The organism is Streptomyces sp. NPDC021356, from assembly GCF_040641015.1.
In the GTDB taxonomy this organism is placed as follows: Bacteria; Actinomycetota; Actinomycetes; order Streptomycetales; family Streptomycetaceae; genus Streptomyces.
This window is the reverse complement of the sequence record NZ_JBFACU010000048.1, coordinates 1-47,627: the sequence shown is the minus strand read 5'-3', so window position 1 is coordinate 47,627 and position 47,627 is coordinate 1. Positions and strand designations below refer to the sequence as shown.

45 protein-coding genes and 1 pseudogene are annotated in these 47,627 nt (G+C 72.5%); 20 read left to right on the top strand and 26 right to left on the bottom strand.

Annotated elements, in window-relative coordinates; translation table 11 throughout:
• Positions 1–154: 154 nt before the first annotated feature.
• Positions 155–1,123 carry a DeoR/GlpR family DNA-binding transcription regulator gene (locus AB0G56_RS37930; RefSeq protein WP_360979479.1) on the bottom strand — a complete coding sequence of 323 codons (969 nt, stop codon included), beginning with the start codon at positions 1,121–1,123 and terminating at the stop codon, positions 155–157.
• Between the two features lie 185 nt (positions 1,124–1,308).
• The gene (locus AB0G56_RS37925; RefSeq protein WP_360979476.1) at positions 1,309–2,757 is read right to left on the bottom strand and encodes an NAD(P)H-quinone dehydrogenase; all 1,449 of its coding nucleotides are present in this window, start codon (positions 2,755–2,757) and stop codon (positions 1,309–1,311) included.
• Positions 2,758–2,873: 116 nt separating this feature from the next.
• Between AB0G56_RS37925 and AB0G56_RS37920 the strand changes: the two genes are divergently transcribed.
• From AB0G56_RS37920 to AB0G56_RS37910, 3 genes are all read left to right on the top strand, one after another.
• The gene (locus tag AB0G56_RS37920; protein WP_360979473.1) at positions 2,874–3,311 is read left to right on the top strand and encodes a gamma-glutamylcyclotransferase; all 438 of its coding nucleotides are present in this window, start codon (positions 2,874–2,876) and stop codon (positions 3,309–3,311) included.
• Positions 3,312–3,415: 104 nt separating this feature from the next.
• Positions 3,416–4,240 carry a purine-nucleoside phosphorylase gene (locus AB0G56_RS37915; protein WP_360979470.1) on the top strand — a complete coding sequence of 275 codons (825 nt, stop codon included), beginning with the start codon at positions 3,416–3,418 and terminating at the stop codon, positions 4,238–4,240.
• A gap of 519 nt (positions 4,241–4,759) precedes the next feature.
• Positions 4,760–6,406 (top strand): phospho-sugar mutase, encoded by a 1,647-nt coding sequence (locus AB0G56_RS37910; protein WP_360979467.1) that lies wholly within the window; start codon positions 4,760–4,762, stop codon positions 6,404–6,406.
• A 105-nt stretch (positions 6,407–6,511) separates the two neighbouring features.
• Here AB0G56_RS37910 and AB0G56_RS37905 read toward each other — a convergent pair whose 3' ends face one another.
• The gene (locus tag AB0G56_RS37905; RefSeq protein ID WP_360979464.1) at positions 6,512–7,225 is read right to left on the bottom strand and encodes a PH domain-containing protein; all 714 of its coding nucleotides are present in this window, start codon (positions 7,223–7,225) and stop codon (positions 6,512–6,514) included.
• Between the two features lie 499 nt (positions 7,226–7,724).
• Between AB0G56_RS37905 and deoC the strand changes: the two genes are divergently transcribed.
• The 3 genes from deoC to AB0G56_RS37890 are packed head-to-tail and all read left to right on the top strand — an operon-like array spanning position 7,725 to position 11,063.
• On the top strand, positions 7,725–8,684 hold the full coding sequence (gene deoC / locus AB0G56_RS37900; protein WP_360979490.1) for a deoxyribose-phosphate aldolase: 960 nt from the start codon (positions 7,725–7,727) through the stop codon (positions 8,682–8,684).
• A gap of 5 nt (positions 8,685–8,689) precedes the next feature.
• Positions 8,690–10,126, top strand: coding sequence for an aldehyde dehydrogenase family protein (locus AB0G56_RS37895; protein WP_360979461.1), 1,437 nt, complete (start codon positions 8,690–8,692; stop codon positions 10,124–10,126).
• Positions 10,119–11,063 carry an aldehyde dehydrogenase family protein gene (locus tag AB0G56_RS37890; RefSeq protein WP_360979458.1) on the top strand — a complete coding sequence of 315 codons (945 nt, stop codon included), beginning with the start codon at positions 10,119–10,121 and terminating at the stop codon, positions 11,061–11,063. The genes AB0G56_RS37895 and AB0G56_RS37890 overlap by 8 nt, the downstream gene beginning before the upstream one ends.
• A gap of 111 nt (positions 11,064–11,174) precedes the next feature.
• Here the strand turns inward: AB0G56_RS37890 and AB0G56_RS37885 are convergent, their stop codons facing one another.
• Positions 11,175–11,588, bottom strand: coding sequence for a hypothetical protein (locus tag AB0G56_RS37885; RefSeq protein WP_360979455.1), 414 nt, complete (start codon positions 11,586–11,588; stop codon positions 11,175–11,177).
• Positions 11,589–11,714: 126 nt separating this feature from the next.
• Here AB0G56_RS37885 and AB0G56_RS37880 point away from each other — a divergent pair, with 126 nt between their 5' ends.
• Positions 11,715–12,350 (top strand): uridine kinase, encoded by a 636-nt coding sequence (locus tag AB0G56_RS37880; RefSeq protein ID WP_360979452.1) that lies wholly within the window; start codon positions 11,715–11,717, stop codon positions 12,348–12,350.
• Between the two features lie 164 nt (positions 12,351–12,514).
• Here the strand turns inward: AB0G56_RS37880 and AB0G56_RS37875 are convergent, their stop codons facing one another.
• Positions 12,515–13,252: a SigE family RNA polymerase sigma factor gene (locus tag AB0G56_RS37875; RefSeq protein WP_360979449.1), complete on the bottom strand. Its 738-nt coding sequence runs from the start codon at positions 13,250–13,252 to the stop codon at positions 12,515–12,517.
• A gap of 193 nt (positions 13,253–13,445) precedes the next feature.
• On the opposite strand from AB0G56_RS37875, the gene afsQ1 reads away from it, so the two are divergent.
• From afsQ1 to AB0G56_RS37850, 5 genes are all read left to right on the top strand, one after another.
• Positions 13,446–14,123: a two-component system response regulator AfsQ1 gene (gene afsQ1 / locus AB0G56_RS37870; RefSeq protein ID WP_360979446.1), complete on the top strand. Its 678-nt coding sequence runs from the start codon at positions 13,446–13,448 to the stop codon at positions 14,121–14,123.
• On the top strand, positions 14,120–15,787 hold the full coding sequence (locus tag AB0G56_RS37865; protein ID WP_360979443.1) for a HAMP domain-containing sensor histidine kinase: 1,668 nt from the start codon (positions 14,120–14,122) through the stop codon (positions 15,785–15,787). The genes afsQ1 and AB0G56_RS37865 overlap by 4 nt, the downstream gene beginning before the upstream one ends.
• Complete coding sequence (locus AB0G56_RS37860) at positions 15,784–16,419, top strand: hypothetical protein (RefSeq protein ID WP_360979440.1); 636 nt, start codon at positions 15,784–15,786, stop codon at positions 16,417–16,419. The genes AB0G56_RS37865 and AB0G56_RS37860 overlap by 4 nt, the downstream gene beginning before the upstream one ends.
• A gap of 161 nt (positions 16,420–16,580) precedes the next feature.
• Positions 16,581–17,162: a VanZ family protein gene (locus AB0G56_RS37855; RefSeq protein ID WP_360979437.1), complete on the top strand. Its 582-nt coding sequence runs from the start codon at positions 16,581–16,583 to the stop codon at positions 17,160–17,162.
• A gap of 64 nt (positions 17,163–17,226) precedes the next feature.
• Positions 17,227–17,430 carry a PspC domain-containing protein gene (locus tag AB0G56_RS37850; protein ID WP_360979434.1) on the top strand — a complete coding sequence of 68 codons (204 nt, stop codon included), beginning with the start codon at positions 17,227–17,229 and terminating at the stop codon, positions 17,428–17,430.
• 88 nt (positions 17,431–17,518) lie between these two features.
• Here the strand turns inward: AB0G56_RS37850 and AB0G56_RS37845 are convergent, their stop codons facing one another.
• A complete protein-coding gene (locus tag AB0G56_RS37845) occupies positions 17,519–17,872 on the bottom strand; it encodes an ATP-binding protein (RefSeq protein ID WP_360979431.1) in 354 nt (117 codons plus the stop codon).
• A 137-nt stretch (positions 17,873–18,009) separates the two neighbouring features.
• The gene (locus tag AB0G56_RS37840) at positions 18,010–19,194 is read right to left on the bottom strand and encodes an adenosine deaminase (RefSeq protein WP_360979428.1); all 1,185 of its coding nucleotides are present in this window, start codon (positions 19,192–19,194) and stop codon (positions 18,010–18,012) included.
• 185 nt (positions 19,195–19,379) lie between these two features.
• On the opposite strand from AB0G56_RS37840, the gene AB0G56_RS37835 reads away from it, so the two are divergent.
• Complete coding sequence (locus AB0G56_RS37835; RefSeq protein WP_360979425.1) at positions 19,380–20,138, top strand: alpha/beta hydrolase; 759 nt, start codon at positions 19,380–19,382, stop codon at positions 20,136–20,138.
• A gap of 55 nt (positions 20,139–20,193) precedes the next feature.
• Here AB0G56_RS37835 and AB0G56_RS37830 read toward each other — a convergent pair whose 3' ends face one another.
• The gene (locus tag AB0G56_RS37830) at positions 20,194–21,165 is read right to left on the bottom strand and encodes a LysR substrate-binding domain-containing protein (RefSeq protein ID WP_360979422.1); all 972 of its coding nucleotides are present in this window, start codon (positions 21,163–21,165) and stop codon (positions 20,194–20,196) included.
• A 62-nt stretch (positions 21,166–21,227) separates the two neighbouring features.
• Here AB0G56_RS37830 and AB0G56_RS37825 point away from each other — a divergent pair, with 62 nt between their 5' ends.
• Both AB0G56_RS37825 and AB0G56_RS37820 read left to right on the top strand, forming a co-directional pair.
• On the top strand, positions 21,228–22,559 hold the full coding sequence (locus tag AB0G56_RS37825; RefSeq protein WP_360979419.1) for an MFS transporter: 1,332 nt from the start codon (positions 21,228–21,230) through the stop codon (positions 22,557–22,559).
• Positions 22,560–22,782: 223 nt separating this feature from the next.
• On the top strand, positions 22,783–23,799 hold the full coding sequence (locus tag AB0G56_RS37820) for a sigma-70 family RNA polymerase sigma factor (RefSeq protein WP_360979416.1): 1,017 nt from the start codon (positions 22,783–22,785) through the stop codon (positions 23,797–23,799).
• On the opposite strand, the gene AB0G56_RS37815 is transcribed toward AB0G56_RS37820, so the two are convergent.
• A complete protein-coding gene (locus AB0G56_RS37815; RefSeq protein ID WP_360979413.1) occupies positions 23,683–24,036 on the bottom strand; it encodes an STAS domain-containing protein in 354 nt (117 codons plus the stop codon). The genes AB0G56_RS37820 and AB0G56_RS37815 overlap by 117 nt on opposite strands.
• A gap of 112 nt (positions 24,037–24,148) precedes the next feature.
• Here AB0G56_RS37815 and AB0G56_RS37810 point away from each other — a divergent pair, with 112 nt between their 5' ends.
• Positions 24,149–24,841 carry a hypothetical protein gene (locus AB0G56_RS37810; RefSeq protein ID WP_360979410.1) on the top strand — a complete coding sequence of 231 codons (693 nt, stop codon included), beginning with the start codon at positions 24,149–24,151 and terminating at the stop codon, positions 24,839–24,841.
• A gap of 134 nt (positions 24,842–24,975) precedes the next feature.
• Positions 24,976–25,896, top strand: coding sequence for an AEC family transporter (locus AB0G56_RS37805; protein WP_360979407.1), 921 nt, complete (start codon positions 24,976–24,978; stop codon positions 25,894–25,896).
• A gap of 7 nt (positions 25,897–25,903) precedes the next feature.
• Here the strand turns inward: AB0G56_RS37805 and AB0G56_RS37800 are convergent.
• The 10 genes and pseudogenes from AB0G56_RS37800 to AB0G56_RS37755 form a co-directional block, all read right to left on the bottom strand.
• Positions 25,904–26,487, bottom strand: a pseudogene (locus AB0G56_RS37800) (Uma2 family endonuclease).
• Positions 26,488–26,584: 97 nt separating this feature from the next.
• Entirely contained in the window at positions 26,585–27,868 is a 1,284-nt protein-coding gene (locus tag AB0G56_RS37795) for a thymidine phosphorylase (protein ID WP_360979404.1), read from the bottom strand.
• A gap of 88 nt (positions 27,869–27,956) precedes the next feature.
• On the bottom strand, positions 27,957–28,361 hold the full coding sequence (locus AB0G56_RS37790; RefSeq protein ID WP_360979401.1) for a cytidine deaminase: 405 nt from the start codon (positions 28,359–28,361) through the stop codon (positions 27,957–27,959).
• Positions 28,358–29,620: an ABC transporter permease gene (locus AB0G56_RS37785; protein WP_360979398.1), complete on the bottom strand. Its 1,263-nt coding sequence runs from the start codon at positions 29,618–29,620 to the stop codon at positions 28,358–28,360. The genes AB0G56_RS37790 and AB0G56_RS37785 overlap by 4 nt, the downstream gene beginning before the upstream one ends.
• A complete protein-coding gene (locus tag AB0G56_RS37780; protein WP_360979395.1) occupies positions 29,617–30,747 on the bottom strand; it encodes an ABC transporter permease in 1,131 nt (376 codons plus the stop codon). Before AB0G56_RS37780 ends, AB0G56_RS37785 begins: the two co-directional genes overlap by 4 nt.
• On the bottom strand, positions 30,744–32,339 hold the full coding sequence (locus AB0G56_RS37775; RefSeq protein ID WP_360979487.1) for an ABC transporter ATP-binding protein: 1,596 nt from the start codon (positions 32,337–32,339) through the stop codon (positions 30,744–30,746). Before AB0G56_RS37775 ends, AB0G56_RS37780 begins: the two co-directional genes overlap by 4 nt.
• Positions 32,340–32,582: 243 nt before the next feature.
• Positions 32,583–33,629, bottom strand: coding sequence for a BMP family ABC transporter substrate-binding protein (locus AB0G56_RS37770; RefSeq protein WP_360979392.1), 1,047 nt, complete (start codon positions 33,627–33,629; stop codon positions 32,583–32,585).
• A 253-nt stretch (positions 33,630–33,882) separates the two neighbouring features.
• The gene (locus tag AB0G56_RS37765) at positions 33,883–34,911 is read right to left on the bottom strand and encodes a BMP family ABC transporter substrate-binding protein (RefSeq protein ID WP_360979485.1); all 1,029 of its coding nucleotides are present in this window, start codon (positions 34,909–34,911) and stop codon (positions 33,883–33,885) included.
• A 211-nt stretch (positions 34,912–35,122) separates the two neighbouring features.
• Positions 35,123–36,385, bottom strand: a complete 1,263-nt coding sequence (locus tag AB0G56_RS37760) for an amidohydrolase (RefSeq protein ID WP_360979482.1) — start codon at positions 36,383–36,385, stop codon at positions 35,123–35,125.
• A gap of 273 nt (positions 36,386–36,658) precedes the next feature.
• Complete coding sequence (locus AB0G56_RS37755; protein ID WP_360979389.1) at positions 36,659–37,015, bottom strand: hypothetical protein; 357 nt, start codon at positions 37,013–37,015, stop codon at positions 36,659–36,661.
• Positions 37,016–37,072: 57 nt separating this feature from the next.
• Between AB0G56_RS37755 and AB0G56_RS37750 the strand changes: the two genes are divergently transcribed.
• Positions 37,073–37,486, top strand: a complete 414-nt coding sequence (locus tag AB0G56_RS37750; RefSeq protein ID WP_360979386.1) for an AfsR/SARP family transcriptional regulator — start codon at positions 37,073–37,075, stop codon at positions 37,484–37,486.
• Between the two features lie 25 nt (positions 37,487–37,511).
• On the opposite strand, the gene AB0G56_RS37745 is transcribed toward AB0G56_RS37750, so the two are convergent.
• From AB0G56_RS37745 to AB0G56_RS37730, 4 genes are read right to left on the bottom strand one after another with little or no spacing between them, the layout of a single operon-like run.
• Positions 37,512–38,858, bottom strand: a complete 1,347-nt coding sequence (locus AB0G56_RS37745; RefSeq protein WP_360979384.1) for a hypothetical protein — start codon at positions 38,856–38,858, stop codon at positions 37,512–37,514.
• 43 nt (positions 38,859–38,901) lie between these two features.
• Complete coding sequence (locus tag AB0G56_RS37740) at positions 38,902–39,840, bottom strand: N-acetylneuraminate synthase family protein (protein ID WP_360979382.1); 939 nt, start codon at positions 39,838–39,840, stop codon at positions 38,902–38,904.
• A gap of 10 nt (positions 39,841–39,850) precedes the next feature.
• On the bottom strand, positions 39,851–41,482 hold the full coding sequence (locus AB0G56_RS37735) for an N-acylneuraminate cytidylyltransferase (protein ID WP_360979380.1): 1,632 nt from the start codon (positions 41,480–41,482) through the stop codon (positions 39,851–39,853).
• Positions 41,483–41,514: 32 nt separating this feature from the next.
• Positions 41,515–42,843, bottom strand: a complete 1,329-nt coding sequence (locus AB0G56_RS37730) for a DUF6716 putative glycosyltransferase (protein WP_360979377.1) — start codon at positions 42,841–42,843, stop codon at positions 41,515–41,517.
• A gap of 199 nt (positions 42,844–43,042) precedes the next feature.
• On the opposite strand from AB0G56_RS37730, the gene AB0G56_RS37725 reads away from it, so the two are divergent.
• The gene (locus AB0G56_RS37725) at positions 43,043–44,020 is read left to right on the top strand and encodes a glycosyltransferase family 2 protein (RefSeq protein ID WP_360979374.1); all 978 of its coding nucleotides are present in this window, start codon (positions 43,043–43,045) and stop codon (positions 44,018–44,020) included.
• A complete protein-coding gene (locus AB0G56_RS37720) occupies positions 44,017–45,426 on the top strand; it encodes a polysialyltransferase family glycosyltransferase (protein ID WP_360979370.1) in 1,410 nt (469 codons plus the stop codon). Before AB0G56_RS37725 ends, AB0G56_RS37720 begins: the two co-directional genes overlap by 4 nt.
• A gap of 61 nt (positions 45,427–45,487) precedes the next feature.
• Here AB0G56_RS37720 and leuE read toward each other — a convergent pair whose 3' ends face one another.
• The 3 genes from leuE to AB0G56_RS37705 form a co-directional block, all read right to left on the bottom strand.
• Positions 45,488–46,141, bottom strand: a complete 654-nt coding sequence (gene leuE / locus AB0G56_RS37715; RefSeq protein WP_360979367.1) for a leucine efflux protein LeuE — start codon at positions 46,139–46,141, stop codon at positions 45,488–45,490.
• Positions 46,142–46,203: 62 nt separating this feature from the next.
• The gene (locus AB0G56_RS37710) at positions 46,204–46,785 is read right to left on the bottom strand and encodes a Uma2 family endonuclease (protein WP_360979364.1); all 582 of its coding nucleotides are present in this window, start codon (positions 46,783–46,785) and stop codon (positions 46,204–46,206) included.
• A 92-nt stretch (positions 46,786–46,877) separates the two neighbouring features.
• Positions 46,878–47,627, bottom strand: a 750-nt coding sequence (locus AB0G56_RS37705) for a methylmalonyl-CoA mutase family protein (protein WP_360979361.1), incomplete at its 5' end; no start/stop codon positions are given.

Sequence of the window (47,627 nt, the reverse complement as noted above, 5' to 3'; positions counted from 1 at the left end):
TATCTCGGCCCCCCCCACACCACCGCCCCCCCCATCTGCCAGATCCAGGACGCCCCCCCCCACCCCCGGGGCCACGAACGAGGCGCCCGGCGGACCGCGTGATGCGGTCCGCCGGGCGCCTCGTTCGTGGAGCGACCGGGCGGCCCGCCGGGCCTCACCGCCGCCGGAGGTCCGCCACCCGGCCCGCCCGTTCGGCTCCCGCCGTCTGCTCCTGGCCGCCCAGGCCCGTGGAGCGCAGGGCGGCGGCCGGAGTCCCGGCCTGCCCGCGGCGCGGCCCGGGGAGCGGCACGTCCCGGCGGCGCTCACCGCGGGCCGGGGGCTGGTCACCCACCGGGTTCCCCGTCGGACCGGCCACGGCGATCTGGACGCCCTGGTCGGCCAGGGCCTGCAGTTCCGTGCCCGCCCGATCGTCGTGGGCGGGCGGCTCGTCCGTCACCAGGCGGGTGATGAACTCGGTGGGGACGGTCTGGAACATGGTGTCCGCGCCGAGCTTGGTGTGGTCGGCCAGGACGACGACCTCCGCGGCGGCCTGTACGAGGGCGCGGTCGACGGAGGCCGAGAGCATGTTGGAGGTGGACAGCCCGCGCTCCGCCGTCAGGCCGCTTCCCGAGAGGAACGCCCGGGACACCCGCAACCCCTGCAGCGACTGCTCGGCTCCGGACCCGACGAGGGCGTAGTTGGAGCCGCGCAGCGTACCGCCGGTCATCACGACCTCGACGCGGTTGGCGTGCGCGAGTGCCTGGGCGACCAGCAGGGAGTTGGTGACGACGGTCAGCCCGGGGATCCGGGCGAGCCGGCGGGCCAGCTCCTGCGTGGTCGTACCGGCCCCGACGACGATGGCTTCGCCCTCTTCGACGAGGCCCGCGGCGAGGTCGGCGATGGCCGTCTTCTCCGCCGTCGCGAGGTGCGACTTCTGCGGGAAGCCGGACTCGCGGGTGAACCCGCCCGGCAGTACCGCACCGCCGTGCCGGCGGTCGAGGAGTCCTTCTGCCTCCAGTGCGCGCACGTCCCGCCGTACGGTCACTTCGGAGGTCTGGACGACGCGGGCGAGTTCACGGAGCGACACGGCACCGTTCGCTCGCACCATTTCGAGGATCAGTTGGCGACGTTCAGCAGCGAACACGAAACTGACAGTAACCCCAGCGACCGTCTGCTTTCAGCAGTTTGCGCCGAATAACAGAAGTTGTTCGCATGGTGCAACCTGAAGTGGTATAAGCCCTAGTCCGGTCGACTATGCCGGACGCATGAGCGGCAACTCCCCGTGAACGACGGGGAGTCGGATCCGGCCGGACCGGATCGCCGCCGCCCCTATGCCTCGCCGGTCGCCTTGCGCCCGTGCAGCTGCCGGGCCACCTCGGCGATCGACCCCGACAGGGAGGGGTACACCGTGAAGGCGTTCGCGATCTGCTCCACCGTCAGGTTGTTGTCGACGGCGATCGAGATGGGGTGGATCAGTTCCGAGGCGCGCGGCGCCACGACCACACCGCCGACCACGATGCCCGTGCCCGGGCGGCAGAAGATCTTGACGAAGCCGTCCCGGATGCCCTGCATCTTGGCGCGCGGGTTGCGCAGCAGCGGGAGCTTCACGCAGCGGGCGTCGATCTTGCCGGCGTCGACGTCGGCCTGGCTGTAGCCGACGGTGGCGATCTCGGGGTCGGTGAAGACGTTGGAGGAGACCGTCTTCAGGTTCAGCGGGGCCACGGCGTCGCCCAGGAAGTGGTACATGGCGATACGGCCCTGCATCGCCGCCACGGACGCCAGCGCGAAGACGCCGGTCACGTCACCGGCCGCGTAGACGCCCGGAGCCGTCGTACGCGACACCTTGTCGGTCCAGATGTGCCCGGAGTCGCGCAGCCTGACGCCGGCCTCCTCCAGGCCGAGCCCGGCGCTGTTGGGGATGGCGCCGACGGCCATCAGGCAGTGCGAACCGCTGATGACCCGGCCGTCGGCCAGCGTCACCTCCACCCGGTCCCCGACCCGCTTGGCAGCGGCGGCGCGCGAGCGCGCCATGACGTTCATGCCGCGGCGCCGGAAGACGTCCTCCAGGACGGCCGCCGCGTCCGGGTCCTCGCCGGGCAGCACGCGATCGCGCGAGGAGACGAGCGTGACCTTCGACCCGAGCGCCTGGTAGGCGCCCGCGAACTCGGCGCCGGTGACGCCCGAGCCCACCACGATGAGTTCCTCGGGCAGCTCGTCGAGGTCGTAGACCTGGGTCCAGTTGAGGATGCGCTCGCCGTCCGGCTGCGCGTCCGGCACCTCGCGCGGGTGGCCGCCGGTCGCGATCAGCACCGCGTCCGCGGTGAGCGTCTCCTCGCTCCCGTCGGCCGTGGTGACGACGACCTTGCGCGACCCGTCGAGCCCCTGCATGCCCTCCAGACGCCCGCGCCCGCGCATGACCCGGGCGCCGGCCCGCGTCACGGAGGCGGTGATGTCGTGCGACTGCGCGAGCGCGAGCCGCTTGACCCTCCGGTTGACCTTGCCGAGGTCGACCCCGACGACCCGGGCGGCCTGTTCCAACGGCGGGGTGTCGTCGGCGACGATGATCCCCAGCTCCTGGTACGAGGAGTCGAAGGTGGTCATCACCTCGGCCGTGGCGATAAGGGTCTTCGACGGCACGCAGTCGGTCAGCACCGACGCTCCGCCCAGACCGTCGCAGTCGACGACGGTCACCTCCGCGCCGAGCTGAGCGGCCACCAGCGCCGCTTCGTATCCGCCGGGTCCGCCACCGATGATCACGATCCGAGTCACGTATTCCATTGTCCCGCACTCCTCAAGTTGCTCCTCCCCGGGGGCACCGGCGTCCCCCCGCCGGGGACGGGAGGCGCCTTCCGTCGCGGATGAGCCGCCCGCGTCCCTGCCGTACGCTTCGACCCATGTCGCTCTACGCCGCGTACGCCGGCAATCTCGACGCGCGGCTGATGTCCCGCCGCGCCCCGCACTCGCCGCTGCGCGCCACGGGCTGGCTGAACGGCTGGCGGCTGACCTTCGGCGGCGAGCACCTGGGCTGGGAGGGCGCCCTGGCGACCCTGGTCGAGGACCCGATCTCCCAGGTCTTCGTCGCGCTCTACGACATCGCCCCCATGGACGAGGAGTCGCTGGACCGCTGGGAGGGCGTCGGCATGGAGATCTACCGGCGCATGCGGGTGCGCGTGCACACCCTCGACGGCGAGGAGGCGGCCTGGGTCTACGTCCTCGACGCCTACGAGGGCGGCCTGCCCTCGGCCCGCTACCTGGGCGAGCTGGCGGACGCGGCCGAGTCCGCCGGAGCCCCGCACGACTACGTCATGGAGCTGCGCAAACGCCCCTGCTGAGCGCACCGCGCCGGGGCCCTCGTCGGAAACGACGAGACAACGATCGCAATCCCGTGAGCTCCGTCATCTACGCGCGTAGGCGAATTCCGGCTACCCTCGTCCGCGTGAACGCATCTCTTCTTCCGGACGACATCCAGGGCGACCCCTACGCCGCCGCCGACGCCGCCGCCGCGCGCCTGCGGGAACTCACCGGCGCGGAGACCCACGACGTCGCCCTCGTGATGGGCTCCGGCTGGGCACCGGCCGTCGACGCCCTGGGCGCCCCCGACGCCGAGTTCCAGGTCACCGAGCTGCCCGGCTTCCCGCCCCCGGCGGTGGAGGGCCACGGTGGCAGGATCCGCTCGTACAGCACGGGCACCAAGCGCGCGCTCGTCTTCCTGGGCCGCACCCACTACTACGAGGGTCACGGCGTGGCCGCCGTCGCCCACGGCGTGCGCACCGCCGTCGCGGCCGGTGTCAAGACGATCATCCTCACCAACGGCTGCGGCGGCCTGCGCGAAGGGATGCGCCCCGGCCAGCCGGTCCTGATCGGCGACCACATCAACCTGACCGCCACCTCCCCGATCGTCGGCGCCAACTTCGTCGACCTGACCGACCTCTACTCCCCCCGCCTGCGCGCCCTGTGCAAGGAGGTCGACCCGACCCTGGAGGAGGGCGTCTACGCCCAGTTCCCCGGCCCGCACTACGAGACGCCCGCGGAGATCCGCATGGCCCGCGTCATCGGCGCGGACCTGGTCGGCATGTCCACGGTCCTGGAGGCGATCGCCGCCCGCGAGGCCGGCGCGGAGGTCCTCGGCATCTCCCTGGTGACCAACCTCGCCGCCGGCATGACGGGCGAACCCCTCAACCACGAGGAGGTCCTCCAGGCGGGCCGCGACAGCGCCACCCGCATGGGCTCCCTCCTGGCCCAGGTACTGGAACGCCTGTAAGCCCCCGGCGACGCCCCCGGGAAACGAACCCGCAGCAGCCACGGCGAAGCGGCGGAGTACCCGGGGCCGACGCCCCCGGGCGGACGCACCCCCGGTCGCGTACGGCGAACCGTGAAGGCAACCGCAAAGACGAACGCCCCGCCCACGGCGAACCGGAAGAGTCCTCCGGGGGACGGACGATCCCGCAGCCGCGTACGGCGGGAAGGGGACGTGTCGGAGGGTGGACGCATCGGAGGTGTCCGCCCGCAGCCGCGTACGGCGGGAAGGGGACGTGTCGGGGGGTGTCCGCCCGCAGCGGTCGGCGCGTCAACGCCGGGCACCCGCACAAGCACCCGGTTCCGCGCCGTTCCGAGGACGGACACCCCCCGGCGCGGCCCCGCCCCACCCCACCACCGCACGCGCTACGCGCACCCCCACCCCCCGGCACAGGCCGCCGCGGGCACCCCGCGGTACCCCACCGCACCCGAACCCGAATCCGAACCCGACCCGCCCCCACCGACAACGAGAGGCTGACCCCACGTGCACGACGACCTCATGGCACGGGCCAAGGCATGGCTCGCCGAGGACCCCGACGCGGAGACCCGTGCGGAACTCGCCGCGCTCATCGACGCGGGGAACACGGAGGAGCTGACGGCGCGCTTCGCCGGCACCCTCCAGTTCGGCACCGCCGGCCTCCGCGGCGAACTGGGCGCGGGCCCCCTCCGCATGAACCGCTCCGTCGTCATCCGCGCCGCCGCCGGCCTCGCCGCGTACCTGAAGAAGCAGGGCACGCCCCACGGGGACGACACGGCCGGCCTCGTCGTCATCGGCTACGACGCCCGCCACAAGTCGGCGGACTTCGCCCGCGACACCGCCGCCGTCATGACCGGCGCCGGCCTGCGCGCGGCCGTACTGCCCCGCCCCCTGCCCACTCCCGTCCTCGCCTTCGCCGTCCGGCACCTCGGCGCGGTCGCCGGCGTGGAGGTCACCGCCAGCCACAACCCGCCCCGCGACAACGGCTACAAGGTGTACCTCGGCGACGGCTCCCAGATCGTCCCGCCCGCCGACGCGGAGATCGCGGCGGAGATCGACGCGATCACGACCCTCGACGCGGTCCCCCGCCCGGACACCGGCTGGCAGACGCTCGGCGACGACGTCCTGGAGGCGTACCTCGCCCGCACGGACGCCGTCCTCGCCCAGGGCTCCCCGCGCACGGCCCGCACGGTCTACACGGCGATGCACGGCGTCGGCAAGGAGACCCTGCTCGCCGCCTTCGCCCGCGCGGGCTTCCCCGCCCCCGCCCTGGTCGCCGAGCAGGCCGACCCGGACCCGGACTTCCCGACCGTCGCCTTCCCCAACCCGGAAGAGCCCGGCGCGATGGACCTGGCCTTCGCCAAGGCCCGCGAGACCGGCCCGGACCTGATCATCGCCAACGACCCGGACGCGGACCGCTGCGCGGCGGCCGTGAAGGACGGCACGGACTGGCGCATGCTGCGCGGCGACGAGGTGGGCGCACTGCTCGCCGCCCACCTGGTCGCCCGCGGAGCGCACGGCACGTTCGCGGAGTCGATCGTCTCCTCCTCCCTCCTCGGCCGCATCGCCGAGAAGGCGGGCCTGCCCTACGAGGAGACCCTGACCGGCTTCAAGTGGATCGCCCGCGTCGAGGGCCTGCGCTACGGCTACGAGGAGGCCCTCGGCTACTGCGTGGACCCGGAGGGCGTACGGGACAAGGACGGCATCACCGCGGCCCTGCTGATCACGGAGCTGGCCTCCCAGCTCAAGGAGGAGGGCCGCACCCTCCTGGACCTGCTCGACGACCTGGCCGTGGAGCACGGCCTGCACGCCACGGACCAGCTCTCGGTCCGCGTCGAGGACCTCTCCCTGATCGCCGACGCGATGCGCCGCCTGCGCGAGCAGCCCCCGACCGAACTGGCGGGCCTGCCGATCACCCGCGCGGAGGACCTGACGCGGGGCACGGAGAAGCTGCCCCCGACGGACGGCCTGCGCTACACGCTGGACGGCGCCCGCGTGATCGTCCGCCCGTCGGGCACGGAGCCCAAGCTGAAGTGCTACCTGGAGGTCGTGGTCCCGGTCGGGGACCGAACCGGCCTCCCGGCGGCCCGCGCGAGGGCCGCCGGCCTCCTGGCGCAGATCAAGCGCGACCTGTCGACGGCGGCGGGCATCTGACACGCGTGGGCCCCGGGACACCCCGGGGCCCACGCACACCCACCGAGCCTCAGGCCAGGGCCCCAGCAGCCCCGAGCGCGGCCTCGCCCCCAGAACCCCAGAGCCTCAGCCCACGGCGAGCAGGATCGCCAGGACCACCGCGCCCGCCAGCGCCGGCCCCGCGATCTCGTAGGCCCAGCGGACGCTCACCTCGCCCTGCGCGCTCTCGGCGTGCGCCCGGGCCTCCTGGAGTTCGCGCAGGTCGTTCATGAACTGGTCGCCCTCGGCCCGGATGGGCCCGCCGGCGGCCGCCCCGGCCCCGGATGCGCCCCCCGCGAGGCCGCCGACCCCGCCGACGTTCCCCCGGCCGAAGAGGCCTCCGCGTCCGGTCGCCCCGGGCTCGCCCGCCGCAGCGGCCCGCGTCTCCTGCCGCGCCGCCCGCTTGCGCGCCCGCATCGACACGGGCACCGCCCACAGCTGGTACTTGGCACCGGAGACGGCGACCACCTCGTTGGAGTAGCCGGACCGCAGGCCGGCGACCTGGCTCCAGGGCAGCACGATCACGCGGAAGGGGTTGCGGACGCGCAGCCGGTCGTCGTTGACGTACACGGCGGGCCGGAACGTGAAGGCGGTCACGAGCGGCACGGTGAGGATCATCCCGGCCAGCGCCAGCCACGGGACCCGCCCGCTGCCGGTGAACATCGCGTCGAAGCCCAGCCACAGGATGATGGCGAGCAGCAGGACGCCGCCCGCGATCGCGCCGGACGACCGGCGGACCCGGTCCTGGAACTCGGGGGCCGGCGGCTGCGGCGCGGGGGACTCGTGCTCGGGCGTCGTCATGGCCCCGATTCTGCCCGAAACCCGCACCCGCCCCTCCCCCGGTACCACCCCCCAGGACCACCCCACCCGAGCCGCCCCACCGGCCCCCGCACTCCGACCACCGAAGTCACCCCACCGAGCCGCCGGCTCCCCACGACCCGAGCCACCCCGCCACACCACCACCGAGCCACTGCACCGGGCCGCCACCGCACCCCACCACCCCAGCCACTCCCCACACACCACAAGGCCACCCCACTCCCACCACTGGGCCGCACGAGCCACCCTCCCCACCGGGCCGCCACGCCGCCCCCGCCACCGGAGCCACTCACTACCGGAACCGTCCACCACCGGACCCCCCACGGACCGGCCGGACCACCCACCACCCGGACGCACCCACCACCAGGCCCCCACAGCCCCCTCCTCCGCCCCCGGTGACCCGCCCCACACCCCCGGAGGCACCCCTTCCGTACCGCCGGGGGTGTACAGCCGCTACGCGCGTAGATATGCTCCTCTGGTGACCATGCCCACTACTGCACCCTCCGCGCGGCCGCTCTCCGACGTCACGGCGTCCGACAGCTCGCTGCGCCGCTTCCTGCACGGGCTGCCCGGCGTCGACGCGGTCGGCCTGGAGGCGCGCGCCGCCTCGCTCGGCACCCGTTCCATCAAGACCACCGCGAAGGCGTACGCCATCGACCTCGCCATCTCGATGGTCGACCTGACGACGCTGGAAGGCGCGGACACCCCGGGCAAGGTCCGGGCGCTCGGCGCCAAGGCGGTCCACCCCGACCCGACGGACCGTACGGCCCCCACCACGGCCGCGGTCTGCGTCTACCCGGACATGGTGGCCGCGGCGAAGGAGGCCGTCGCCGGTTCGGGCGTCAAGGTCGCCTCGGTGGCCACCGCCTTCCCCGCGGGCCGCGCCGCCCTCGACGTGAAGCTGGCCGACGTGCGCGAGGCCGTCGCCGCCGGCGCCGACGAGATCGACATGGTCATCGACCGCGGGGCGTTCCTCGCGGGCAGGTACCTGAAGGTGTTCGACGAGATCACCGCCGTGAAGGAGGCGTGCGGGACCGCCGCCCGCCTGAAGGTCATCTTCGAGACCGGCGAGCTGTCGACGTACGACAACATCCGCCGCGCCAGCTGGCTCGGCATGCTCGCCGGGGCGGACTTCATCAAGACCTCCACCGGAAAGGTCGCGGTCAACGCGACCCCCGCCAACACGCTCCTGATGCTGGAGGCCGTACGCGACTTCCGGGCGCAGACCGGCGTGCAGGTGGGCGTGAAACCGGCCGGCGGCATCCGCACCAGCAAGGACGCGATCAAGTTCCTCGTGCTGGTCAACGAGACCGCGGGCGAGGACTGGCTGGACAACCACTGGTTCCGCTTCGGCGCCTCCTCGCTTCTGAACGACCTGCTGATGCAGCGCCAGAAGCTGGCCACCGGCCGCTACTCCGGCCCCGACTACGTGACGGTGGACTGATCCCCATGGCATCCGCATTCGAGTACGCACCCGCGCCCGAGTCCCGCTCGGTCGTCGACATCGCCCCCTCCTACGGCCTGTTCATCGACGGCGAGTTCACGGAGGCGGCCGACGGCAAGGTCTTCAAGACGGTCAGCCCGTCCACCGAGGAGGTCCTCTCCGAGGTCGCCCAGGCGGGCGAGGCGGACGTCGACCGCGCGGTGCGGGCCGCCCGCAAGGCGTTTCGGAAGTGGTCGGCGCTGCCGGGCTCCGAGCGCGCGAAGTACCTGTTCCGCATCGCCCGGATCATCCAGGAGCGCAGCCGCGAGCTGGCCGTCCTGGAGACGCTGGACAACGGCAAGCCGATCAAGGAGACCCGCGACGCGGACCTCCCCCTGGTGGCCGCCCACTTCTTCTACTACGCGGGCTGGGCCGACAAACTCGACCACGCCGGGTTCGGCGCCGGCCCGAAGCCCCTCGGCGTGGCCGGTCAGGTCATCCCCTGGAACTTCCCCCTGCTGATGCTGGCGTGGAAGATCGCCCCGGCCCTGGCGACCGGCAACACAGTGGTCCTCAAGCCCGCCGAGACGACCCCCCTCTCCGCCCTCTTCTTCGCGGACGTCTGCCGCCAGGCGGGCCTGCCCAAGGGCGTCGTCAACATCCTGCCGGGCTACGGCGACGCGGGCGCCACGCTCGTCGCGCACCCGGACGTCGACAAGGTCGCCTTCACCGGCTCCACGGCCGTCGGCAAGGAGATCGCGCGGACGGTGGCGGGCACGGGCAAGAAGCTCACCCTGGAACTGGGCGGCAAGGGCGCCAACATCGTCTTCGACGACGCCCCCGTCGACCAGGCCGTCGAGGGCATCGTCACCGGCATCTTCTTCAACCAGGGGCAGGTGTGCTGCGCGGGCTCCCGCCTCCTCGTGCAGGAGTCGGTCCACGACGAGGTGCTGGACGCCCTCAAGCGGCGCCTGAGCACCCTCCGCCTGGGCGACCCGCTGGACAAGAACACGGACATCGGCGCGATCAACTCCGCCGAGCAGCTGGCCCGGATCACCGCGCTGGCCGACCGCGGCGAGGCGGAGGGCGCCGAGCGCTGGTCCCCGTCCTGCGAACTGCCCGCCTCCGGCTACTGGTTCGCGCCGACGCTGTTCACCGGTGTCACGCAGGCGCACACCATCGCCCGTGACGAGATCTTCGGCCCGGTGCTGTCCGTCCTCACCTTCCGCACGCCGGACGAGGCGGTCGCCAAGGCGAACAACACCCAGTACGGCCTGAGCGCGGGCATCTGGACCGAGAAGGGGTCGAGGATCCTCGCCGTCGCGAGCAAGCTCCGCGCGGGCGTGATCTGGTCCAACACGTTCAACAAGTTCGACCCGACGTCGCCGTTCGGCGGCTACAAGGAGTCGGGCTTCGGCCGCGAGGGCGGCCGCCACGGCCTGGAGGCGTACCTCGATGTCTGAGAAGACGGCGAAGACCGAGAAGATCGAGAAGTCGGAGAAGGCCGGGAAGACCGAATCGCGCCTCTCCGTCTTCAAGACCTACAAGCTGTACGTCGGCGGGAAGTTCCCGCGTTCCGAGAGCGGCCGGGTGTACGAGGTGAGCGACGCAGAGGGCAACTGGCTGGCGAACGTCCCGCTCGCCTCCCGCAAGGACGCCCGCGACGCGGTCGTGGCCGCCCGCAAGGCGTTCGGCGGCTGGTCGGGTGCGACCGCGTACAACCGCGGCCAGATCCTCTACCGCGTGGCCGAGATGCTGGAGGGCCGCCGCGAGCAGTTCGTGCGCGAGGTCGCCGACGCGGAGGGCCTTTCCGGGCCCAAGGCGGCGGCGGTCGTGGACGCCACGATCGACCGCTGGGTCTGGTACGCGGGCTGGACCGACAAGATCGCCCAGGTGATGGGCGGCACCAACCCGGTCGCGGGGCCGTTCTTCAACCTCTCCTCGCCCGAGCCGACCGGCGTCGTGGCCGTCCTGGCCCCGCAGGAGTCGTCGTTCCTGGGCCTGGTCTCGGTGATCGCCCCGGTGATCGCGACCGGCAACACGGCGGTGGTGATCGCCAGCGAGAAGTCCCCGCTCCCCGCCCTCTCCCTGGGCGAGGTGCTGGCCACCTCCGACCTCCCCGGCGGCGTGGTCAACGTCCTCTCCGGCCGTACGGCGGAGATCGCGGCGCCGCTCGCCGCCCACGGGGACGTCAACGCGATCGACCTCGCGGGCGCCGACGAGGCGCTGGCGAAGGAGCTGGAGATCGCGGCGGCGGACAACCTCAAGCGCGTCCTGCGTCCACAGCCTGTGGACAACTGGTCGGCGACGCCGGGCACCGACCGCATGACGGCGTTCCTGGAGACGAAGACGGTCTGGCACCCGACCGGGTCGCTGGGCGCCTCGGGTTCGTCGTACTGACGGCACCGGCGCTGCCGCGGCGACGGCCCGCGGCCACACGGACGAGAGCCGCGGCTTCCCTCCGTCCGGGGAAGCCGCGGCTCTCTCGCGCGGGCGGGGACGCTCAGGCGGTCAGCGCACCGCGCCGAGCGCCTGTCCCAGCAGCGGAACGCTCCCCAGCGACGGCGCCTGCGCCACCGGGTGGGTGAGCGTCTGCGAGGTCAGCGGCTTGAAGTCCGCGAGCTGGGTGCCGACGCCGTTGTCCAGCGGGTCGACGCCGGTGCCCGCCAGCGGGTTGGGCTTGAGACCGGCCACCGGACCGGTGACGTAGCCGACGATCCCCGTCATCGCCCGCAGGCCCGCCTGCGGGTCGACCTTGCCGACGGAGCCGGTCTGGTACTCGCCGCCCAGGATGGGGAGGCTCTCCGCCGCGGCGGTCGCCGCGCCCGCGCCCAGGGCGGCACCTGCGGCCGTCACGGCGATCAGGGCGCGCCGGACGGTGGGACGGGGAACGGACACGGACGCGTGTCGGGCCTGTCGGGCCATTTCGGTGCCGCCTTCTGATGCGCAGAGTAACGGGAACAGCGCACAGGGTAGTTGAGACGCGGGCCACGCACCAAAGCCGACCCGCGGGGTCGGCAGGAGAGCCACCATGCGTCAAACTGGTGTTCCGTGAGCCTTCATCCCCCGTCACCCGCCCGTGTCGTGCTGCTCTGCGGTCCCTCGGGCTCGGGCAAGTCCCTGGTCGCCGCCCGTTCCGGGCTGCCCGTGCTGCGCCTCGACGACTTCTACAAGGAGGGCGACGACCCCACGCTGCCGCTGGTGGCGGGGAGTTCGGACATCGACTGGGACCATCCCGGCTCGTGGGACGCCGACGTCGCCGTGGCGGCGATCACCCGGCTGTGCGCGACGGGCTCCACGGGCGTACCGGTGTACGACATCGGGCGCAGCGCCCGCACCGGCGAGGAGACGCTGCACATCGGGCGTACGCCGCTGTTCGTCGCGGAGGGGATCTTCGCGGCGGAGATCGTGGACCGCTGCCGTGAACTGGGCGTGCTGGCCGACGCGCTGTGCCTGACCCGGGGCGCGGTCACCACCTTCCGGCGGCGTTTCCTGCGGGATCTGAAGGAGGGCCGCAAGTCGGTGCCGTTCCTGCTGCGCCGTGGCTGGCGGCTGATGCGGGCCGAGCGGGCGATCGTGAGCCGCCAGGTCTCGCTGGGTGCCCATGCCTGCGGCCGGGACGAGGCGTTGGGCCGGCTGGCGGCAGCGGCGGCGGGCCGGCAGGGGAGGACGCGCACGGCGGCGTAGCGACGGCCCCGCGGCGGCGTCACCGCGCCGCGGCCGGGCGGGCGCAAGCGGAAGCGGGACTGGACGGACCCCCCGGCCCTCCAGCCCCGCTCCCCTGTGCTCCCCCGCTTCCCCGTGACTCCCCCCTGTTTCCCCCGTTTCCCCCAGACCTCCGGCGGTTCGGGTCAGGCGACCAGTTCGCCGAAGGACTCCTCGTGGTCACGGCCGAAGCTGAGGACCTCGTCCTCGCGCAGCCGGCGCAGCGAGCGCCAGATGCTGGACTTCACCGTGCCGACGCTGATGCCGAGGATGTCCGCGATCTCCGGGTCCGTGCGGCCCTCGTAGTAGCGCAGGACCAGCATGGTGCGCTGGAGTTCGGGCAGCCGGGCGAGTGCCTGCCACAGGACCGCGCGCAGCTCGGTGCCGCGCATCGCGTCCGTGTCGCCGGGCGTCTCCGGCAGTTCCTCGGTCGGGTACTCGTTGAGCTTGCGGCGCCGCCAGGCGCTGATGTGCAGGTTGGTCATGGTGCGGCGGAGGTATCCGCCGACGGCCGCCTTGTCACTGATCCGGTCCCACGCCCGGTAGGTCGAGAACAGCGCGCTCTGCAGCAGGTCCTCGGCCTCGAAGCGGTCGCCGGTGAGGTGGTAGGCGGTGGCGTACAGGGAGGCGCGGCGCTCCTGGACGTAGGCGGTGAACTCCGCCTCCGACGGGCTGCGGCGCTCCCCCGAGGCCTCCCCGTACGCGGCTCCCCCCTGCGTTTCCCCCGTGTGCGTGTCGACCACCGTCATGTACGCGGTGTGCTGACGTCCGGTGCCGCGGGCGCATCCCCGCGCTCCCGCCGCGCCGGACTTCTCCGGTCCGCGGGTCACGTCGTGCAGACGCGTGACCACTGCGCTGGTGCTGGTGCTGTGCAGCGTGTTCATCTCGCGCCCCCCGTCGGTGGACCTCTGGTCTTCGGATCATTCCTTGCCGGTGACGAAAAGCTTGCCCGGGGCACTTCATGACCGTGTCCGCCGACTGTCACAGACCTGTCACAGGGCCTCAAGTCGCCGATCCGTCCGCGGGGAGCCGTACGGGTGTCGAAACCCCGGCCCCGCATGGGCCAGAATGAGGCTCGTGCCTTCCCTGTTGCTGATCGAGGACGACGACGCCATCCGGACGGCCCTGGAGCTCTCACTGACGCGCCAGGGACACCGGGTGGCCACTGCTGCCAGTGGTGAGGACGGTCTGAAGCTGTTGCGCGAGCAGCGGCCGGACCTGATCGTGCTGGACGTGATGCTGCCCGGCATCGACGGGTTCGAGGTGTGCCGGCGCATCCGGCGCACGGACCAGTTGCCGATCATCCTGCTCACCGCGCGCACCGACGACATCGACGTGGTGGTGGGCCTGGAGTCCGGCGCCGACGACTACGTTGTCAAGCCCGTGCAGGGCCGCGTGCTGGACGCCCGGATCCGGGCGGTGCTGCGGCGCGGCGAGCGGGAGGCGAACGACGCGGCGGCCTTCGGCAGCCTGGTCATCGACCGCTCGGCGATGACGGTGACGAAGAACGGCGAGGACCTGCAGCTCACGCCGACCGAGCTGCGGCTGCTCCTGGAGCTGAGCCGGCGGCCCGGTCAGGCGCTGTCCCGGCAGCAGTTGCTGCGGCTGGTGTGGGAGCACGACTACCTCGGTGACTCGCGGCTCGTGGACGCCTGTGTGCAGCGGCTGCGGGCCAAGGTGGAGGACGTCCCGTCCTCGCCGACACTGATCCGGACCGTGCGCGGCGTCGGTTACCGCCTGGACGCGCCTCAGTGACGAAGGAGCAAGGGGGGTCCGCCGGCGGGGCCGCGGAACGCAAGGGAGTGCTGTCCCGGTGGCGGTTCACCAGTCTGCGGCTGCGGCTGGTCGTCGTCTTCGCGCTGGTGGCGCTGACGGCCGCCGTGTCGGCGTCCGGGATCGCGTACTGGCTCAACCGCGAGGCGGTGCTGACGCGCGCGCAGGACGCGGTGCTGCGTGACTTCCGGCAGGAGATGCAGAACCGTGCGGGCACGCTGCCGGTGCACCCCGGACAGGACCAGTTGCAGCGCACCGCCGGGCAGATGGCGGGCAGCAGCCAGCGGTTCAGCGTGCTGCTGGTGGGCCAGGACGCGAACGGACGTGCGGTGTACGCCAGTTCCGGCGGCCTGAGCGGGTTCGCGCTGGAGGACGTGCCGGAGTCGCTGCGGACCGCGGTGAACAAGGAGCAGTCGCTCTCCTCGGGGAACAAGTCGGCGTACCACCTGTACTGGCAGCGGGTGACCGAGCACGGCACGCCGTACCTGGTGGCCGGCACGAAGGTGATCGGGGGCGGTCCGACCGGTTACATGCTCAAGTCGCTGGAGCCGGAGGCCAAGGACCTCAACTCGCTGGCCTGGTCGCTGGGGATCGCGACCGCGCTGGCGCTGGTCGGGGCCGCGCTGCTCGCGCAGGCGGCGGCGACGACCGTGCTGAAGCCGGTGCACCGGCTGGGGGTGGCCGCGCGGCGGCTCGGCGAGGGGCGCCTCGACACCCGGCTGAGGGTGTCCGGCACGGACGAACTCGCCGATCTGTCACGGACGTTCAACAACGCGGCGGAGGCGCTGGAGAAACGGGTCGCGGACATGGCCGCACGGGACGAGGCGTCCCGGCGCTTCGTGGCGGACATGAGCCATGAGCTGCGGACGCCGCTGACCGCCATCACCGCCGTGACGGAGGTCCTTGAGGACGAGCTGGAGTTCGAGGGCGGCGGCATCGATCCCATGATCGAGCCGGCGGTACGGCTGGTGGTGAGCGAGACCCGGCGGCTGAACGACCTGGTCGAGAACCTGATGGAGGTCACCCGCTTCGACGCGGGCACCGCCCGGCTGGTGCTGGACGACGTCGACCTCGCCGACCAGATCACCGCGTGCATCGACGCGCGTGCCTGGCTGGACGCGGTGGAACTGGACGCGGAGCGCGGCCTGCACGCCCGGCTGGACCCGCGCCGCCTCGACGTCATCCTCGCCAACCTGATCGGCAACGCGCTCAAGCACGGCGGTTCGCCGGTGCGGGTGTCGGTGCGCGAGTCGGCCGGGGAGACGGCCCAGGACGCGGAGATCGTCATCCAGGTGCGCGACCACGGCCCCGGCATCCCCGAGGACGTCCTGCCGCACGTCTTCGACCGGTTCTACAAGGCGAGCGCCTCCCGGCCGCGGTCGGAGGGCAGCGGACTGGGTCTGTCCATCGCCCTGAACAACGCCCACATCCACGGCGGTGACATCACCGCGGCCAACTCGCCCGAGGGGGGCGCGGTGTTCACGCTGCGGCTGCCGCGGGACGCCTCCGCGCTCACCGAGGAGCCCGGCGAGGCCGCGGCGGGCGGCGGCGGGGCGCGGGACAACGGCAGTAACGGCAGTAACGGCACCAGCACGAACGGCACCGGGCCGGGCACGGCCGACGGTGCGAAGGGGGGTGCCCGGTGAGGGCGCGCGGGACCCGCGGACGCCGGGCGTCCGTCCACCGGCCGCTGCTGGCGCTGCCGGCTCTGGCCCTGCTGCTCGCCGGGTGCGGGATCCGGCCGACCGGGGTGCCCACGGACTTCGGCGGGGCGCCCTCCCGGGTGCCGTGCTCGCTGTCCCAGCCCGACCTGGCCACGCAGGCCTCGCGCGGGGTGCCGGTGCAGGCGTTCCTGCTGTGCGGCTCGTCGTTGGTCACGGTGGACCGCGTGGTGCGGGTGCCGGAGGGCACGGCGGACGCGCGACGGCGGGTGATCGTGGCCGGCGGCCTGCTGACCCAGCTCGCGGCACCGCCGTCGCCCAGCGAGAAGGCGGCCGGGTACACCACGCACGTCCCGGCCGGTCTGACCGTCTCCGGGCCGCGCCCGAAGGACCCCGAGGACAGCCTGCGGCTGAGCACCGCGCCGAGCGGCCTCGACCCGTACGCGCTCGCGCAGATCGTCTGCACCCTGTCCGACTCTGCGGCGGCCGAGGGCGACGGCTCGGTGGTCCTCGGCGGTCCCACCGGCCCCCACCTGCACCGCTACGACTGCACCGACGACCTCCGCTCCCACCCCGGCACGACGAAACCCCCGTCCACGGAGGTCACAGGGGCCTGAGGGCCGGGACGAACGCGGGCACGGAGTGGGGCGGGGCCGCCCCGCTCCGTGCCACGCCGGGCACGCCCCCGTTCCCGCGCCCCCGTGTGGCATGGGACTCATCGTGGGGTGTGCCGCATTTCGCCGGAACCGTTCGCGGCGGGGGGCGCGTCTAGGGGGGCGTGCAGCTTCAAGGCTCCATCGGCGGCAGCGCCGCGTTCCGCGTCCGCGTGACAGGGGGTGTCCTCCTCGTCGCCCATCTCTCGTTCGTCGCCTGGCTGATGCTGCGGCCGCTGGACGTTCCGTGGGTGATGCCCGCCAATCTGCGGCCGTTCGCCACCATCCGCGCCGACCTCGCGCTCGGCGGTGCCGAGGCGGCCCGGCGCATCGGTGAGGGGCTGGTGCTGCTGGCCCCCCTCGGAGTGCTGCTGCCGCTGGTGCACGGCAGGACCGATTCCTCGCCCGTGCCGTCCTGGGTCCGTACGACCGCCGCCGGCGCCCTGGTGTCGCTCGGCATCGCCCTCCTGCAGACCGGTGTGCCCGGCCGCGTGGTGGACGTCGACACCCTGCTCCTGAACACCCTCGGCGTGGCGCTCGCCCACGTCGTGCTGGTCCCCGCGGCGCGCGCCCGCCTCCGTCGCAGGGCGGAGCGGCAGGGCGGGCCGGCCGTACGACCGGAGGACGCCCCTCAGGGACGGACCCCGACGATTCCCAGGGTCGGGATCGCCCCTTGGAGCGACGCTTTGCCCCCTTCGTCTCCGTAGCGTGGTCGTCAGACGGGGCCGCCGACGGGGAGGCCCCGCACCGACAGCCCACGGAGGCACCGAGATGAGCGCCCTTTCCCGCCCCACCCACGGCCGCGTGATCGGCGGAGTGTGCGCCGCCCTGGCCCGCCGCTTCGGCACCTCCGCGACGACGATGCGCGTGATCTTCCTGCTCTCCTGCCTGCTGCCCGGCCCGCAGTTCCTGCTCTACATCGCGCTGTGGATCCTGCTGCCCGCCGAGGGCAAGGCGGCGCGCACGGCCTGGTAGCCGCAGCGCACGACGCCGCCGGGGCGCACCCTGAAGCAAGGGGTGCGCCCCGGCGACGTACCGGCACCACTGCCGACGCGGGTGCGGCTCAGCCCAGCGGCAGGCCGTTCACCGGCAGGCCGTGCGTGGGCAGGCCCTTCACGGGCAGCCCGCCGAGCAGACCGGCGACCGGGGCGGTCGGGCCGTGCTCCAGCATGCTCTGGGCCACCGGCTGGGCGGCGGCGAGGCCCGTCTCGACGGCCGGCTTGGCCTGGTTGAGCGCCTGACCGGCACCCGGGAGCGTCTTGGTGACGTTCTCCGTGGGGAGCGCCTTGCTGACGGTGCCGAGCGCCTGGCCGGCGTCCGGGGCGGCCGGCGCGGCGTTCGCGGCACCCGCGCCGGCCGCGGCGAACGCGGCACCGAGGGCGGCGACACCGAGGGTCTTGACGGCAGACTGCTTCATGAAAATGCGTCCTTGACTGGAAGACGGGGGACTGAGCGGTCCTCGACCGTAAACACGGCGAGTGCCGCACCGCAAACATCGAAATGCGGACGGGTTGTGAATCCCGTTCGTGGCACAGCCCCTCCGCATATGCGGGTTCAGCCCTCCAAGTCCGTAGAACCGCTGGTGGAAGCGGTCTGCGGGAACAGCCATTCGGATTTCAGGGCCGCATATCCGGGTTTGAGGACGTCATTGATCATCGCCAGTCGTTCATCGAAAGGAATGAACGCTGATTTCATCGCATTGACGGAGAACCACTGCATGTCGTCGAGCGTGTAACCGAATGCGTCGACAAGGTGCTCGAATTCCCGGCTCATGCTCGTACCGGACATGAGCCGGTTGTCCGTGTTGACCGTGGCGCGGAAGAACAGGCGCCGCAGCAGACCGATCGGGTGCTCCGCGTAGGAGGCGGCGGCGCCGGTCTGGAGGTTGGAACTGGGGCACAGTTCCAGCGGGACGCGCTTGTCCCGGACGTAGGCGGCCAGGCGTCCGAGCTCGACCGTGCCGTCCGCGCGGACGTGGATGTCGTCGATGATCCGCACCCCGTGTCCCAGCCGGTCGGCGCCGCACCACTGCAGTGCCTGCCAGATGGACGGCAACCCGAAGGCCTCACCGGCGTGGATGGTGAAGTGGTTGTTGGCCCGCTTCAGGAGCTCGAAGGCGTCCAGGTGCCGGGTGGGCGGGTAGCCGGCCTCGGCACCCGCGATGTCGAAGCCGACGACCCCCGCGTCCCGGTACCGGTCGGCGAGTTCGGCGATCTCCAGGGAGCGGGCGGCGTGCCGCATGGCGGTGAGCAGGGCGCCGACGCGGATGCGGCGCCCCTGCGCGAGCGCGGCCCCCTCCCCTTCCCGGAAGCCCTGGTCGACCGCCTCGACGACCTCCTGAAGGCTCAGCCCGCCCTCCAGGTGCTGCTCGGGGGCGTAGCGCACCTCGGCGTAGACGACACCGTCCGCGGCGAGGTCCTCGGCGCACTCGCGGGCGACCCGGACGAGCGCGTCGCGGGTCTGCATCACGCCGACCGTGTGCGAGAAGGTCTCCAGGTACCGCTCCAGGGAGCCGGAGTCGGCGGCCTCGCGGAACCACAGGCCGAGCTTCTCCGGGTCGCCCTCGGGCAGTCGGGAGTAGCCGCCGGCGCGGGCCAGTTCCACGACGGTCGCGGGACGCAGCCCGCCGTCGAGGTGGTCGTGCAGCAGAACCTTGGGCGCCCGGCGGATCTGGTCACGGCTCGGGACGCTCCCCCGGTGGGCAGGGGCACTCCCCGGCTGGGCAGGCTGGCTCGTCATTTCCGCACTGTAACGCCTACGCGCGTAGAGAGCGCGGTACTCGCGGCCGTGCGTGCGTGCGGTCGTACGGACCGTCGGGTGTACGCCACATGGGTGGCCGGTACGCGCCTGTGCGCCTTGGTCGATACGTAACGGTGACCGCACGGACGGGTCGCGTACACCGGGCCTTCTGACACTGTTCTGCCATGGCACAGCAAGCGACGCCGGTTCGCACGGCCCGGCTGGGGAGGACGCTCGGCCCGGAGCCGAGAGCGGTGAGCGGGGCGGTGCTGCTGCTCCCGGCGGGCCGGGAGGTGTCCGCGCGCGGGCCCTCCGCACTGGCCGCCGCCGCCGTGCGCACGCTCGGTCGCGGGCTGGCCCGCGCGGGCCGCGCCGAGGGCCTTGCCACCCACGTGGTGCGCTACCGCTACCGCGGCTGGAACGGCAGCGAGGCCCACCTCGCGCACGACGCGACCTGGGCCGTCGAGGAGACCGTACGGCGCTACGGAGACGTCCCCGTGTGCCTGGCCGGGCTCGACATGGGCGGCCGGGCGGCGCTGCACGCCGCCGGGCACGAGGCCGTCAACTCGGTGGTGGCGATCGCCCCCTGGCTGCCCGAGGACGACGTCGCCGCCTCGCCCGAACCGGTGAAGCAGCTCGCCGGCCGGCAGGTGCTGATCGTGCACGGCACGAACGACGAACGCACCGACCCCGAGCTGTCCTTCCGGTTCGCGGAGCGCGCGAAGAAGGCGAACCGTGACGTGTGCCGGTTCGAAGTCCACGCCGACGGACACGGGTTGCACCAGTACCGGGACGAAGTACGGGCGCTCACGGCGAACTTCGTGATGGGCGCGCTGTTCGGCCGGGTGCTGTCGCGACCGGTGCAGGACGCGCTGGCGGCACCGCCGCCGCTCGGGCTGCGGATGCCGCTCGCGGCGGGGTTCGGCAGGTCGCTGCGGCAGTGACCCTCCGGCAGGGCCTCCTCGCGGCGGCACACCGGGGCCTCGACGTCGTCCTGGGCTACGGCAGCAGCCTGCCCCGCCGGGAGAGCAGGAACTTCTTGAAGGCCGCCACCGGTGGCGTGTCCGGATGGCCCTCCAGCCAGGCGACACCGATCTCGCGCACCGCGCGCGGCGCCGTGACCGTCAGTTCGGCCACTCCCGGCCGGGGGACGGCCGGCGGCGGCAGGAGGGCGACCCCGAGCCCGGCCGCCACCAGGCCCCGCAGGGTCTCCGTCTCCTCCCCCTCGAAGGCGATCCGCGGGGTGAAACCCGCCTCCCGGCACAGCGCGTCGGCGATCCGGCGCATGCCGTAGCCGGGCTCCAGGGTCACGAAGGTCTCCTCGGCGGCCTCGGCCAGCCGGACGCGGCGCCGCGCGGCGAGCCGGTGGTCCGCGGGGACGACCAGCCGCAGCTTCTGCTCGTCCAGGCGCCGGGCGACGAGGTCGGGGGCGTCGGGGACCGGTGAGGTGAGGCAGAGGTCGAGTTCGCCCGCGCGCAGCCGCTCCAGCATGGCCTCGCCGTAGTTCTGCACCAGGCTGAATCGGACGCGGGGATGGTCGGCGCGGAAGGCCTGGAGCAGGCCGGGCACGGTCTCGGCGCCCATGGTGTGCAGGAAGCCGAAGGCGACCTTGCCGGTGGCCGGGTCGGCGTCGGCGCGCACCTCCTCGGCGGCGCGCCTGACCTCGGCGAGGGCGCGTTCGACGGAGCCGAGGAAGGTGCGCCCGGCGGGCGTGAGGGACACCGTACGGCCGCGCCTGGCGAACAGGTCGACGCCGAGGTCCTGCTCCAGGCGGACCATGGCCCGGGACAGGGTGGACTGCGGGACCCGCATCTCCTGCGCGGCGCGGGTCACGTGCTCGGTGCGGGCGACACCGGCGAAGTACGCGAGCCGGGGCGCGAGCAGCCGCGTGACCTCCTCGCCGCTCCTCGCCATGACTTCTGTGTCACCGGACGGTGACACGCGTCGCTGTGACCTCTGCTGATGCACCATAGGAACGATTATGGCGAGTCCATGCATTGGACGGATGAACGCGGGCTTCCTACCGTCGAAGCATGTCTCCCGCCGATACCGGGGCGTCCACCGTCGTGGGCGCCGCGTCCGCCGCCCCCACCGCCTCTTCCGCCGCCCCTCCTGACGCGTTTGCCGCTTCCCCTGCCGCCGACTCCCGGATGGCGCCGGGCGGCCCCGGCTACCGCCGGATGAGCCTCGCCCTCTTCCTCGCCGGGGTCGCCACCTTCGCGCTGCTGTACTCCACGCAGGCACTGCTCCCGCTGATCTCCGGCGAGTTCGGGGTGGCGGCGAGCGAGGCGAGCTGGACGGTGGCGGCGGCGACCGGGGGCCTCGCGCTCTTCGTCCTGCCGATGAGCGCGCTGTCGGAGCGTTTCGGGCGGCGTACGGTGATGACGGCGTCGCTGGCGGTCGCGGTGGCCGTCGGTCTGCTGGTGCCCTTCGCCCCGTCGCTGGGCGCGCTGGTGGCGCTGCGGGCGCTGCAGGGCGCCGCGCTCGCCGGGCTGCCGGCCTCGGCGCAGGCGTACCTGGCCGAAGAGGTCCGCCCCAAGGCGCTGGTCACGGCGATCGGCCTGTTCGTGGCGGGCAACAGCGTGGGCGGGATGAGCGGCCGGGTCATCACCGGCTGGGTCGCCCAGGAGTGGGGCTGGCGGGTCGCCGTCGGCATCGTCGGCCTGATCGCGGTGGCGTGCGCGGTGGCCTTCCGCGTGCTGCTGCCGGCGCCGCGCCACTTCACGCCTGGCTCGCTGCGCCCGCGCGTGCTGGCCGGCACGGTCCGCGACCACCTGGCCAACCCGCTGCTGCGCCGTCTCTACGCGATCGGCGCGCTGTTCATGACGGTGTTCGGCGGGGTCTACACGGTGATCGGGTACCGCCTGACCGAGGCGCCGTTCTCCCTCCCGCAGGGCATCATCGGGTCGATCTTCCTGGTGTACCTGGTGGGCACGGTGTCGGCGTCGACGGCCGGCCGCCTGGTGGGCCGGGTGGGCCGCCGGGGCGCGCTGTACCTGGCGGGCGGCACCACGGCGGCGGGGCTGCTGGTGTCCCTGCTGGGCTCCGTCGTCCTCGTCCTGCTGGGCCTGGTGCTGATCACGGCGGGCTTCTTCGCCGGTCACGCGGTCGCCTCCTCGGCGGTCAGCAGGACCGCCGCCCACGGCCGCGCGCAGGCCTCCGCCCTCTACCAGTCCGCGTACTACATCGGCTCCAGCGTCGGCAGCACGGTCGGCGCGACGGCCTTCCACGCCCAGGGCTGGGGCGGGACCGTCGGGGTGGGTCTCCTCGCGGTCGCGGGCGTCGTGACGATCACGGTGCTCGGCTCGCGGGCGGCCCGGCGCGCGGGAGCGCGGGACGGGCGCACGGAGCCGGCGGCGGCGTAGACGACCGCGAGGGCAACGGCGGTCGCCGCGGACGCGATGGCGGTCGCGGCGGACGCGATGGTCGCGACAGACACGGCGGACGCGATCGTCGAGAGTGCGGCCATCCTTTGGCCTGCTGTTCTTCCGGTCCGGGGGCCGTTGTCAGTGGGCTGCGGTAGCTTCCGAAGTGCTGGGTGCGAGGACGCACCCCGGACGTGACGGCCACAGGGGTGGGTGGACGACGATGGGCAACGGCGCGGCGGCGACGGCGGACCTCGACATGCAGCTGGAGAAGTACCGGGTCGAGCTGACCGGTTACTGCTACCGCATGCTCGGTTCGTCCTTCGAGGCGGAGGACGCGGTCCAGGACACGATGGTGCGCGCCTGGCGCAGCCACGACCGCTTCGAGGGCCGTTCGAGCCTGCGCTCCTGGCTGTACCGGATCGCGACCAACGTGTGCCTGGACATGCTGTCGGCGGGCAACAAGCGGGCCAGGCCGATGGACCTGACCGAGTCGACGCCCCTGGCCCGGGCCGCCCTGGCGCCGCGCCCCGACAACACGTGGCTGGAGCCGATGCCGGACGGCCGAGTGCTGCCCGCCGTCGAGGACCCGGCGGAGGCGGCGGTCGCCAAGGAGTCCGTGCGGCTCGCCTTCATGGCCGTGCTCCAGCAGCTCCCGCCCAAGCAGCGCGCGGTGCTGATCCTGCGCGAGGTGCTGGCCTGGAAGGCGAGCGAGGTCGCCGAGCTGCTGGGCACGACGGTCGCCTCGGTCAACAGCGCCCTGCAACGGGCCCGCGCCACGCTCGCCGAGCGCGACGACGCCGGTGCCCGCGCCGCCGTGTCCGACCCGCTGGACGAGCAGCAGCAGAAGCTCCTGGAGCGCTACGTGAAGGCGTTCGAGGGGTACGACATGACGGCGCTGACCGCGCTGCTGCACGAGGACGCGATCATGACGATGCCGCCGTTCGACCTGTGGCTGACGGGTTCGGCGGACATCACCGGCTTCATGACGACGATGGGCGCGGCCTGCGCGAACTCGCGGCTGGTGCCGGTCGAGGCCAACGGCCTGCCCGCGTTCGCGCAGTACAAGCCGGACCCGGACAAGGGCGGCTACGCCCCCTGGGCCGTGCAGGTGCTGGAGATCTCAGCGGGCCGGATCGCCGGGTTCCACTGCTTCCTGGACACCCAGCGGTGGTTCCCGCTCTTCGGGCTCCCGCTCCACCTCGAAGGCGAGGCCGACCAGGTTCAGCAGGGCGTGTAGCGCGGGGTCGGGGTCGCGCAGGCGGATTCGTCCGCCGGCCCGCCGGGCGGTGAGCTGGAGCCGCGCCAGCAGGTCGACGGCCGCGAGGCCGGGCGGCCCCAGCCCGCCGACATCACAGACGACGACCGGGGGCGGTCCGGCTTCGAGCAGCGACCGCACGTCGGCGCAGAGCCCGGCCACCTCGTCACGCGTGACGGGGCCGGGCAGCACGAGCACGGCGGGTGTCCTGGCATCCATGTGCGGTAGACCGGCGGCCCCACCGGAACTCATCGCCCGCGCGAAGAGTGAGTACGCGCTTTGAGTACGCGCGCTCAGGCCGGGGCCCGCCGTCGGCAGCAGCATGTTGCGCATGAGACAAGGTCCGTCCTCCCCACCCGCACACCACCCGCGACCGACCGGGCTCGGTCACAAGGGCCGCAAGGGCCGCAGGCTCCGGGTGACGTTCGCCGCAGCCCTCACCGTGGCCGCCGCCCTGTCACTGGGAGCGGGCGTGACGGCGCGGCAGTGGTGGGACGGGGAGTCGTACCCGGTCGCCGACCCGTCCGTCACCGCCGACCGGCTGGACGCCCGTACCCGCGAGGTCTATACGGCCCTCGGCCTGCCGGAGGCCGCACTGGACGACCAGTGGCTGCGCCAGGGCCGCAGGACGGGGGCCGACTGTCCGTACACCGGCCTGAGCCACCTGGCGGACCAGCTGAAGGACACGCCTGCGAGCGTGCCCGGTGTGATCACCGTCAGCAGCGAGTGGGCGCTGAAGGACGTCACGCACGGCGCGGGACAGGCGGCGCTGCGGCGGGCCCGTACGGAACTGCGGCGGCAGGACTGGAAGGTCACCGCGTCGACGGCGGTCAACGGGGACGTCTCTCTGCTGGCGACTCCGCCCGGCAGTGACGCGAACGTGTATGTCCGCACCTACCCCCACGACCGCCTCGCCGTCTCCGCGTCCTCGGGCTGCGCCCGCGTTCCGGAGGGAAGGTCGGTCGGCGAGCGGGGAGAACTCGACCTCCCGCCCCAGCGGCTGCCGGACGGGCTCCGCCGCTGATCCGCCCGGCCCCGGCGGAGATCACATTGACCCGCTCCCCCGCCGCCGCGGAGGGTGGGCGGCATGCGCCGACGATCAGCACCGCCCGTACCGCCCCGGACACTTGACGGCCGCCCGTGCGCCGAGGGGGCCGCGTGCGCGGGGTGCTGACCGGGTTCGCGGTCATCGCGGTCGTCATCGGCGTCGGGTACGTGCTCGGCCGGCGCGGTTCGCTCGGCGACCAGGGCCGCGAGGTGCTGACCCGGCTGGCCTTCCAGGTGGCCACCCCGGCACTGCTGTTCACGACACTCGCCCGGGCCGACCTGTCGGTGGTGTTCTCCAGCCGGCTCCTCGTGACGGCGATGAGCACGGTGGCGGCGGCGGGCGTCTTCACGGCGGTCGGCGTCGTACGGCGCTGGGGGGTGGGCCGCACCACGATCGGCGCGCTGTGCTCCAGTTACGTCAACTCCGGCAACCTCGGCATCCCCATCGCCGCGTACGTCCTCGGCGACGCCTCGCTGGTCGCGCCGGTCCTGCTGTTCCAGCAGATCGTCGTCACACCGGTCGCGCTGACGGTGCTCGACCTGTCCGGCGCGGGCGAGAAGGGCCCGCTGTGGCGGCGGTTGCTCACGCCGCTGCGCAATCCGATCGCGGTGGGCGCACTGAGCGGTGTGGCGGTCTCCGCGAGCGGTGTGCGCGTCCCCGGCCCGGTTCTGGAGCCGCTGACCCTGATCGCGGGCATGTCCGTCCCGGCCGTCCTGCTGGCCTTCGGCATCGCCCTGCGCGGCAGCGCGGCCCCGGGTCGGGGGCGGGACCGTCATCCGGTGCTGCTTTCGGTGGCGCTGAAGTCAGTGGGCCAGCCGGTGGCCGCCTGGGCCCTGGCGGCGGGCGTCTTCGGCCTGCACGGCGCGGCCCTGCTGGACGTGGTGGTGACCTCGGCCCTGCCCGCCGCCCAGAACCTGTTCACGTACGCGAGCCGCTACCAGGTGGGCGAGACCCTGGCCCGCGAGTCGATCCTGCTGTCGACCGTCCTGGCGGTGCCTGTACTGGTGGGGGTGGCGGCGGTGTTGGGATGAGGGGACGTCAGTCGACCGGGAATTCGCTGGTGTCGAGGACGAGGCCGAAGGGGGAGGGGAGCTCGACCGGCTCACCGAACTTGGCGGTGACCAGGGGGCGGTAGAGGTCGCCCTTGGGTTCTCCGTAGAGCGTGGTGGTCGGGCCGTCGGGGGCCAGCGGTCGACGAGGAGGTAGAGCGGGACGCCCGCGGTGGCGTAGGCGGCGGGCTTGCTGATGCGGTCGTGGCGGGCGTTCGACTTGGACGTCACCTCCACGACGAGTTCCGCCACGGCAGCGGCAACATGGGTGTCCATCTCCCTGCACTCCAGCACCGGAGCCACCACCAGATCCGGGATGAGCATGCCCAACCGCGACGGCACGGCGACGGCCAGCGTCTGGTAGACCCCCCAGTCATCGGGGATCACGGAGTAGAGGCGACGGTGGATCCGCTCCGCGATCACGTTGTGGCGGGGTGCGGGAGCGGGTGACACGGTGATGATCCCCTCGATGATCTCCACCTTGCTGCCCTCGGGCCATTCCATCTCCTCCCAGAACCGGACGAGGTCGTCCCAGCTCTGGTCGGGGTCCTGGCTCACGGTGAGTGCGCTCATGGCGGTTTCTCCTATCGCTGCGTCACCGGTCCCAGCATGCCGAACGGGACCGGCGGAGGTCCACCGGTCCCGTTCACCCAGACGGGGAAACCCCAGGTCAGGCGATACGTTCCAGCACCACCGGGGAAGCGGTGAAGTCCGTGCCGGACGGGGCGATGTCGTACGAGCCCTCCGTCGCCTGGAGCGCGTACGCGAAGCGTTCGGGGGTGTCCGTGTGCAAGGTCAGCAGGGGCTGGCCCGCGGTGACCGTGTCGCCGGGCTTGGCGTGCAGTTCCACGCCCGCCGCCGCCTGCACCGGGTCCTCCTTGCGGGCGCGGCCCGCGCCGAGGCGCCAGGCGGCGACGCCGATGTCGTAGGCGTCCAGGCGGGTGAGGACGCCGGAGGTGGCGGCCGTGATCACGTGCTGCTCCTTCGAGGTGGGCAGCGGCGCGTCCGGGTCGCCGCCCTGCGCGGCGATCATGCGGCGCCAGACGTCCATCGCGGAGCCGTCCGCCAGCGCCTTGGCCGGGTCGGCGTCCTTCAGGCCGGCCGCGTCCAGCATCTCCCGGGCGAGCGCGAGGGTCAGTTCGACGACGTCCGCCGGGCCGCCGCCCGCCAGCACCTCCACCGACTCGCGGATCTCCAGCGCGTTGCCCGCCGTGAGGCCGAGCGGGGTCGACATGTCCGTCAGCAGCGCGACCGTCCGCACGCCGTGGTCGGTACCGAGGCCGACCATGGTGGACGCCAGTTCCCGCGCGTTCTCGATCGTCTTCATGAAGGCGCCGGAGCCGACCTTGACGTCCAGGACCAGCGAGCCGGTGCCCTCGGCGATCTTCTTCGACATGATGGAGGAGGCGATCAGCGGGATCGCCTCGACGGTGCCGGTCACGTCCCGCAGGGCGTAGAGCTTCTTGTCGGCGGGTGCGAGGCCGTCACCGGCCGCGCAGATCACGGCGCCGACGCCGTCCAGCACGGACAGCATCTCCTCGTTGGACAGCAGGGCGCGCCAGCCGGGGATCGACTCCAGCTTGTCCAGGGTGCCGCCGGTGTGGCCGAGGCCGCGGCCGGACAGCTGCGGGACGGCCGCGCCGCAGGCGGCGACCAGCGGGGCCAGCGGCAGGGTGATCTTGTCGCCGACGCCGCCGGTGGAGTGCTTGTCGGCAGTGGGACGGGACAGCGAGGAGAAGTCCATGCGCTCGCCGGAGGCGATCATCGCGGCGGTCCAGCGGGCGATCTCCCTGCGGTCCATGCCGTTGAGCAGGATGGCCATGGCGAGCGCGGACATCTGCTCGTCGGCGACCTCCCCGCGGGTGTACGCGTCGATGACCCAGTCGATCTGCTCGTCGCTGAGTGCGCCGCGGTCCCGCTTGGTACGGATGACGGAGATGGCGTCCATGGCCATGGCGTTCGTTTCCTTCCAGGGTGCGAAGGGTGTTCCCGGGGGTGCGGCCCCTGCGTGCCACGGAGGGCGCGGAGGGACCGCACGGGACTTACTTGACGAGATGGTCCGGCCCGAAGGCCTGCGGGAGCATCTCGGACAGCGGCAGGATGCCCGCCGGGGTCTCCAGCAGCAGGTCCGGCCCGCCGAACTCGTACAGCAGCTGCCGGCAGCGCCCGCACGGCACGAGGATGTCGCCGTTGCCGTCCACGCAGGTGAAGTGGGTCAGCCGGCCACCGCCGCTGTTCTGGAGCTGCGAGACGAGACCGCACTCGGCGCACAGGCCGATCCCGTAGGAGGCGTTCTCGACGTTGCAGCCGGTGACGGTACGCCCGTCGTCGACCAGGGCGGCGACCCCGACCGGGTAGCCCGAGTAGGGGGCGTAGGCCCGGCTCATCGCCGCCCGCGCCTCCTCGCGCAGACCCGCCCAGTCGACGGTCGTCGCGTCCTGTGTCACTTGCCTTGTCCCTTCCGGTACGGCAGTCCGTCCGCCTTCGGCATCCGCAGGTGCTGCGCGGACAGCGACAGCACCAGCAGGGTGACGATGTACGGGGTGGCGGTCACGACCTGCTTGGGCACATCGTCCGTACCCACGTACCAGACGAACATCAGCGCCGAGATCACGGCGGTGATGACGGCCGGAACGAGCTTCTTCTTCCACACCAGGTACGCCACACCGAACACCAGCAGGATCGCCAGCAGCAGGATCAGCGCGTGGACGTTGCTGGTGCCGCCGCGCAGGTTCAGGCTGTCGGTGTAACCGAACAGACCGGCGCCGAGGGCGAGGCCGCCCGGCATCCAGTTGCCGAAGATCATGGCCGCGAGGCCGATGTAGCCGCGGCCCGCGGTCTGCCCGTCGAGGTAGACGTTCGAGGCGACGATGGACAGGAAGGCACCGCCCAGGCCGGCGAAGCCGCCGGAGATGATCACGGCCAGGTACTTGTACTTGTAGACGTTGACACCGAGGGACTCGGCGGCCACCGGGTTCTCGCCGCAGGAGCGCAGCCGCAGCCCGAAGGCGGTGCGCCAGAGCACCCACCAGGAGACGGGTACGAGGGCCACGGCGATGACGGTGAGCGGCGACAGGTCGGTGATCAGGCCGCCGACCAGGCCGGCCAGGTCGGAGACCAGGAACCAGTGCTTCTCGTTGAGCGTGTCCAGCCAGTGCGACAGGCCGGGAATGGAGAAGGTGCCCAGCGAGTCGATCGGCGGGGACTGCTTGGAGGAGCCCTGCGGGACGCCCTCGAAGGTGAACTTCGACAGGTAGCGGGTGGTGCCGAGGGCCAGGATGTTGATGGCCACACCGGAGACGATGTGGTTGACGTTGAACGTCACCGTGGCGACCGCGTGCAGGATCGCGCCGAGGCAGCCGCCGATGATGCCGAACAGGACACCGGTCCACGGTCCCCACTGGTAGCCGGCCCAGGCGCCGAACCAGGTACCGAGGATCATCATGCCTTCGAGGCCGATGTTGACGACGCCCGCCCGCTCGGCCCACAGACCGCCGAGTCCGGCGAGGCCGATCGGGACGGCCAGGCGCAGCGCGGTGGACATCTGCCCGGTGGAGGTGATGCCGTCCGCGCCGGTGATCAGGCGGACGACGGAGGTCAGGACCAGTACGCCCGCGATGATCAGCAGGAGCACCGGGAGGGAGAACCGGCGGCTGCCCTTGCCGGGCTGCTTCGCCTGCGGCTTGGCGATGGTCGCAGTGGTCATCGGGCCGCCACCTCCTTCTTCTCGGAGTTGTTCTGGGCGGCGGCCGCGGCGAGTTCCAGGCCGACCTGCTTCTGCTGGCGGCGCAGGCCCCACTGGCGTACGGCCTCGTAGGAGATGACGACCGCGAAGACGATCAGGCCCTGCATGATCGTGGCGATCTCCTTCTCGTACGCCACGGGGGTGGCGTAGTCGAGGGCGGGGGACGCCTTGTCGAGGAAGGCGACAAGCAGGGCGGCGAAGGCGATGCCGACCGGGTTGTTGCGGCCGAGCAGGGCGATGGTGATGCCGGTGAAGCCGAGTCCCGTGGGGAAGCTCAGGCTGTAGGTGTGTGCGTCGCCGAGCAGCAGCGGCAGGCCTGACAGGCCCGCGACCGCGCCGGAGATCAGCATGGCGGTGAGGACCATCTTCTTGGCGTCGACGCCGGATGCCGCGGCGGCGGACTCGGACTCGCCGGTGGCGCGCAGGTCGAAGCCGAAGCGGGTGCGGTTGAGGACGACCCAGTAGACGACGCCCATGACGATGGCGAGGAAGACCAGGCCGTAGATCTCGCCGACGTCGGAGCCGAGGTCGATGCCGGGGACCCAGCCGGAGTTCTTCATGACGCCGGTCGTGGAGTTGTTGCCGACCTGCACGCCCCAGACGCTGTTCAGGGTGAGGTAGCCGATGACGCTGGTGGCGATGGAGTTGAGCATGATCGTCGCCACGACCTCGCTCACGCCGCGGGTGACCTTCAGGATGCCCGCGATGCCGGCCCAGAAGGCGCCCGTGAGCATGCCCACGATGAGCAGGACGGGGATCTGCAGGAAGGACGGCAGGGCGAGGTGGGCGCCGACCACGGCGGTCATCATCGCGGCGAGCCGGTACTGGCCGTCGACACCGATGTTGAACAGGTTCATGCGGAAGCCGACGGCGACCGCGAGCGCGGCCAGGTAGTACATCGACGCCTGGTTCAGGATCAGTACCTGGACGTCGGAGTACCCGGCCTGCTGGAGCATCAGCGTGTACGGCTCGATCGGGTTCTTGCCCGAGGCGATCAGTACGACCGAGGTCAGCACGATCGCCGCGACGAGCGCGATGACCGGGCCGGCCACCGCGAGGAGCACCCGCTCCTTGTCGAACTTCTTCATCGGGCCTCGTCCTCCGGACCGGCGTCGTCGTCGGTGGTCTCTGCGGGTTCCAGGTGGCCTGCGGCGGCGCCCGTCATGGCCGAGCCGAGTTCCTCCGGGGTGATGGTGGACGGATCGGCGTCGGCGACGAACCTGCCGTTGTAGATCACCCGCAGGGTGTCGGACAGGCCGATCAGCTCGTCCAGGTCGGCGGAGATCAGGAGCACGGCCAGGCCCTCGCGGCGGGCCTCGCGGATCTGGTCCCAGATCTGCGCCTGGGCTCCCACGTCCACGCCTCGGGTGGGGTGGGCGGCGATGAGGAACTTCGGGTTGTGGCTCATCTCACGGCCGACGATCAGCTTCTGCTGGTTGCCGCCGGACAGGGAGGCCGCGGTGACGTCGATCCCGGGGGTGCGGACGTCGTACTCCTCGACGATCCGGCGGGTGTCGGCCTGGGCGCCCTTGGGGTCGAGCCAGAAGCCCTTGGCGTTGGGGCGCTCGGTGACGTGCCCGAGGATGCGGTTCTCCCACAGCGGGGCTTCCAGGAGCAGGCCGTGGCGGTGGCGGTCCTCGGGGATGTAGCCGACGCCGGACTCCCGGCGCCTGCGGGTGGGCCAGGGGGTGATGTTCTCGCCGAGGAGGGAGATCGTGCCGGAGTCGGCGTGCTGGAGGCCGACGAGGGCCTCGATCAGCTCGGTCTGACCGTTGCCCTCCACACCCGCGAGGCCGAGGACCTCACCGGCGTGGATGGTGAAGGTGATGTCGTCCAGGACGGGACGGCCGCCCTCGGCCTCCAGGCGCAGCTTGTCGACGGTGAGCACGGGACGGTCGGTGACCGTCGACTCGGCTGTCTCCGGCGTCGGCAGTTCGCTGCCCACCATCATCTCGGCGAGCTGGCGCGGGGTGGTCTCGGCGGGGACGGCGGTGCCGACCGTGGTGCCGCGCCGGATGACCGTGATGTCGTCGGCGGCCGAGAGGACCTCGCCCAGCTTGTGGGAGATGAAGATGACGGACAGGCCCTCGGACTTCAGCTCGCGCAGGTTGTCGAAGAGAGCGTCGACCTCCTGCGGGACGAGCACGGCGGTCGGCTCGTCGAGGATGAGGGTCCTCGCGCCGCGGTAGAGGACCTTGAGGATCTCCACCCGCTGGCGGTCGGCGACGCCGAGGTTCTCGACGAGGGCGTCGGGGCGCACTCCGAGGCCGTAGCGGTCGGATATCTCCTTGATCTTCTTGCGCGCGGCGCCGCCGATGCCGTGCAGCTTCTCGCTGCCGAGGACCACGTTCTCCAGGACGGTCAGGTTGTCGGCCAGCATGAAGTGCTGGTGGACCATGCCGATGCCGCGGGCGATGGCGTCGGCGGGGCTGTTGAAGCTCACCTGCTCGCCGTCGACGGTGATGGTGCCCTCGTCCGGCTTCTGCATGCCGTAGAGGATCTTCATCAGGGTCGACTTGCCGGCGCCGTTCTCGCCGACGAGGGCATGGACGGTGCCCTTGCGGACCGTCAGGCGGATGTCGTGGTTGGCGACGACTCCGGGGAATCGCTTCGTGATGCCCGCGAGCTCGACCGCGGCTGTCGACTGAGCGGTGAGCGGAGGGCTGCTGGACGCGTCGATGGCGCACTCTCCTCAGGAAAGGGGCCGCTCTACGCGCGTAGCGCCCCTGCTTTAAATAGTGCTCGGGACTGATCGAATTCGTTTCACTTCCGATCCGTGCCGAGCATTCTGCCGCGCGAACGGGGTGCGGAGATCCGTCATGCTTCCCGCACCCCGTTCCGTGGCCGTAACGCTGCCACGCTGCCATCGCAGCGTCGCCCTGACCATGCCCGGAAAGGTTCCAGGCCGGTCACGACCGCTGGGTCAGGAGGTCTTGACCTTGATGGAGCCGCTCTTGATGCCTTCCTCGGCCTTCTTCAGCGCGGCCTGGAGGCCGGCGTTGTTCTTGAAGACGGGGTTGGAGTCGGACAGGCTCACGCCGCCGGTGGACAGGCTGGCCCGCACCTCACCGGTCTGCGGCTTGCCGTCCTTGACCGACTTGGCCAGGTTGAACACGGCGCCCTGGACGTCCTTCATGGCCGAGGTGAGGATCGAGTCCTTGTACTTGGCCAGCGCGTCCTGCTTGTACTGGTCGGAGTCGACGCCGATGGCCCAGATCTTGTGCGCGGCGGCGGCCTTGATCACGCCCTGACCGGACAGGCCCGCGGCGGCGTACACGACATCGGCATGGGCGTCGATCTGGCCGTTGGCCGCGTTCTCGCCCTTGTCCGGGCTGGCGAAGCCGCCCTCGGCCGCGGTCTCGGTCAGGTACTGCGACTTGACCGTGACGCCCTTCTTGGTGTCCGCGACGCCCTGCTTGAAGCCCGCCTCGAACTTGTGGATGAGCGGGACGTCCACACCGCCGACGAAACCGACGGTGTTCGACTTGGTCGTCTTGGCGGCGGCGACACCGGCGAGGTAGGACGCCTGCTCCTCGTGGAACACCAGATCGGCGACGTTGGACGCCTTGATGGTGTTGTCGTCGACGATGCCGAAGGTGACCTTCGGGTACTTCGCGGCGACCTCCTTGACGGCCGGCGCGTAGGCGAAGCCGACGCCGATCACCGGGTTGTAGCCCTGCTTGGCCAGCGTCTCCAGGCGCTGCACCTTGTCCGCGTCGGACTCGCCGTCCTGCGGCTCGACGGCCGTGCTCTTGTAGCCGAACTCCTTGTCGGCGCGCTCCAGGCCCGAGGTCGCGGCGTCGTTGAAGGACTGGTCGCCCTTGCCGCCGACGTCGTAGGCCAGGGCGAGGCCGAGGTTCTTGCCCTCGCCGCCCGAGGACTTGCTGGACGAACTGCCACAGGCGGAGACGGTGACAGCGAGAGCTGCGGTTGCAACGCCCGCAACCGCGATACGGGACACCCGGCGCATGGAACGTGACTCCTTTGTGCAAGCGCCCAAACCAGGCGCTGGTTCCGCCGCAGCGTAACGCGCGTAGACCAGACGGAAAACCCCTTCTGTCCCCTCCGTTACCGACCTGTGGCCGCACGGAGGCCGCCCTCACGGACAGCGCCGTGCCCCTCGCGGAAGGCAAGGGGCACGGGCGTGGAACGGCCGTCCGGAGCGGTTCGCCGGGGCCGGCGGCCCCGGCGAACCGGTCCGGGTGTCCGCTACTGCGCGTCGGCTACTTCGTGTCGACGGTGACCTTGCCGTCGACGATGTCCTGCCTGGCCTTGTCGACGGCGGCGACGACGTCCTTCATGGCCTGGTACTTCGGGTTGGAGTCGGCGAAGCCCACGCCGCCCGACTTCAGGTCGCCGCGCACCTCGCCGCTCAGCGGCTTGCCGTCGACGACGGACTTGGTCAGGTCGTAGACCGCGCCGCCGACGTTCTTCAGTGCCGAGCCGAGGATCCAGTCCTTGTACTGGGCGAGCGCCGACTGCCGGTACTGGTCGGAGTCGACACCGATCGCCCACACCTTGTGCGTGGCGGCGGACTGGATGACGCCCTGCCCGGACAGTCCGGCGGCGGCGTAGACGACGTCGGCCCCCGCCTCGATCTGGCCGTTGGCCGCGTCCTTGCCCTTGTCGGGGCTGGAGAAGCCGCCCTCCTGCGCGGTCTGCGTCAGGTACTGCGACTCGATCTTGATCTTCGGTTTCACCGACCGGGCGCCCTGGCCGAAGCCGGCCTCGAACTTGTGGATGAGCGGGATGTCGACGCCGCCGATGAAGCCGATGTGGTTCTTCTTGGTCGCCTTGGCGGCGGCCACACCGGCGAGATAGGAGCCCTGCTCCTCGTGGAAGAGCAGGTCGGCGACGTTGGACGCCTTGACGGTGTCGTCGTCGATGATGCCGAAGGTGATCTTCGGGTACTTGGCGGCGACCTCCTTGACGGCCGGCGCGTAGACGAAACCGACGCCGACGATCGGGTTGTAGCCGGCCTTGGCGAGCTGCTCCAGGCGCTGCACCTTGTCGGCACTGGACTCGCCGTCCTGCGGCTCGATGTCCCGGCCGCCGATCTTGAACTCCTTCTCCGCCTTCTGGAAGCCCGCGAAGGCGGCGTCGTTGAAGGACTGGTCCCCCTTGCCGCCGATGTCGTACGCCAGGCCGATGCCCTTGCCCGAGTACGTGCCGGACGCGGAGGAACCGCCCCCCGAGCCGGTGCTGGACTTGCCGCATCCCGCGGCCACGAGCGCGACGGCCGCGACAGCCACCGCGGCCTTGGAGAATCCGGTCCTCCGGGAGTTCGTACGCACAGCAAGCACCCCTTCTTGCCACGGCGCCGTCAACGGCCCGCGCCCCATGTGCCGCCCCTGGTGGCGAGTTCGGCGCACAGTAACGCGCGTAGAAGAAAGGGGGAACGGTGTTTTCCCGCGCCGTTACCGAACCGTGCCGCCCCCTGTCGGGGACGGCACGGGGGCGGGCTCAGTGCCCGGGATGCAGCAGCGCCGCCGCCGTGAAGAGTTCCACGCCCACGCGGATCGCGGACTCGTCGGCGTCGAAGTCGCCCTGGTGCAGGTCGCGCAGGGTGCGTTCGCCGGGGGTGCGGACGCCGAGGCGGGCCATGGCGCCGGGGACCTGTTCCAGGTACCAGGAGAAGTCCTCGCCGCCCAGGCTCTGCTCGGTGCCCTCCACGGAGGCCTCGCCGCGCCGTGCCGTCATGGCCTCGCGCAGCAGTTCGGTCACCACCGGTTCGTTGACGACCGGCGGCACCCCGCGCACGTAGTTGATCTCCGACTTGGCCTTGTGCAGGTTGGCGACCTCGTCGATCGCGGCGACCACGATGTCGGGGGCGTGCCGCCAGGCGTTGATGTCCAGGCAGCGCACGGTGCCGGCCAGCTCGGCGTGCTGCGGGATGACGTTGGGGGCGTGGCCCGACTCGATCCGGCCCCAGGTGATGGCGAGCCCGGCGCGGGTGTCGATCCGGCGGCCGACGAGCGCGGGCACGTCCGTGACGACGCGGGCGGCGGCGGTGACCAGGTCGGTGGTCAGGTGCGGGCGGGCGCTGTGTCCGCCGGGGCCGTCCAGGGAGACCTCCAGGCGGTCGCACGCGGAGGTGATGGCGCCCTGGCGCAGGCCGATCATCCCGGCGTCGACGCGGGGGTCGCAGTGCACGGCGATGATCCGGCTGACGCCGCTGAGCACGCCGGCCTTGATCGCCTCGGCCGCACCGCCGGGGAGCACCTCCTCGGCGGGCTGGAAGATCAGCCGGACGGGGCGGGGCAGCAGCCCCGCGCGGTGCAGCTCGGCGAGGACGAGGCCGGCGCCGAGCACGACGGTGGTGTGCACGTCGTGGCCGCAGGCGTGGGCGCGGTCGGGCACCGTCGAGCGGTAGGGGGACTCGCTCTTGGTGTCCGGGATGGGGAGCGCGTCGATGTCGGCGCGCAGCGCGAGCATGCCGTGGGCGGCGTCCGCCCCTGCGGTGTCCTCGCCGATGCCCGCGTCGTCGCCCGCGTCCCTGCCGATGTCACAGACGAGGCCGGTCCCGGAGGGCAGCACGCGGGGCTTCAGGCCCGCCTTCTCGAGCCGCTCCTTGATCGCGGCGGTGGTGCGGAACTCCTGGTTGCCTAGCTCGGGGTGCATGTGCAGGTCGCGGCGGAACGCGACGAGCTCGGCGAACAGTGCCTCCGGCAGGGTGCCGGGGAGGGCGGTTTCCGCGGGGTGGTCGGCCTCGGACTCTGGGGACATCAGCTGGTTCACCCTCTGAAGGGTATGACGCCGGGACGGTCAACTGCCCATCGATCAACAAAAGTTCAGCCCGTCAGGGGAAAGAATGACCGGCCGTCGGCGCATAGGTATCGGCTGGGATGGGTACACTCGCCCGTCTTGACCGGCCGGGTGCACGTCTTTTGTTCTTTCCTCCAGGCATACCACGTACCGTCCGAGTCCCGCCCGAAATGTTCACCTGCCGGACGTCCGGACGGCCGTGGTGTCCTCCTCGCCGTGCCTGGTCGCGGTCGCCTACGACCGGGCGCGGTGGCTGCGGGCGAACGCCTCCGCCCGGGTACGCCGTCCGGGGTCGAAGGCGTCGGTGGCGCCCGCGCCCTCGTTGCCGGGGCCGGTGTTCCAGCCGTCGATCTTCCTGGCGACGCCCTTCACCTTCGGGTGGCCGGGCGCGTAGGCGATCTCGAAGTGGGACTCCTTGGGGACGGTGAAGTCGCCGCCCCAGGCCACCACCCCGTCCAGCTCGGCGAGGATGTCGCGCGCGACGGTCAGCTCCCGCGGGTACAGGCCGCCTTCCACGCCGAGCGGGTACGCGGCGGGTCTGATCACCAGGGCGGTGCCCGAGAGGTGGTTCGACTCGTACGGTTCCCGCACCCGTCGGTCGGTGCGGTGGCCGCGGACGTCTGACTCGCGCAGCTGCTGGATCTCGTAGTGGTACCGGCGGGCGACGTCCCGGCCGCCGCCTCGGGCCTCGACCGGGCGCTCGGCCTGTGGCAGGGGCCCGCGCTGGCCGACCTGGACTCCGACCGGCTGCGGGCGCGCGGGCGGGCCCTGGACCGGGAGCGCACCGCCGCGCTGGAGCTGCGCGCCCAGGCCGACGTGCTGCTGGGCCGGTTCACGGAGGCCGTCGCGCAACTGGAGGAGCTGGTCGCCGCGGACCCGTTGCGGGAGGACCTGCACGCACTGCTGATGCGCGCCTTCTACGGGGCCGGGCGGCAGGCCGACGCCATCGCCGCCTTCCACCGGGCCAGCAGGGCCCTGCGGGAGGAGATCGGCGTCGCGCCGGGCCGGCTGCTGCGCAGCACCATGCGGGCCGTCCTCGAAGAGGACCTCCAACTGGCCTGAGCAGCCGCTCGGTTCGGCGCGCCGCTCAGTCGGGCAGGACCGCCCCCGCGACCCGCTGCACGTCGCGGGCCGTGCCCGTCACGCCGGACAGGAAGCCCTCGGCGCGCGGCGACGCGGTCGCCGTCAGCCAGCTCGGGTCTATGTCGCAGACGGCGACGCGGACGTCCGTGCCCGCCAGGGCGAGCGGCAGCGTGTGCACGACCGTGGAGGGGAAGCTGACGACCGTACGGCCGATCGGGCCGCGCCGGGCGATCAGTTCGAGCGGCAGTTCGGGACGGACCACCTCCAGGCCCGTCTCCACCGCCAGCCGGTGCAACTTGTCCGCGCTCTCGCGGCGGTGCGCGAAGTAGCGGGTCGCGCCGTGCGCCGCGGCCAGAGCCCGCACGGCGGCGAGGTAGCGGTCCCCGTCGACCACGCCCGTCTCGACCAGTGACGTGCCCACGAGGTCGGCGCCGCCGGTGAGGCGGGGCGGACCGAAACGGGCGCGGGTCCACACGAAGTGGTTCGCGGTGACGGTGACACCGTCCGGGCTCTCCTCGATCGGCATGGAGGAGAAGACCTCCACCCGCCGCCCGCCGCGCCCGCTGTCCGGCACCAGCCGGCGGCGGGCGGCGGCCGAGACCGGGGCGAACAGCAGGTCCCGCGGGCCGGGCCGGCCGCCCTTGCGGTGCCAGCGCACCAGCCGTTCACCGCGGGCGAGCTGGGCGACGAACTCCATGGTGGCGGTGCCGTCGTCCACGACGACCAGGTCGCGCGCCCGCGTGATCGTCAGCAGCAGCTGCACGTAGCGGGAGAACGGGTCGCCCATCACCACCCGGTCCGCCCGCCGCAACGCCCCCGTCAGCCCGCCGATGGTCTGGAACGGCGCCGTCGCCCCGCCCCGCGCCTCCTCCCAGCGGACCTCGTACCCCTCGTCCCGTGCCAGCTCCGCCATGCGCCGCAGCTGGCCGCGGGTCATCGGGTCGGTCGGGGACAGCACGACGAGGGTGAGCCGGTCACGGGCCCCCGCCCCGGCACCCTCGGGCGCACGCCCGGCCACCCCCCGGCCCGCCGGGGAGCCCGCCAGGACCCCGCCTGCGGTCCGGCCGGTGCCCCCACCGGCGTCCGCGCCCGTGACCCCCACGGAGCCCCGATCGGCGTCCGCGCCCGTGACCCCCTCGGTGTCCCCACCGGCGTCCGCGCCCGTGACCCCCACGGTGTCCCCGCCCGTGCCCGCTCCGGGGCGCCCGCCGGCGGCGAGACCGTGGGCGTGGGCCCACTCCAGGACGTTCAGGAGCTGGACCGGGCTCTCGACGAAGGCGAGGGTGCTGGTGGGGGGCGGGGGCGGGGAACCGGGGGAGGCGGGGCCGGGGGTGCCGGCGCGGGGGCTCATCGGCGTACGACCGTTTCGTCGCGAGGGGGTGGGGGGCTCGGTCTCACACCGCGACCGGCTCGCCCGCCGCCGCGGCGATCTCCGCCTCGGCCACGACACCGGAGACCCGGCGCAGCTTCTTCATCGGGCCCAGCTCGGAGTCGTAGACCTTCTTCACACCGTCGCCCAGCGACGCCTCGATGGTGCGGATGTCGCGCACGAGGCGCGTGAGGCCCTGCGGCTCTACGGAGGCGGCCTGGTCGGAGCCCCACATCGCGCGGTCCAGGGTGATGTGGCGCTCGACGAAGGCGGCACCGAGGGCGACCGCGGCGAGCGTGGTCTGCAGGCCGGTCTCGTGGCCGGAGTAGCCGATCGGGACGTTCGGGAACTCCTTCTCCAGCGTGTTGATCACGCGGAGGTTCAGCTCCTCGGCCTTCGCCGGGTAGGTGGAGGTGGCGTGGCACATGAGGATGTTGTCCGAGCCGAGGACCTCGACCGCGTGGCGGATCTGCTTCGGGGTGGACATGCCGGTGGAGAGGATGACCGAGCGGCCGGTGGCGCGCAGGGCGCGCAGCAGCTCGTCGTCGGTCAGGGAGGCGGAGGCCACCTTGTGGGCGGGGACGTCGAACTTCTCCAGGAAGGCGACGGCCTCGGTGTCCCACGGGGAGGCGAACCAGTCGATGCCCTTCTCCTTGCAGTACGCGTCGATCCGGCGGTACTCGTCCTCGCCGAACTCCACGCGGTGGCGGTAGTCGATGTAGGTCATCCGGCCCCAGGGGGTGTCGCGCTCGATGTCCCACTGGTCGCGGGGGGTGCAGATCTCCGGGGTGCGCTTCTGGAACTTGACCGCGTCGCAGCCGGCTTCGGCGGCCACGTCGATCAGCTTGAAGGCGTTCTCCAGCTCGCCGTTGTGGTTGATGCCGATCTCGCCGCAGATGTAGACGGGCCTGCCGGGGCCGACCTCGCGCGAACCGAAGGTGCGCAGGCGGGAGTTGGTGCTCATGAGGGGTTCCTTACTTGTGGAGGGAATCGAGGGAGGGGCCGAGGAGCCAGCCGGCGATCTCGCGGATGGCGCCGTCGCCGCCGGGGAGGGTGGTGACCGCGCGGGCGGCGCCGCGGACGGCGTCGTGGGCGCTCGCGACCGCCACGGGCCAGCCGACGAGGGAGAAGCACGGAAGGTCGTTGACGTCGTTGCCGACGTAGAGGACGCGCTCGGGGGCGACGCCCTGCTCGTCGCACCACTGCTTCAGGGCGAGGTCCTTGCGGTCGATGCCGTGCAGCACCGGGAGCCTGAGCTTGCGGGCGCGGGCGGCGACGACCGGGTTCTGCTCCGTGGACAGGATCAGCAGCTTGAGGCCGCTCCTGCGCAGCGCCGCGATGCCGAGGCCGTCACCGCGGTGCACGGAGACGAACTCCCGTCCGTCGGAGTCGATCAGCACCCGGTCGTCGGTCTGGGTGCCGTCGAAGTCGAGGACCACGGCGTCGATGTCGTCGTGGGCGGGGAGCGCACCGGAGGGGGTCTGGCCGCCGGAGGGGAGCCGGGGGTGCGCCGAGTGCGGGAGGTCCGCGTCGAAGAGGGGCGCCAGGGCCCGCGCGCGGGCGAGGTCGTGCGGGTCGTCGATCTCCAGCACCCGCGCCGGGTCGGTGCGGACCAGGTCGGTACGGCCGAAGAAGCGGTGCCGGTGCGTACGGAAGCCGGCCGCGTCCATCGCGTACGCGGCGCCGGTCTCCAGCAGGTCCTGCGGGCGGTCCTGGCGGCGCGGGCGGAAGGACTTGTCGTGGTTGACGCCGTAGCCGCCGGCCGCTTCGGTCTCGGCCGCCGGTGCGGCGACGGCGACGGTCTCGCCGACCGGGGCGGAGGTGGTCACGGCGCCGTCGCCGATCGGGGCGGGAGCGGTCACGGCGCCCTCGCCGGCCAAGGCGGAGGTGGTCACGGCGCCGTCGCGCACCGGCGCGGCGATGGCCACAGCGCCTTCGCCCTCGGGTGCGGTGGCAGCCACAGCGCCCTCACCGACCCGGGCGGGAGCGGTCACGGCGCCCTCACGGACCCGGGCGGAGGTCGCCACGGCGGTGCCGCCCGCCCGTGCGGCGCCGGCCACCCGTGCCGCGCCGGCCACCGCGCCCCCCTGGGCGAGCGCGTGCACCGGGTCGGCGCTGTCCACCGCACCCCCCGCGTCCCGCCAGACGAAGCCGTGGAAGGGCGCCACGGTCAGCGCGGTGTCCGCGCCGGCCTCGACGACCGCGCGGGCGACCCCGTCGACGTCCTCGCGGGCCAGGAACGGGCTGGTGCACTGCACCAGCAGCACCGTGTCCACCCGCGCGCCGTGCAGCGCCTCGTGGGCGTCCATCGCGTGCAGGACGGCCGCCTCGGAGGTGGCCGTGTCGCCCGCGATCGCGGCGGGCCGCAGCACGACCTCGGCACCGGCCTCGCGGGCCGCCGCGGCTATCGCCTGGTCGTCGGTGGAGACGACGACGTCCGTCACGAGCCGCGCCGCACGGCACTCGCGCACCGCCCGGGACACCAGGGGCACGCCTCCCACGGGGGCGAGGTTCTTCGCGGGTACGCCCTTGGAGCCGCCGCGCGCGGGGATCACCGCGAGCACACGGCGGATCGGGGCGCCCTGGCCCGCTTCGGGGTGGGACATGGCTTCTGCTCCTTGACGTGGGGTCGGGCGGCTCACAGCTCCCCCATCCGCCGGATCACGGGCGCCACGCGCTGCACGCCGTGGCGGTAGGCGCCGCGGGCGGCCCGGCGGACGATCTGCCGGACCGGTCCTGGGTCCCGGTCGGCGACCGGGGCGCCCGGCAGCGGTGCGCCGTCGGGTCCGAGGTGGTGGCGGGCGAGGATGCCCGGCAGGTAGCCGGGCGCGGTCTCGGGCGTGTAGTAGGGGGCGAGCGGGGGCAGCCCCGCGGGGTCCCGGAGCAGGTCGCCGATGCGCTCGCGGGCCCGGTCGAAGGCGGTGTCGTACGAGCCGTCGGCGGCGACGCCCTGCCGGGACACCCACTCCTCGTCGGGCACCGGGCGGTGTCCGGCGTCCAACTGGTCCCAGGAGGCGAGGCAGCCGGACCCGGTGAAGTGGTGGTTGCCGAGCGCCTCGCGCACGCCCAGGTCGGTGAGGACCACGGTGGGCACCCGGCGGTGCAGCGCCTCCAGGGCGGCGGTGGAACTGACCGTGACCAGCAGGTCGGTGCGGTCGAGCACGTCGCCCATGTGCCCGTAGACCAGGCGCAGGTTGGGCGGCAGCGCGGTCTTCTGCGCCAGCTTCTGGTACGGCAGTTCCTCGATGTGGGTGGTGTGCTCGCCCGGCCTGGAGCGGAGTTTGAGCAGCACCTCGCGCTCGGGGTGCAGCCGGGCGTGCCGGATGAGCCGGTTCAGCAGGTACGTACGGTCCCGGCGGCTCTCGGGGACGGAGGGCTGCGCGGCGAACACGACGGTGTACGGATCGTGCGCGCCGGTGTGTGCCGCGCCGCCGAGGAACGGCAGGGCCACCTCGGTGACCGCGCCGGCGTCGGCGCCCACCCCTTCGTAGACGGCGCGGAAACGTTCCGCGTCCTGGCGGGAGTTGGCGAGGACGAGGTCCGCGCCGTGTCGCAGCAGCAGCCCGTCGGCGAGCTTCTCGTAGACGACGCCGACGTAACCGGTGACGACCACCGGCCGCCGGCCGGTGCCCTCCCAGGTCCGCTTCAGCCCGTGCAGCACCGCCTGGACGCCGCCGCCGACGAGGGCGAGGACGAGGACGTCGTAGGGCTCCTCGCCCGCCGTGTTCTCCCCCATGGCGCGCAGGAACTGGACGGCGGTCACCTCGCTGAGCGAGTCCGCGCGGACACCGACCTCCGTCAGCTGGCGGGCGGTGGGGGTGGCACGGCCCCGCAGGAGGTAGCCGTCGAGCCGGACCGCGGCACCGGCGGGGGCGACACGCTGCGCGGTGAGCGCGCCCCATTTCCACCGGGTGTCGGAATCCGCGAGGACGGCGACCCGTAGGGACTTCGTTGCACTTGCTGGCACGCCGCAGACGCTAGGAAGGCATTCCTAGGTCCCGCCCAACCGGAATGCAACAAACGGTTAACAGCACACCGCCGAATGCGGAACCAGCCCCGGAACGGCCTGCGGGAAAGCCTGGTTCACGGCATCGCCACGTGCCGTTCACTCCCGATCAAGCTCCAGGTAAAGACGGATGCGGGGCCCGCGCCCTAACGTCGCACCCGTGGTCAAGCTCTCCGTCATCGTGCCGTTCTACAACGTGCAGCAATACGCACCCGACGCCTTGAAGAGTCTGCGTGCGAACGCGCGTGACGACTTCGAATTCGTCCTCGTCGACGATTGTTCCCGTGACGGGACCCCGGACATTCTCGCGCGCGCGGAGCGTGAACTGCCGGGCGCGGTCCTCGTCCGGCGCGAGGAGAACGGAGGGCTGGCGACCGCGCGCAACACCGGGATCGACCGGGCGCGCGGCGAGTACGTGACGTTCCTGGACGGCGACGACTGGCTGGCCCCCGGCTACTACCCGCGGCTGCTGGCGGTCATCGAGGAGCTGGGCTGCGACTTCGTCCGCGCGGACCACGTGCAGTGCACCGGGCGGGCGCGCGGCATCCACCGCGTGCCGCACGGCCGGCGCGGGGTGGTGCTCGACCCGCGGGCGGCGATCCTGCCCGCCGACCGTTCCACGTCGGTCGACTACCCCTACGCGTGGGCGGGCATCTACCACCGCCGCCTGCTGGAGCGGGGTCTGCTGCACTTCACGGACGGGCTGCGCACGGCGGAGGACCGGCCGTGGATCTGGAAGCTGCACCGGGAGGCGGAGTCCTTCGCCGTGACCGGCCTGCTGGGCGTCCACTACCGGCGGGGCGTGGCCTCCTCGCTCACCCAGATCGGCGATGTGCGCCAACTGGACTTCATCCGCGCGTTCGACCAGATCGTCGCGGAGACGGCACGGGACCGGCAGGCGGACCTGCTGCTGCCGAAGGCGGTCCGCACCTACTGCGCGATCATCTCCCACCACCTGGCCTCCCTGGGACGGTACGAGCCGGCGGTGGCACGGAGGCTGAAGTCGCTCGGCGCGCGCGCCCTGCGCCGCATGCCGCAGGACGTCCTGGACCGGACGCTGGACTCGATGGACGGCCGGCGCGCCACCCGGCTGCGCCGGCTGCGCCGCCGCCCGGCCCCCGCGGGGGCCGCCGCGTGACCACCCGGATCTTCCTCGCGTCGACGCTGTACGGCACCGCCACGCTGGCCGCCGCCCTCGACTCCGACCTCTTCGGCCCCGCCGACCGCCGCATCCTGGTGGTCTGCAACAACACGGCGACGCCGGAGACCACGCCGTCCCTGGACGAGCTGCCCGGCTTCGCACGGCTGCGGGAGCGGTTCGACGACGTGGTGTCGTGGAACGAGACGATCTCCCCCTGCCACCCGGGCGGCTGGGCCCCGCGCCAGGACGACGTGCCGCTGTGGGAGCGGCACCTGAGGCTGCTGTGGAACCTGGGCGACGACGCCGTCGAACTGGCCGTGGAGTCGATCCAGGTCAATCCGGCGCTCGGCGTCTGCCAGATCTTCACCGGCGCGCCCGTCACCGTCTACGCCGACGGCCTGATGAGCTACGGCCCCACCCGCAACAAGATCGACCCGCTGGTGGGCACCCGCATCGACCGCCTGCTCCACCTGGACCTGGTGCCGGGTCTGCGGCCGGTGCTGCTCACCGAGTTCGGGGTGGCGGCCGAGATCGTCCCCACGGACGCCTTCGTCAAGGTGCTGGCCGAACTCGCGGACTGCGGCGAGTCGTTGCCCGAGCTGCCCGCCGAACCCGCCCTGCTGCTCGGCCAGTACCTCTCCGCGCTGGGCATCCTCACCGCCGAGGAGGAGGAGGCCTTGCACGTGCGGATGCTGCGGGGCGTCGTCGCGCTCGGGCACACCCGCGTCGTCTTCAAGCCCCACCCGTCGGCGCCGGCCCGCTGGTCGCGGGCGCTGGAGCAGGAGGCCGGGAAGCTGGGCGCCGACCTCACGGTGCTCAGCTCCCCCGTCCTCGCCGAGGTGCTGTACCAGCGGATACGCCCCGCGCTGGTGGTCGGCTGCTTCTCCACGGCCCTGTGCACCGCCTCGGCGCTGTACGGGCTGCCGGTCGCCCGCACCGGCACCGGCACGCTGCTGGAGCGGCTGACGCCGTACGAGAACAGCAACCGTGTACCGGTGACGATCGTCGACGCACTGCTGCCTGACCTGGCCGACGGGCCGGCGGTGACGGGCCAGGGACAGGGGCAGGAGCACGGCCGTGGGCAGGGCCAGGGGCGGTGGCACGCCCCCGGGGCCCCGGCCGACAGGGTCCCGGCCGCCGACGTCGACGCGCTGACCGAGCTGGTCCGGGCCGTCTCCTTCGCGATGCAGCCGAAGCTCTACCCGGGCCTGCGCGCGGACGCCGAGCGGTACCTCGCCGCCCACTTCGACACGGACGCCCGGCGCTACTTCAAGCGCCGCCGGCTGACCGCACTGGCGCTGCCCGGCGGTGTCCCGCAGCAGCTGGCCTTCATACCGCGCAACGCCACGGTGCGGCGGGTGGCCCGCCGCGCCCGCTCACTGGGGCGGGCGGTGGGCCGCTGACGGGGCTGGACGGCGGCCGCTGCCTGCTGCGTACCGGGGGCCGTGACGGGGCGGACGCCGGCTACGCGCTGGCCAGGGACAGCTTCACCGCGAAGCCCAGGAACAGCGCACCCGCCGCCGAGGTCGCCCACGCCGACAGGCGCTTGCGGCGGCGGAAGGCGGCGGCCAGCCGGGTGCCGCTGAATATCAGGGCGCTCAGGTAGAGGCAGCTGGCCAGCTGGGCGAAAGCGCCGAGGACGACGAAGGAGAGGGCGGGGTAGGCGTAGCCCGGGTCGACGAACTGCACGAAGAAGGCGATGAAGAACAGGATGGCCTTGGGGTTGACGAGGCTGACGACGAGGGCCCGGCGGAAGGGCCGTTCGTCGGCGGGCCCGGCCGCGGCGGGGGCGGCTTCCGCCGTGCGCTCGCGCCGGGTGCGCCACATGCTCCACGCGGCCCGCAGCATTCCGATCGCCAGCCAGGTGAGGTACCCGGCGCCCGCGTACTTCACGATGCCGAAGAGCAGGGCGTTCCCCTGGAGCAGGGAGGCGACCCCGGCCGCCGACAGGGTCATGAGCACGGTGTCCCCGCACCAGACGCCCGCCGCCGCGGAGTAACCGGCCCGCACGCCGCGCCGGGCGGCGACGGAGAGCACGTACAGCGAGTTGGGGCCGGGGAGCAGGACGATGAGGACGAGTCCTGCCAGGTAGGTGGGGAGATCGATGACGCCGAACATGGCTGGAGTGTCGCACGGGGGTACGACGCTCGGGGAGGTGTTCCGGGTACCGAGACGAGCGGTCAGCCCTCGCCGTCGAGGAGGGTGTCGACGGACAGGTCGAGGCTCACACCGACGGACTCGGGCAGGGGGACGGACTGGCCCCGCTTGAAGCGCTGCGGGGCGGGGTAGGCGCCGTCGACGGGGTCGGTGCAGAGGAGGACCTCGTCGTGTTTGCGGTCGGCGATGAGGTAGACGGGGATGCCTGCCTGGGCGTAGCACTCGACCTTGGGGCCGAGGTCGTCGGACCAGTTGGACGAGGTGATCTCGACGACCAGCCGGAAGACGTTCGGCGCGTAGTAGTTCTTGGTGACGTGAGCGTCGCGGAAGTCCTCGTCGACGACGGAGAAGTCAGGGATCGCGAAGTCCGCGGGCAGCGTGGGCAGCCACAGTCCGACACCCTGCACATATTCCTGCCCGGCCGCGACAATCCCGGCGCGGTCGAACGCCCTGCCGAGTTTGGTCAGTGCCAGCTGACGCGAGCCGTCCGGCGGCGGTGTCACTGTGAGTCTCCCCTGGAGAATCTCCACGCGGTGGCCAGGCAGTCCACGGGCAAGCTGGTCGGCAGCCTCTCCCAGAGTCAGCTCCTGTTGCAGTACGGCCATGGCGGCCTCCTTTTCGGGGCCCACTCTGCACGAGCCTGACCGGGAGCGGACGTTTTCCGCCCCCGATCACTCATGCGAGGGAAAAGCCCTGCTCAGAAAGCATCGCTGGGCACGTAATTCCCCCACACCTCGCGCAGCGCGTTGCACACCTCGCCCACTGTCGCCCGCGCGCGCAGGGCGTCCTTCATGGGGTAGAGGACGTTGTCGTCGCCCTCGGCGGCCTTCTTCAGGGCGGCCAGGGCGGTGTCGACGGCGTTCTGGTCGCGTCCGGCGCGCAGTGCGGCCAGCCGTTCCGCCTGCTGGGCCTCGATGGCGGGGTCGACGCGCAGCGGCTCGTACGGCTCCTCCTCGTCGAGCTGGAAGCGGTTGACGCCCACGACCACCCGCTCGCCGGAGTCGGTCTCCTGAGCGATGCGGTAGGCGCTGCGCTCGATCTCGTTCTTCTGGAAGCCGTGCTCGATCGCGGCGACCGCGCCACCGAGGTCCTCGACCTTCCGCATCAGCTCCAGGACGGCCGCCTCGACGTCGTCGGTCATCTTCTCGACGACGTAGGAGCCGGCGAAGGGGTCGACGGTCGCGGTCACGTCGGTCTCGTGGGCGAGGACCTGCTGCGTGCGCAGGGCCAGCCGCGCGCTCTTGTCGGTGGGCAGCGCGATCGCCTCGTCGAAGGAGTTCGTGTGCAGCGACTGCGTGCCGCCGAGCACCGCCGCCAGACCCTGCACCGCCACCCGGACCAGGTTGACCTCGGGCTGCTGTGCGGTCAGCTGGACCCCGGCCGTCTGGGTGTGGAAGCGCAGCATCAGCGACTTGGGGTTCTCGGCGCCGAACTCCTCCTTCATCAC

Bases quoted from the DNA above. Each gene is read 5' to 3' on its own strand.
- AB0G56_RS37925 (WP_360979476.1), bottom strand. From the start codon at position 2,757: ATGGAATACGTGACTCGGATCGTGATCATCGGTGGCGGACCCGGCGGA.
- AB0G56_RS37920 (WP_360979473.1), top strand. From the start codon at position 2,874: ATGTCGCTCTACGCCGCGTACGCCGGCAATCTCGACGCGCGGCTGATG.
- AB0G56_RS37905 (WP_360979464.1), bottom strand. From the start codon at position 7,225: ATGACGACGCCCGAGCACGAGTCCCCCGCGCCGCAGCCGCCGGCCCCC.
- deoC (WP_360979490.1), top strand. From the start codon at position 7,725: ATGCCCACTACTGCACCCTCCGCGCGGCCGCTCTCCGACGTCACGGCG.
- AB0G56_RS37895 (WP_360979461.1), top strand. From the start codon at position 8,690: ATGGCATCCGCATTCGAGTACGCACCCGCGCCCGAGTCCCGCTCGGTC.
- AB0G56_RS37890 (WP_360979458.1), top strand. From the start codon at position 10,119: ATGTCTGAGAAGACGGCGAAGACCGAGAAGATCGAGAAGTCGGAGAAG.
- AB0G56_RS37885 (WP_360979455.1), bottom strand. From the start codon at position 11,588: ATGGCCCGACAGGCCCGACACGCGTCCGTGTCCGTTCCCCGTCCCACC.
- AB0G56_RS37875 (WP_360979449.1), bottom strand. From the start codon at position 13,252: ATGAACACGCTGCACAGCACCAGCACCAGCGCAGTGGTCACGCGTCTG.
- AB0G56_RS37850 (WP_360979434.1), top strand. From the start codon at position 17,227: ATGAGCGCCCTTTCCCGCCCCACCCACGGCCGCGTGATCGGCGGAGTG.
- AB0G56_RS37845 (WP_360979431.1), bottom strand. From the start codon at position 17,872: ATGAAGCAGTCTGCCGTCAAGACCCTCGGTGTCGCCGCCCTCGGTGCC.
- AB0G56_RS37840 (WP_360979428.1), bottom strand. From the start codon at position 19,194: ATGACGAGCCAGCCTGCCCAGCCGGGGAGTGCCCCTGCCCACCGGGGG.
- AB0G56_RS37835 (WP_360979425.1), top strand. From the start codon at position 19,380: ATGGCACAGCAAGCGACGCCGGTTCGCACGGCCCGGCTGGGGAGGACG.
- AB0G56_RS37830 (WP_360979422.1), bottom strand. From the start codon at position 21,165: ATGGTGCATCAGCAGAGGTCACAGCGACGCGTGTCACCGTCCGGTGAC.
- AB0G56_RS37825 (WP_360979419.1), top strand. From the start codon at position 21,228: ATGTCTCCCGCCGATACCGGGGCGTCCACCGTCGTGGGCGCCGCGTCC.
- AB0G56_RS37820 (WP_360979416.1), top strand. From the start codon at position 22,783: ATGGGCAACGGCGCGGCGGCGACGGCGGACCTCGACATGCAGCTGGAG.
- AB0G56_RS37815 (WP_360979413.1), bottom strand. From the start codon at position 24,036: ATGGATGCCAGGACACCCGCCGTGCTCGTGCTGCCCGGCCCCGTCACG.
- AB0G56_RS37810 (WP_360979410.1), top strand. From the start codon at position 24,149: ATGAGACAAGGTCCGTCCTCCCCACCCGCACACCACCCGCGACCGACC.
- AB0G56_RS37795 (WP_360979404.1), bottom strand. From the start codon at position 27,868: ATGGCCATGGACGCCATCTCCGTCATCCGTACCAAGCGGGACCGCGGC.
- AB0G56_RS37785 (WP_360979398.1), bottom strand. From the start codon at position 29,620: ATGACCACTGCGACCATCGCCAAGCCGCAGGCGAAGCAGCCCGGCAAG.
- AB0G56_RS37780 (WP_360979395.1), bottom strand. From the start codon at position 30,747: ATGAAGAAGTTCGACAAGGAGCGGGTGCTCCTCGCGGTGGCCGGCCCG.
- AB0G56_RS37770 (WP_360979392.1), bottom strand. From the start codon at position 33,629: ATGCGCCGGGTGTCCCGTATCGCGGTTGCGGGCGTTGCAACCGCAGCT.
- AB0G56_RS37760 (WP_360979482.1), bottom strand. From the start codon at position 36,385: ATGTCCCCAGAGTCCGAGGCCGACCACCCCGCGGAAACCGCCCTCCCC.
- AB0G56_RS37745 (WP_360979384.1), bottom strand. From the start codon at position 38,858: ATGAGCCCCCGCGCCGGCACCCCCGGCCCCGCCTCCCCCGGTTCCCCG.
- AB0G56_RS37740 (WP_360979382.1), bottom strand. From the start codon at position 39,840: ATGAGCACCAACTCCCGCCTGCGCACCTTCGGTTCGCGCGAGGTCGGC.
- AB0G56_RS37735 (WP_360979380.1), bottom strand. From the start codon at position 41,482: ATGTCCCACCCCGAAGCGGGCCAGGGCGCCCCGATCCGCCGTGTGCTC.
- leuE (WP_360979367.1), bottom strand. From the start codon at position 46,141: ATGTTCGGCGTCATCGATCTCCCCACCTACCTGGCAGGACTCGTCCTC.
- AB0G56_RS37710 (WP_360979364.1), bottom strand. From the start codon at position 46,785: ATGGCCGTACTGCAACAGGAGCTGACTCTGGGAGAGGCTGCCGACCAG.